This window comes from Ignavibacteriota bacterium (assembly GCA_016708125.1).
Taxonomy (GTDB): domain Bacteria; phylum Bacteroidota; class Ignavibacteria; order Ignavibacteriales; family Melioribacteraceae.
On record JADJGF010000001.1, the window covers coordinates 2,137,130 to 2,194,800 of the forward strand.

The 57,671-nt window shown below is 29.5% G+C and carries 49 protein-coding genes and 2 pseudogenes (2 of these 51 running past the window's edge); 30 read left to right on the top strand and 21 right to left on the bottom strand.

Annotated elements, in window-relative coordinates; genetic code table 11:
• The 8 genes from pbpC to IPH62_09460 form a co-directional block, all read left to right on the top strand.
• Positions 1-2,184 carry the 3' portion of a penicillin-binding protein 1C gene (pbpC, locus tag IPH62_09425; GenBank protein ID MBK7105492.1) on the top strand. It extends 120 nt beyond the left edge of the window, so only the last 2,184 of its 2,304 coding nucleotides appear in the window; its start codon lies beyond the left edge, outside the window; its stop codon occupies positions 2,182-2,184.
• 26 nt (positions 2,185-2,210) lie between these two features.
• Positions 2,211-2,918 (top strand): SDR family oxidoreductase, encoded by a 708-nt coding sequence (locus IPH62_09430; protein MBK7105493.1) that lies wholly within the window; start codon positions 2,211-2,213, stop codon positions 2,916-2,918.
• Between the two features lie 3 nt (positions 2,919-2,921).
• Positions 2,922-3,605, top strand: coding sequence for a ribose-5-phosphate isomerase RpiA (gene rpiA / locus IPH62_09435; protein ID MBK7105494.1), 684 nt, complete (start codon positions 2,922-2,924; stop codon positions 3,603-3,605).
• A 114-nt stretch (positions 3,606-3,719) separates the two neighbouring features.
• The gene (locus IPH62_09440) at positions 3,720-4,652 is read left to right on the top strand and encodes an ATP-binding cassette domain-containing protein (protein ID MBK7105495.1); all 933 of its coding nucleotides are present in this window, start codon (positions 3,720-3,722) and stop codon (positions 4,650-4,652) included.
• Positions 4,653-4,845: 193 nt separating this feature from the next.
• A complete protein-coding gene (locus IPH62_09445) occupies positions 4,846-5,571 on the top strand; it encodes an ABC transporter permease subunit (GenBank protein ID MBK7105496.1) in 726 nt (241 codons plus the stop codon).
• Positions 5,564-7,102, top strand: a complete 1,539-nt coding sequence (locus IPH62_09450) for a Gldg family protein (GenBank protein MBK7105497.1) — start codon at positions 5,564-5,566, stop codon at positions 7,100-7,102. The genes IPH62_09445 and IPH62_09450 overlap by 8 nt, the downstream gene beginning before the upstream one ends.
• Positions 7,095-7,679, top strand: a complete 585-nt coding sequence (locus IPH62_09455) for a DUF4340 domain-containing protein (GenBank protein ID MBK7105498.1) — start codon at positions 7,095-7,097, stop codon at positions 7,677-7,679. The genes IPH62_09450 and IPH62_09455 overlap by 8 nt, the downstream gene beginning before the upstream one ends.
• A 564-nt stretch (positions 7,680-8,243) precedes the next feature.
• On the top strand, positions 8,244-8,789 hold the full coding sequence (locus IPH62_09460) for an NAD(P)H-dependent oxidoreductase (GenBank protein ID MBK7105499.1): 546 nt from the start codon (positions 8,244-8,246) through the stop codon (positions 8,787-8,789).
• Positions 8,790-8,985: 196 nt separating this feature from the next.
• Here the strand turns inward: IPH62_09460 and IPH62_09465 are convergent, their stop codons facing one another.
• Together IPH62_09465 and IPH62_09470 are read right to left on the bottom strand one after the other, a co-directional pair.
• Positions 8,986-11,049, bottom strand: coding sequence for a thioredoxin domain-containing protein (locus tag IPH62_09465; protein ID MBK7105500.1), 2,064 nt, complete (start codon positions 11,047-11,049; stop codon positions 8,986-8,988).
• Positions 11,050-11,177: 128 nt separating this feature from the next.
• Complete coding sequence (locus IPH62_09470) at positions 11,178-11,369, bottom strand: hypothetical protein (GenBank protein ID MBK7105501.1); 192 nt, start codon at positions 11,367-11,369, stop codon at positions 11,178-11,180.
• Positions 11,370-11,487: 118 nt separating this feature from the next.
• Here IPH62_09470 and IPH62_09475 point away from each other — a divergent pair, with 118 nt between their 5' ends.
• Complete coding sequence (locus IPH62_09475; protein ID MBK7105502.1) at positions 11,488-13,950, top strand: PAS domain S-box protein; 2,463 nt, start codon at positions 11,488-11,490, stop codon at positions 13,948-13,950.
• Here the strand turns inward: IPH62_09475 and IPH62_09480 are convergent.
• The 7 genes from IPH62_09480 to IPH62_09510 all read right to left on the bottom strand — a co-directional run bounded on the left by IPH62_09480 (position 13,947) and on the right by IPH62_09510 (position 20,539).
• Positions 13,947-14,258, bottom strand: coding sequence for an isoamylase early set domain-containing protein (locus IPH62_09480; protein ID MBK7105503.1), 312 nt, complete (start codon positions 14,256-14,258; stop codon positions 13,947-13,949). The two genes, IPH62_09475 and IPH62_09480, sit on opposite strands and share 4 nt — an antisense overlap.
• 268 nt (positions 14,259-14,526) lie before the next feature.
• A complete protein-coding gene (locus tag IPH62_09485; protein ID MBK7105504.1) occupies positions 14,527-14,694 on the bottom strand; it encodes a hypothetical protein in 168 nt (55 codons plus the stop codon).
• Between the two features lie 15 nt (positions 14,695-14,709).
• Positions 14,710-16,032, bottom strand: coding sequence for a T9SS type A sorting domain-containing protein (locus IPH62_09490; GenBank protein ID MBK7105505.1), 1,323 nt, complete (start codon positions 16,030-16,032; stop codon positions 14,710-14,712).
• A gap of 401 nt (positions 16,033-16,433) precedes the next feature.
• The gene (locus IPH62_09495) at positions 16,434-17,507 is read right to left on the bottom strand and encodes a beta galactosidase jelly roll domain-containing protein (protein MBK7105506.1); all 1,074 of its coding nucleotides are present in this window, start codon (positions 17,505-17,507) and stop codon (positions 16,434-16,436) included.
• Between the two features lie 46 nt (positions 17,508-17,553).
• Positions 17,554-18,033, bottom strand: coding sequence for a hypothetical protein (locus IPH62_09500; protein ID MBK7105507.1), 480 nt, complete (start codon positions 18,031-18,033; stop codon positions 17,554-17,556).
• Positions 18,034-18,289: 256 nt separating this feature from the next.
• Positions 18,290-18,964 carry a response regulator transcription factor gene (locus tag IPH62_09505; protein ID MBK7105508.1) on the bottom strand — a complete coding sequence of 225 codons (675 nt, stop codon included), beginning with the start codon at positions 18,962-18,964 and terminating at the stop codon, positions 18,290-18,292.
• Positions 18,965-18,976: 12 nt separating this feature from the next.
• Positions 18,977-20,539, bottom strand: a complete 1,563-nt coding sequence (locus IPH62_09510; GenBank protein ID MBK7105509.1) for a HAMP domain-containing histidine kinase — start codon at positions 20,537-20,539, stop codon at positions 18,977-18,979.
• Positions 20,540-20,912: 373 nt separating this feature from the next.
• On the opposite strand from IPH62_09510, the gene IPH62_09515 reads away from it, so the two are divergent.
• From IPH62_09515 to IPH62_09565, 11 genes are all read left to right on the top strand, one after another.
• Complete coding sequence (locus IPH62_09515; GenBank protein ID MBK7105510.1) at positions 20,913-21,389, top strand: DUF417 family protein; 477 nt, start codon at positions 20,913-20,915, stop codon at positions 21,387-21,389.
• A gap of 197 nt (positions 21,390-21,586) precedes the next feature.
• Positions 21,587-21,802: a hypothetical protein gene (locus tag IPH62_09520; protein ID MBK7105511.1), complete on the top strand. Its 216-nt coding sequence runs from the start codon at positions 21,587-21,589 to the stop codon at positions 21,800-21,802.
• 388 nt (positions 21,803-22,190) lie between these two features.
• Entirely contained in the window at positions 22,191-22,361 is a 171-nt protein-coding gene (locus IPH62_09525) for a hypothetical protein (protein MBK7105512.1), read from the top strand.
• 50 nt (positions 22,362-22,411) lie between these two features.
• Positions 22,412-22,981 carry a GNAT family N-acetyltransferase gene (locus IPH62_09530; GenBank protein ID MBK7105513.1) on the top strand — a complete coding sequence of 190 codons (570 nt, stop codon included), beginning with the start codon at positions 22,412-22,414 and terminating at the stop codon, positions 22,979-22,981.
• 111 nt (positions 22,982-23,092) lie between these two features.
• Positions 23,093-23,533, top strand: coding sequence for a C_GCAxxG_C_C family protein (locus IPH62_09535; protein MBK7105514.1), 441 nt, complete (start codon positions 23,093-23,095; stop codon positions 23,531-23,533).
• Between the two features lie 541 nt (positions 23,534-24,074).
• Complete coding sequence (locus tag IPH62_09540; protein ID MBK7105515.1) at positions 24,075-24,455, top strand: SOS response-associated peptidase family protein; 381 nt, start codon at positions 24,075-24,077, stop codon at positions 24,453-24,455.
• 154 nt (positions 24,456-24,609) lie between these two features.
• Positions 24,610-26,211 carry an alpha/beta fold hydrolase gene (locus IPH62_09545; GenBank protein MBK7105516.1) on the top strand — a complete coding sequence of 534 codons (1,602 nt, stop codon included), beginning with the start codon at positions 24,610-24,612 and terminating at the stop codon, positions 26,209-26,211.
• Positions 26,212-26,516: 305 nt separating this feature from the next.
• The gene (locus IPH62_09550; protein ID MBK7105517.1) at positions 26,517-28,376 is read left to right on the top strand and encodes a hypothetical protein; all 1,860 of its coding nucleotides are present in this window, start codon (positions 26,517-26,519) and stop codon (positions 28,374-28,376) included.
• A gap of 459 nt (positions 28,377-28,835) precedes the next feature.
• On the top strand, positions 28,836-30,749 hold the full coding sequence (locus IPH62_09555) for a right-handed parallel beta-helix repeat-containing protein (protein ID MBK7105518.1): 1,914 nt from the start codon (positions 28,836-28,838) through the stop codon (positions 30,747-30,749).
• Between the two features lie 163 nt (positions 30,750-30,912).
• Positions 30,913-31,056, top strand: coding sequence for a hypothetical protein (locus tag IPH62_09560; GenBank protein MBK7105519.1), 144 nt, complete (start codon positions 30,913-30,915; stop codon positions 31,054-31,056).
• Positions 31,057-31,483: 427 nt separating this feature from the next.
• On the top strand, positions 31,484-32,518 hold the full coding sequence (locus IPH62_09565; GenBank protein ID MBK7105520.1) for a site-specific integrase: 1,035 nt from the start codon (positions 31,484-31,486) through the stop codon (positions 32,516-32,518).
• Here the strand turns inward: IPH62_09565 and IPH62_09570 are convergent, their stop codons facing one another.
• From IPH62_09570 to IPH62_09625, 12 genes and pseudogenes are all read right to left on the bottom strand, one after another.
• The gene (locus IPH62_09570; GenBank protein ID MBK7105521.1) at positions 32,519-33,418 is read right to left on the bottom strand and encodes a cation transporter; all 900 of its coding nucleotides are present in this window, start codon (positions 33,416-33,418) and stop codon (positions 32,519-32,521) included.
• An 8-nt stretch (positions 33,419-33,426) separates the two neighbouring features.
• Positions 33,427-34,220, bottom strand: a pseudogene (locus tag IPH62_09575) (cation transporter).
• The gene (locus IPH62_09580) at positions 34,220-34,561 is read right to left on the bottom strand and encodes a P-II family nitrogen regulator (protein MBK7105522.1); all 342 of its coding nucleotides are present in this window, start codon (positions 34,559-34,561) and stop codon (positions 34,220-34,222) included. Before IPH62_09580 ends, IPH62_09575 begins: the two are co-directional and overlap by 1 nt.
• 18 nt (positions 34,562-34,579) lie before the next feature.
• The gene (locus IPH62_09585) at positions 34,580-34,792 is read right to left on the bottom strand and encodes a hypothetical protein (protein MBK7105523.1); all 213 of its coding nucleotides are present in this window, start codon (positions 34,790-34,792) and stop codon (positions 34,580-34,582) included.
• A gap of 11 nt (positions 34,793-34,803) precedes the next feature.
• Positions 34,804-37,908 carry an efflux RND transporter permease subunit gene (locus IPH62_09590; protein MBK7105524.1) on the bottom strand — a complete coding sequence of 1,035 codons (3,105 nt, stop codon included), beginning with the start codon at positions 37,906-37,908 and terminating at the stop codon, positions 34,804-34,806.
• 14 nt (positions 37,909-37,922) lie between these two features.
• Positions 37,923-38,912 carry an efflux RND transporter periplasmic adaptor subunit gene (locus IPH62_09595; protein ID MBK7105525.1) on the bottom strand — a complete coding sequence of 330 codons (990 nt, stop codon included), beginning with the start codon at positions 38,910-38,912 and terminating at the stop codon, positions 37,923-37,925.
• On the bottom strand, positions 38,909-40,171 hold the full coding sequence (locus tag IPH62_09600; GenBank protein MBK7105526.1) for a TolC family protein: 1,263 nt from the start codon (positions 40,169-40,171) through the stop codon (positions 38,909-38,911). Before IPH62_09600 ends, IPH62_09595 begins: the two co-directional genes overlap by 4 nt.
• Positions 40,172-40,230: 59 nt before the next feature.
• Positions 40,231-40,692 carry a hypothetical protein gene (locus IPH62_09605; GenBank protein MBK7105527.1) on the bottom strand — a complete coding sequence of 154 codons (462 nt, stop codon included), beginning with the start codon at positions 40,690-40,692 and terminating at the stop codon, positions 40,231-40,233.
• A 57-nt stretch (positions 40,693-40,749) separates the two neighbouring features.
• Complete coding sequence (locus IPH62_09610) at positions 40,750-43,068, bottom strand: PriCT-2 domain-containing protein (GenBank protein ID MBK7105528.1); 2,319 nt, start codon at positions 43,066-43,068, stop codon at positions 40,750-40,752.
• 129 nt (positions 43,069-43,197) lie between these two features.
• Positions 43,198-44,205: a site-specific integrase gene (locus tag IPH62_09615; protein MBK7105529.1), complete on the bottom strand. Its 1,008-nt coding sequence runs from the start codon at positions 44,203-44,205 to the stop codon at positions 43,198-43,200.
• Between the two features lie 182 nt (positions 44,206-44,387).
• Complete coding sequence (locus IPH62_09620) at positions 44,388-44,720, bottom strand: helix-turn-helix domain-containing protein (GenBank protein ID MBK7105530.1); 333 nt, start codon at positions 44,718-44,720, stop codon at positions 44,388-44,390.
• 100 nt (positions 44,721-44,820) lie between these two features.
• The gene (locus tag IPH62_09625) at positions 44,821-45,336 is read right to left on the bottom strand and encodes a hypothetical protein (GenBank protein MBK7105531.1); all 516 of its coding nucleotides are present in this window, start codon (positions 45,334-45,336) and stop codon (positions 44,821-44,823) included.
• A 97-nt stretch (positions 45,337-45,433) separates the two neighbouring features.
• Here IPH62_09625 and IPH62_09630 point away from each other — a divergent pair, with 97 nt between their 5' ends.
• The 10 genes and pseudogenes from IPH62_09630 to IPH62_09675 form a co-directional block, all read left to right on the top strand.
• Positions 45,434-46,402: a hypothetical protein gene (locus IPH62_09630; protein MBK7105532.1), complete on the top strand. Its 969-nt coding sequence runs from the start codon at positions 45,434-45,436 to the stop codon at positions 46,400-46,402.
• Complete coding sequence (locus IPH62_09635; GenBank protein MBK7105533.1) at positions 46,399-46,623, top strand: hypothetical protein; 225 nt, start codon at positions 46,399-46,401, stop codon at positions 46,621-46,623. The genes IPH62_09630 and IPH62_09635 overlap by 4 nt, the downstream gene beginning before the upstream one ends.
• Positions 46,610-48,373, top strand: a complete 1,764-nt coding sequence (locus IPH62_09640) for a DUF2326 domain-containing protein (GenBank protein ID MBK7105534.1) — start codon at positions 46,610-46,612, stop codon at positions 48,371-48,373. The genes IPH62_09635 and IPH62_09640 overlap by 14 nt, the downstream gene beginning before the upstream one ends.
• Positions 48,374-48,433: 60 nt before the next feature.
• Positions 48,434-50,440, top strand: coding sequence for an SAM-dependent DNA methyltransferase (locus IPH62_09645; protein ID MBK7105535.1), 2,007 nt, complete (start codon positions 48,434-48,436; stop codon positions 50,438-50,440).
• The gene (locus IPH62_09650) at positions 50,440-52,077 is read left to right on the top strand and encodes a putative DNA binding domain-containing protein (GenBank protein ID MBK7105536.1); all 1,638 of its coding nucleotides are present in this window, start codon (positions 50,440-50,442) and stop codon (positions 52,075-52,077) included. Before IPH62_09645 ends, IPH62_09650 begins: the two co-directional genes overlap by 1 nt.
• Positions 52,074-52,598 (top strand): restriction endonuclease subunit S, encoded by a 525-nt coding sequence (locus IPH62_09655; protein ID MBK7105537.1) that lies wholly within the window; start codon positions 52,074-52,076, stop codon positions 52,596-52,598. The genes IPH62_09650 and IPH62_09655 overlap by 4 nt, the downstream gene beginning before the upstream one ends.
• A gap of 164 nt (positions 52,599-52,762) precedes the next feature.
• A complete protein-coding gene (locus IPH62_09660) occupies positions 52,763-53,368 on the top strand; it encodes a restriction endonuclease subunit S (GenBank protein ID MBK7105538.1) in 606 nt (201 codons plus the stop codon).
• 2 nt (positions 53,369-53,370) lie between these two features.
• Positions 53,371-54,408, top strand: a complete 1,038-nt coding sequence (locus IPH62_09665) for a hypothetical protein (protein MBK7105539.1) — start codon at positions 53,371-53,373, stop codon at positions 54,406-54,408.
• Between the two features lie 15 nt (positions 54,409-54,423).
• Positions 54,424-57,409: pseudogene (locus IPH62_09670) on the top strand (type I restriction endonuclease subunit R).
• A gap of 18 nt (positions 57,410-57,427) precedes the next feature.
• On the top strand, positions 57,428-57,671 hold the 5' end (the start) of the coding sequence (locus IPH62_09675; protein ID MBK7105540.1) for a hypothetical protein. 377 nt of this gene lie beyond the right edge of the window; 244 of the gene's 621 nt are visible here — the first part of the coding sequence; the start codon lies at positions 57,428-57,430; the stop codon falls past the right edge of the window.

A 57,671-nucleotide genomic window follows, 5' to 3' on the forward strand; every position in this document is an offset into this window, starting at 1 on the left:
GAAATTTTATCAAACAACAGAACTCTGTTAACATCATTTCTCTCCAATGATGATAAATGGAGAATGCAAACAACAATTGATAAAGTTTCGCCGGAATTAATAAAATCTTTAATTACAAAAGAAGATAAATATTTTTATTGGCATTTTGGGTTTAATCCAATTTCAATTCTAAAAGCATTTTATTCAAATTTAATAAAAGGAGAAATTGTTTCCGGAGCTTCAACAATTACAATGCAGCTTGCAAGAATTTGGAATCCGGCTAAAAGAACTTACCTCAATAAAATAATTGAAATTTTAAGAGCAATTCAGATTGAGATAATTTATTCCAAAACTGAAATTCTTGAAATGTATTTAAATTATCTTCCGTACGGAGGAAATATTGAAGGAGTAAAAGCTGCGTCATACATTTATTTTAATCATCCGCCGAGTAAACTTAGTCTTGCTCAGTCAATATTGTTAACGGTAATTCCAAACGATCCAAATAATTTCAGATTAGACAGAAATACTTTTAATACAAAAAAGAAAAGAGATATTTGGATAAATAAATTTATTAAAGAAGAAATTTTTGATAAAAATAATTTAACTGATGCACTTTTTGAACCGATTGAAAGTAACCGATTTGAAATCCCAAAACTTGCACCGCATTTTTGTAACCGACTTAATAAAACTAAAAATCAAACAATAATATCAAGCACTTTGGATTTGAATATCCAAAAAACATCTGAAAAACTTTTGTCAAATTATATTGAAAGAATGCGAAGTAAAGAAGTTTCGAACGGAGCAATTTTAGTAATTGATAACAAAAACAATAATATTCTTGCTTATTGCGGTTCGGCAAATTATAGTGATAATGAAAACTCCGGACAAGTTGATGGAATAATTTCAATTCGCTCTCCCGGCTCAACTCTAAAACCATTTTTATATGCACAAGCTTTTGATAAAGGAATTTTAACTCCCAAAATGAAATTGTATGATATTCCAATGGATTTTGGCGGATACGAACCCGAAAATTTTGATAATAAATTTTACGGAGATGTCACTGCTGAATTTGCTTTGATGAATTCACTAAATATTCCGGCAGTTCAACTTTTGCAAAAATTGAATATAAGTAATTTCATTCAAGTTTTACATCATGCCGGATTTGATAAAATTTATAATGATAAAAATAAACTTGGGCTTTCACTTATACTTGGCGGGTGCGGAACAACTTTGGAAGAACTTGTAACAGCTTATTCGGCTTTTGCAAATAAAGGGAAAGTGAGAAACTTAAATTTTGAAATCGAAAATAAAAATGTTAGAGATGTTCAAATATTTTCAGATGCATCTTCATATTTGATTACAAAAATATTATCAAATATTGAACGACCGGATTTCCCAAATTCAATTATTGGTGAAACAAATCTTCCAAAAATTGCTTGGAAAACCGGAACTTCTTACGGAAAAAGAGATGCTTGGGCAATAGGTATAAATCCTAATTATACAATTGGCGTTTGGCTCGGAAATTTTGATGGGAAAGGTTCGCCTTATTTATCGGGGGCAGAAATGGCCGTTCCTCTTTTATTTGATTTGTTTAATTCAATAGATTATAATTCTGATAAAAAATGGTTTGATATTCCATTTGAAATTTTAGAAAGAAAAGTTTGTGAAGAAACCGGACTTCTTCCTACCGAAAATTGTAATAATTTTACGTATGATTATTTTATTGAAAATGTTTCAACTCAAAAAAAATGTGATAGATACAAAACTTTTATGGTAAATGAAGATGAAACATTTTCATTTTGTAATGAATGTTTAGATAATAATAATTTTAAGAAAATTGCTTATCCGGAATTAGAACCCGAATTAAAATTATGGTATGAAAAAAATAATATAGAATTTAACAAACCACCCAAACACAATCCGGATTGCAGCAATCGTTTATCGGAAGATGGACCCAAAATTCTTTCACCGCTTCAGAATTACGATTACTACATTGATAGAAATTCGGATCAAAAAATTCTATTGCAAGCAATTTCATCTTCAAATGTTTTGTCACAATATTGGTATATTAACGATGAATTTTATAAAAAATGTACACCGGGAGAAAAAATATTTTTTATTCTCCAGAAAAATATTGTAAATATTATTTGTTCGGATGATAAAGGCGGAACAAGTAAAATTAAAATCAATGTGAAATTTTATTGAGAAACAAAAAAGAGAAAGGAAGTAAAATGAATATAGATAAAAAAATAATTTTAGTTACGGGAGGAAGTTCAGGCATCGGACTTTCAACCGCAATTAAGTTAAAGGAAAAAGGTGCTAAAGTAATAATTACCGGAAGAAATAAATCAAAATTAGAAAACACTGCAAATAAATTTGGGTTTACCGGATTTGTTTCTGATGTTTCAAAAGAGAATGAAGTTCTTGAACTTTTTCAAAATATAAAAAACAAATTCGGCACTTTGGATGTTTTAATTAACAATGCCGGCTTTGGTTATTTTGAAACTCTTGAAGATGTAAGTGTTAAAAAGTTTAATGAAGTTTTACAGACAAATGTAATTGGTGCCGCTTTAACCGCACGAGAAGCCTCCAAAATATTTAAAGAAAAAAATGGCGGTGATATTATTAATATTGCTTCCACCGCAGCAACAAAAGGTTTTGCCGGAGGAACTTCTTACGTTGCATCAAAATTTGCTTTACGCGGAATGACCGAATGCTGGCGTGCAGAATTGCGACCATTTAACATTCGAGTAATTTTAATAAATCCTTCCGAAGTTCAAACAGATTTTGTTGTAAATTCCAGAAGAGCCGAAAGAAATTTTAATCCAACAAAATTAATTGGCGAAGATATTGCTCACTCAATTATTTCTGCTTTGGAAATGAATGAAAGAGGATTTATAACCGAGTTAACAGTTTTTGCAACAAATCCAAAAGATTAAAAAATGATTGAACAATTTAAAAAACTTGCCGCTGAAAAAGCCGTTGAAGAAATTCAATCCGGAATGGTAATTGGCTTAGGTTCCGGAAGTACATTTTATTATGCAATCCAAAAAATTGGACAATTAATAAAAAACGGTGAATTGGAAAATATTGTAGGAATTTCAAGTTCGGATAAAACTTCAAAATTAGCAAATGAGTTTGGAATTCCGTTAACTACATTTCACGAAAAACAAGAAATTGATGTAACAATTGACGGTGCCGATGAAGTTGACAAATATTTAAATTTGATTAAAGGCGGCGGTGCGGCTCATTTAAGAGAAAAAGTAATTGCACAAGCAAGTAAAAAATTAATTATCGTTGTTGATGAAACAAAGCTCTCGGAAAAATTAGGAACTAATTGGGCTGTACCGATTGAGGTTTTACGGTTTGCCTATCCTTTGGAAATGAAATTTTTAGAATCAATAAACGGTAAATCAATTTTGCGAATTTATCAAAATGGTGAACCGGTAATTACCGATGAAGGAAATTTTATTTTAGATACAAATTTTGGAATTATTCAAAATCCTTTTGAACTTGCAGAAAAATTGGAAAATAGAGCCGGAATTATTGAGCATGGACTTTTTCTTAAACTTACATCAAAAGTTATTGTTGCCGGAAAAAATGGAATTAAAATTCTTGAAAAATAATTTGGAACTTTAAAAAAGTTATTTTTGTAAAAGAAAATTGATTCAACATAAAATCTTGATAATTTTAAATACACTTTTTATTTTTGACGCCGTTAAAATAAGGTTAAATGATTTATGAGCGTAACAGTAACAAATCTTACCAAAAAATATCAAACACAAAGAGCAATTGATAATATTTCCTTTGAAGTTAAAACTGGTGAAGTTCTTGGATTTCTTGGTCCAAATGGTGCTGGTAAAACTACAACAATGAAAATCATAACCGGATTTATGGCTCCATCCGATGGCGATGCAAAAATTAACGGAATTTCTGTTTTAGAAGAACCCGAAAAAGTTAAAAGAATGATCGGCTATTTACCGGAAAGCAATCCGCTTTATCACGATATGCCGGTTTTAGAATATTTAGAATTTATTGCTGAATTGCAGAATGTTCCCAAAAATAAAGTCAAAGATAGAATTGCTCAAATGGTTAAGGTTTGCGGATTAAATGTTGAGAAGCATAAAAAAATCGGCGAGCTTTCAAAAGGCTATAAACAAAGAGTGGGATTGGCTCAAGCGTTAATTCATGATCCGGAAATTTTAATTTTGGATGAACCAACAACTGGTTTGGATCCAAATCAAATTGTGGAAATAAGAAATTTAATTAGAGAAATTGGTAGGGAAAAAACAGTAATTCTAAGCACTCATATTTTGCCGGAAGTTGAAGCAACATGCGATAGAATTTTAATTATTAATGATGGAAAAATTGTTGCCGATGGAACTTCAGAAAGTTTGAGAAAACAAGCCCAAGGTCAAGAAGTTTTAAAAATTGGAATTTCCGAAGCTTCAGATAAAAATTTTGTAATTAAAACTTTGCAGAATTTAGAAACCGTTGCGATGGTTGATCCAATAAAAGAATTAGATTTTTCATTTTTTGTAAATAGTAAAAATGATATGAGTTCGAAAAAATCAATTTTTGAAATGTGCGTAAAAAATAATTGGGTTTTATCGGAACTAACTCCTATTGAAACAAAACTTGAAGATATTTTTAGAGATTTAACAACAAATTAATTTCAACAATTTACTATTTGTCGTTTTTTATAATTGTATTGGGATATATTATAAGTCATTTCGAAGGAGTTTACGACTGAGAAATCTGTAATAATTATCAGACTTCTCACTTCGTTCGAAGTGACAAAAATGGATAACTCATAATTATATAAAAAAGCTGACATTTAATTTTTTTTGAAATTTTAGGAATAATATGAAACCAATTTGGATAATTGCAAAAAAAGAATTTAGAACTTTTTTTGATTCGCTTGCCGCTTATATAATATTGATAGTGTTTTTAGGCTTAAGCGGATTTTTTACATGGCTATACGGCTCGGATATTTTCTTCATCGGTCAAGCAACATTAATGCCGTTTTTCTCTGTTGCATATTGGACTTTATTTTTCTTTATTCCCGCATTAACAATGAAAATGCTTGCCGAAGAAAGAAAAACCGGAACTTTAGAGTTGCTGCTCACCAAACCAATTACCGATTGGCAATTAATTGCCGGAAAATTTCTTTCGGTAATGATGTTGATTAGTGTTGCATTACTTTTAACAATTCCATATTACATAAGCATTTCTCTACTTGGACCAATAGATCACGGATCAGTTTGGAGCGGATATTTTGGAATGTTGTTAATGAGTGCCGCATTTACAAGTATTGGATTATTTGCGAGCAGTATTACAAATAATCAAATTGTTGCATTTTTAATTGCGTTATTTGTTGGGGTTTTCTTTCTAATAATTTTTGATGTTTTGTCATCAAGTTTTACCGGAACAACGGCATACTTTTTTAACTACTTAAGTTTGTCAACTCATTACGAATCAATATCAAGAGGCGTAATAGATTCCAAAGATTTAGTTTACTTTTTATCAATTACAGCGATTGGTTTATTATCCGCAGATTCAGTATTATCAAAAAGAAATATAGTTGAGTAAAATAAATATGTTAACAAAAAGAAAAATTCAGACCACATTATTTTTAGCAATTGCAATAATAATTTTGATAAATGTTCTTTCATCAAGATATTCTTTTAGGATTGATTTAACTGAAGATCAAAGATATTCTTTAAGTGATGCAACGAAAGATATCTTAAAGAATTTAGATGAACCGGTAACAGTTACATCATATTTTTCAGAAGATTTACCTCCGGATATTGAGAAAGTTAGACAAGATTTTAAAGATTTATTAATCGAATATTCCAATCGATCAAATGGAAATGTTGTTTACGAGTTTATAAATCCTAATGAAGATCAAGAAGTTGAAATGAAAGCTCAGCAAGCCGGTATTTCACCAATTATGATAAATGTTAGAGATAAAGATCAAGTTAAACAACAGAAAGCATATCTTGGTGCGCTCTTGCAGCTTGGTGAAAATAAAGAACCAATTCCGTTTATTCAGCCCGGCGCAGCAATGGAATATGCGCTTTCAACCGGAATAAAAAAATTATCAGCAAAAGAAAAACCGGTAATAGGATTTTTACAAGGTCACGGAGAACCGGATTTAAATCAACTAATGCAGTTAAGGCAGCAATTAAATGTAATGTACGAAGAAAGAACCGTTACGCTTACAGATTCTACCAATATTCCATTTGATATAAAAACATTAATTGTAATTGCTCCCACTGATTCAATTGTTGAAAGAGATTTTATTTTTTTTGATGAATTTTTATCTCGCGGTGGAAGATTACTTTTGGCAATAAATAATGTTAAAGGAAATTTTCAAAACGCAACGGGTGAATTGGTAAATACCGGATTTTCAAAATGGTTAAGCAAATATGGAATTACAATTGCGGATAATTTTTTAGTTGATGCAAAATGCAGCAGCGTTATGGTTCAACAAAATCAAGGAACGTTCAGAATGAATATTCCGATAAGTTTTCCTTACTTACCAATTATTTCCAAATTTAATGAACATCCAATTACAAAAGGCTTGGAAGCTGTTTTGTTTCCTTTTGCAAGTTCAATTACAGTTACGCAAAAAGATACAAGTATAAAATTTACAACTCTTGCATCTTCTTCGGATAAATCTTCTTTAGAAACTTTACCGTTATTTTTTGATATTCAAAAACAGTGGGGAAGTCAAGATTTTGGAATGTCTAACATTCCCGTTGCAGTTGCGGTTGAAGGAAAGATTGCAAAAAATTCCTATACAAAAATGGTTGTGTTTAGCGATGGAGATTTTGCGGTAAACGGTGAAGGTCAACAAGCTCAACAATTACAGCCGGATAATGTAAATTTAATGACGAACGCAATTGATTGGCTTTCCGATGATACCGGTTTGATTGAACTTAGAACAAAAGGTGTAACTGCGCGCCCGCTTGATGCTCAGTTAGAAGACAGCACAAAAACTTTAGTTAAATATGCTAACTTTTTAATTCCTATTGCTGCAATAATATTATTTGGTTTTGCAAGATTTCAGTATAAGAAAAAAATTAGAAACATTATAAAATCGACCGACTATGTTTAATAAAAATTCAAACAAATTTCTTTGGATATTTTTAGCAATTTTAATAATTGCCGTTGCCTTAATATTTACAAGTGAATCGACAAAAAAGGAAAGAACATTCCGAAAGGAATTAGTTTCAATTGATACATCAAAAGTTTCTCAAATTTCTATTTATCCAAAATCTCTAAAAGGTAAAGAAGTTAGAATTGTTAAAGTCGATAATTTTTGGAAGGTAAATTCGGATTTTGGAAAACAATTTACAGTTCCCAAAATAAAAGTTGAAAATTTGCTTAATCAATTATTATTGGTGAAACCGCAAAGAGTTGCTGCGCGAAGTAAAGATAAATGGAAAGAATATCAAATTGATTCTGCATCAACAAGAATTGAAATAAAAGAAGGAAGTGAAAAAGTACTGGATTTAATGATTGGTAAATTTGCATTTCAGCAGCCAAGATCAATGTCCACTTTTGTTAAACTTGCCGGCGATATTGATATTTATGAAGTTGAAGGATTTTTGGATATGATTTTCAACAAAACTTCAAATGATTTTAGAGACGAAACAATTATTAAATCCGATAGAAAAAATGGAATAAACTAAAATTTGAATCGGCAAATTCTGATAGTTCTTATGAACTTGTAAAAGTTAACAATTCTTGGTTTGTAAATGGAATTAAAACAGATTCCGCAAAAACTGAAAATACTCTAAATTCAATTGAGAGATTAACGAATTCAAATTATATAAATAACGAAAAAGCAACTTTTCCAAAGCAGACTTCCAAACTTACTATAGAAGTTGAAAATCAAAATCCTATAACAATTACTGCGTATAAAGATTCTATAAATTACATTATTGAATCTTCTATGAATATTGAAAATTATTTTGATGGAAAAACTTTTGGCAATAAAATTTTCTTCAAAAAGGAAACTTTATTTTAGTACCCTCCTATAAATTAAATCAAAAGTGCTTGTCATTCCCACGTAAGTGGGAATCCAGAATATGTTTAATAGATTCCGGTATTGCAAATAATGGAAACTTGCCTACCGGCAGGCTGGCCGGAATGACATTATTAATATTTTAGAAGATTCTTTTAATTACTAATTTCTATTTCAAATTTGTAATTTTGCAAAGTAAAACTCTTCTCAATTTTAGAAAGAAGTTAGAATGATTAATGTTGCAATTATTAATGGAAGCGCACAAAAAAGAAATTATGTTGGATTTTGTATAAACTGCATAAAAAAAGTTTTTGCGAAAAATGAAGATTTTATAATTACAGAAATTATTTTAAAAGATTTTAGTTTACCTTTTCCCGGCGAACAAATTGAAAATGATGACTCACCGAAATTGAGGAAACTTTTAAAATCTGCCGATGCTTACATAATTGGAACACCGGAATATAACGGATCATTTTCTGCAAAATTAAAATTGATGTTTGAAAACGCAAGTTATCCTTCCGAAATGAAAAATAAACCAATAAGCATTTTTGGAATTGCCAGCGGTTCAATTGGAGCAATAAAATCTTTGGAACATTTAAGAAGCGTTTGTGCACATATCGGCGGATTTGTTTTACCGCGCGCTGTTTCAGTTGCAAATGTTGAAGATAAATTTGATGAAAACGGAAATTGCAATGACGAAGAAATTACCAAAGAATTAAAAAGTCTCGCAAAAAATTTAATTCAATTTTGTGAAACAACAAATTCTAAATTGTGAAAATATATTTTATATCGATTGTCATTCCCACGAAAGTGGGAATCCAAAAAGAATAAATGACTTTCCTACCTTTAGCAAATGGATAAATTGACTGGCATTTGAATATTTCAGAATTCACAATCTAAAAATAGATGCCCGATTTAAACATTCGGGCATGACAATGAAATATGTAGATTTATAATTAATTAAAAACAAATCATTTCAATTTTAGCAATTCTTTAAATTTAACTAAATCATTCGTTGGTAAACTGCATTCATAATTCTGGCAAACATAAGCTGTAGTTTGGTCTTCCAGCATTTCATAATTATCTAAATAAGGAATTATTTTATTCTGCAATTTGAAATCGTGAGAATTTTTATCACACAAAATTACAATACTATTCGGCAAAAAATTTACACGAATAGTTTTTAGCATTTCCTTTGTTAAAGAATTTTCTTTCTCACCAACAATTATAATTTCTTGCGAAGAATTAATTTGAAAATTCAATCCAGATAAAAAATGTCCAAAACTTATCGGAACTTTCTCAACATTTTGTTTATAAGTTTTGTTTAAAAATTCAGAATAATTTTTAAACTTTTGATCATTTGTAATTTTGTAAAATTTTTGCAAATTATTAAACATTACGGAATTTCCGCTTGGAATTGCGCCATCATAAAATTCTTTTGTGCGTGAAATTAAATCGGAATTATTTTTATCGGTAAAAAAGAAACCGGAATTATTTTCTTCATCCCAAAAATTTGCAATTAATTTTTCTGTAAACTCAATTGATTTCTGAAGATAAAATATTTTAAAAGTTGATTGATACAATTCGATTAATGCCCAAACTAGAAAAGCATAATCATCGATGTTTGCTGAAATTGACGAATCGCCGTTTCTGTATCTGTGAAGCAAATTTCCGTTTTCAGAAATTAATTCCTCAAAAATAAATTGTATTGATTTTTCCGCAACATTTATAATTTCTTTATTCTCAAAAATTCTTCCGGAAATTGCCAAAGCCGCAATCATCAAGCCGTTCCAGTCCGTTAAAATTTTATCATCTTTAAATGGATGAATTCTTTTTTCGCGTTCCAAAAATAATTTTGTTCTGTGACTATTTATTTGTGAATCATCAAAATATTTTTTTTGATGAATAATATTTGTATTTGTTGGTTTTCCCGAAGCTTCTTCAAAATAATTTCCGTTTTCCGTAACATTAAATATTTCACAAAAATTATTTCCGTCTTCGGTTCCAAGAATTTTTAGAATTTCACTTTTATTCCAAACGTAAAATTTGCCTTCTTTACCTTCGCTGTCTGCATCTTCAGCAGAATAAAAACCAAAGTTAGAAGATTTCAAATCGCGCAAAACGTATGTAATAATTTCTTCGGCGGTATTTTTATATAGCGGATTTTTTGTGATTTGAAAAGTTTCAGAATAAGCAATTATCAACATCGCTTGATCGTACAACATTTTTTCAAAATGGGGAAGAAGCCAATTTCTATCGGTTGAATAACGATGAAAGCCAAATCCTATATGATCAAAAATTCCGCCATTTCTCATTTCGGTTAAAGTTTTTTCAACCATAAATAATGCGTCTGTATTTTTAGATTTTTCAAAATATCTTAAAAGAAAAAGTAAATTATGCGGCGATGGAAATTTTGGACGATCTCCAAATCCGCCAAATTCTTCATCTAATCTATTTCGAAATTCTTGAAAAGCTGTTTCAATTATTTCTTGATTTGTAAAATCTGAAATATTAAAATTCTTATAAGATTTTAAATGTTCGGTTATTTTTTCTGCAGATTCATAAATTTCATTTTGCTGATTTTTCCAAACTTCATTAATTCGGTTTGTTAAATCAATCATTCCAATTCTGTTTCCAAAAGAATTTTTAGGAAAATATGTTCCGGCAAAAAATGGTTTTTTATCCGGAGTCATAATTATTGTTAAAGGCCAGCCGCCGTGTCCGGTTAACATTTGGCAAACCGACATATACAAATTATCGATATCGGGTCTTTCTTCTCTATCAACTTTTATGGAAACAAAAACTTCGTTCATCAAATTTGCAGCTTCAACATCTTCAAAAGATTCTTTTTCCATAACGTGACACCAATGGCAAGTTGAATATCCAATCGATAGAAAAATTGGTTTATTTTCACTTTTTGCTTTTGCAAAAGCTTTTTCATTCCATGAAAACCAATTTACCGGATTGTGAGAATGCTTCAATAAATACGGACTTTTCTCATGAATCAATTCATTTTCAAATTTATTTTTATTCATAAAAAATATTGTGTCTTATTTTATAAAAAATGTTTTTGTAAGATAAATAATTTAGAAGAAAAATTATGAGATATAAAATCTTATTCTTTTGCGGAAAAGGTTAATTTTGAAAAAGTAATGAAATGAGTTTAAACAATTTTTAAAACTTTAAATGGAAATAAAATTATTGCTTTTAAAATATCTAAAACTAATCCAACCGTAAAACCAAGTAATTTAAATGGAAGTAATAGAAGCCAAATAAACGGATAAAGAATCAAAACCGCAATTGCAAGTGGAAATGAAATAATTGCTAAAATTATCCATAAAATAAAAGTCAGCATATCAAACTCCAAATAAACTTTATTAATTTCTAAATAATAGACGCACACATTTTAAATAAGTTATTAAAAACTAATTAATTGTTTCGATAGTAATTAAAATTAATCTTCATTTATGTAAATGAATACAGAAATAACATTTAAGCCGGTCATTTCTCTTGATCACAAAATAGTTTTGGATTCCTTACGTGATAGCGTTGTTTCGTTCAATAAGAATTTGGAGCTGCTATATTTTAACAATTCTTTCAAAGAGAGATTTGAAATTTTCATTGGCGAAAAACCGGATTATAAGAAAAATTTGGACTCGTACAAAGGTTTGGCAAGGTTTGCGGAATTTTTTGAACCATGGAATTATTGGATTGAAAGATGTTATTCAAAAGAAAAATTTATTGAAAATGTTGAATATAAATTAAGCGGGAAAGTACTTCATTTTCAATTGCAGTTTATTCCGGTTATAAAAGATGATGAAGTTGAATATATTCAGCTGATAATTATTGATGAAACAATTCGCCATCAGTATGAAGATTTGATAAAAAGAAATGTTAAAGATTGCGACGTTTGTACAACAGAAAAAATTGGTGAAAGTAAAAGTATCGAAGAAGAACGTGACGAAGCGGTAGAATTACTGATTGAAAATGTTGAAAGATTGCAAATAGTTTTTGAAGGTTCAAATGATGGTTTTTGGGATTGGAACATTGAAAAAGACGAAATTTTTTACAGCAAACATTATTATGAAATTTTAGGTTATAGAAATGGTGAATTAAAATCTGATTTATTTACTTGGCAAAGTAGAATTCACCCGGAAGATATTGATGATGTTATTGAATCTTTACATTCACACCTTGAAGGAAAATTAGAACAGTTCAATAAAGAATATAGAGTTCTGACAAAATCCGGCGATTGGAAATGGGTTTTGGATAAAGGAAAAGTTGCAATCCGCGATGAGCAAAATAATCCTTTAAGAGTTGCCGGAACTTTAAGTGATATTTCCGAAAGAAAAAAAGCCGAAGATATTCTAAAAGAAAGTGAGGCAAGATTTGTAAATATTGCCAACACAATGCCAATAATGCTTTGGATGACCGATAATAAAATTTCAGCAACTTATGTAAACCCAAAAACAAAAGAATTTATTGGTGAAGAAAATTTTGCAAAAAGTTTTAAGAATTTTATTCATCACGATGACATTTCAATTTTTACTGAAAAGTTTAGGAAATTATTAAAAGATAAAGAAAGATTTGAAGGTGAAATTAGAATCAAAAATCATGAAGATGAATATAGATGGATTTTGATGCAGGTTATTCCAAGAGTTTTAGAAACAGGCGAATTTGTTGGGTTATTAGGCGTTGGAATTGATATAACAAAACGTAAAGAAACGGAAACAAAACTTGTAGAAAGCGAAACTCAATTTAATGAAATTACTTCTGTTGTTGCCGAAGGAATATTTCTAATTGATTCAAATCGTAAATTAAAATTTGCTAATCCGGAATTTTATAAACTTCTTGGTTATAGTTTGGAAGAACTTTTTGATACAGAAGTATTTAAGAAAATTTACAATCACAGCAATAAAATTGAAATTGATTGTCCTATAAATAAAGTTTTTGAACGTGAAGAAACCGTTAGAATTGTATATGATAATTTTAAAACTTCAAATGATGAATACCTACCGGTTTCATTTGTGTCAACACCAATTAAAAGGAATGGGAAAATAATTGGCTGCGTTACTGCATTTCATGATATTACAAATCGAATTGTAGCAGAAGAAGAATTAAAAAGATATGTTGAAGAACTTCAATTTAACAAAGAATTAATGGAGGATAGTGTAAATGAATCAACAAGGTTGAATGAAATGCTTTGGGATTCGGAAACAAGACTTAAAGAACTAAATGCAAGTAAAGATAAATTTTTCTCAATTATTTCACATGACTTGCGAAGTCCGTTTACTTCAATAATTGGTTTTGCGGAAGTTATGGTTGAAGATTTCGAAAATCTTTCAAAAGATGAAATTAAAGAATTTACAAATAGTATTTATAAGTCATCAAAAAATGTTCAAAATCTTCTAGAAAATTTACTGCAATGGTCAAGAATTCAAACCGGAAGAATAGAATTTAATCCAATAAATTTTGAAGTAAATAATTTAATAAATGATGTAATTGCACTTTACCAAGTAAATGCCGCAAGAAAAAAAATCACTTTGGTAAACCTTATTGAAAAACAATTTAAAGTAAATGCCGATAAGTTTATGATTGATACAGTTCTGAGAAATTTAGTTTCCAATGCAATAAAATTTACACCTCAAGGCGGAACAATTAAAATAAATGTTGAAGATTTAGACGAAAACACTTTAACAATTTCTGTAATAGATAGCGGAGTTGGAATTAAAGAAGATATTATTGATAAGCTTTTCAAAATAGATAGTCATATTACGACCAAAGGTACTGATAAAGAAAAGGGAACCGGACTCGGTTTAATTTTATGCAAAGAGTTTATTGAAAAACACAGCGGAAAAATTTGGGTAGAAAGTAAAATTGAACAAGGAAGTGAATTTAAATTTACACTTCCGTTAAAAAGTGAATTACAAAATTAAATTTTTACTATCGAGTTTGAAGAATCACCAAATTGAGTCGTAATTTGGCTGTCAGCTTCCTTATCATTTAACCAAATCGAATTATCAAGGTAATATTTAAATTCATATTCTTTACCAACTTCAAGATCTATAACAATTGAAAAAGAACCGTCTTTAACTAATTTTTTCATTCTATGTGAATTATAATCCCAATTATTAAACGAACCAAGAATATTTGCTTTTTTATGATTTATTCCAACCTCGGCTGGAATTTTGAAAGTAACTTTACAAATTTTATTTGATTTGAGATATCTTTTTGAAATAGACATGGTTAAACCTTTTCTAAAAATTATTAACTTTTGCTAATTTTATTTGCAAAATTAAATAAATAGCAACTAATAATCTAACCAAAAAATGATACTAGTTCTTTTTTATAATTCAGATAAAGAGTCAGTTAATATTATATGTTTTCTAAAATTTATAAAGGATATTAAATCTTATGCAGAATTATTTTTTCAATTTTTGTTAGATTAAATAAATCTGATAAAAAAGCCCGCAATTTACGGGCTTTTATTTAACTGCAAATTAAATTTTAATTTATACTAAGAATAACGACATCAACAATAATGTAATATAAACTACACCTAAGCCAATTTTCAAATGAAAATCTTTCTTATTTTCAACATCTAATTCTGCTAACTGTAAATCCTTTTGGATAACGTAATCTTCATCAGATAAGTTTTCTATTATTGGTTCTGTATTCATTTACTAAATCCTTTCTTATTTCATCAACAACATTTTTTTAATGGAGATATAATTATTGGTTTTAATTTTGTAAAAATAAATTCCGCTAGTTAAGTTGCTTGCATCAAATGAAAATGTGTAAACTCCGGCTGGTTTAATTCCATTTTCAATAATTGCAACATCTCTGCCTAAAATATCATAAATTCCAAGTTCAACATGCCCATCTGTAGGAATTGAATATGTTATTGATGTAACTGGGTTAAAAGGATTTGGATAATTTTGTCTAAGTTCAAAATTTTGCGGAGCCCCAATATTGGTTTCTACTACATCTGAATATTCAAATGTTCCGTCAATATCGATTTGTTTTAATCTATAAGAATATTTACCAGATGTTTCGAGCAAATTATCTTTGAATGAATAGTATTTGGGAGAATTGCTATTTCCGTGACCTTCAACAAAACCAATTTTTTCCCATTCGGAATTTTTAATAATTAAATTTGTTTTCAATCTTTCTATTTCGAATCCATAATTATTTACTTCAGTTGCAGTTTCCCAGTTTAATTCAATTTTGTTTTCTGAAAGATTTAAAGTGAAAGAAGTTAACTCAACAGGTAAAGGCGACGAAGGACATGGATCGACAAAATTTAAAACTACTACCACACCAACATCCCACGGATTGCAAGGAGGATGTGGCGGATCGTTAGTGCAAAGTAATCCTTCTGCTGAATATGGTGGCCCAACAGCATCAATGCCTATTCCAATAAATCCTTCACTACCATTTGCAGAATGATTGTCATTAAACGTGGCAAAGCAAGTTTGTCGATGCCCCCATGAAGAGCCAGCATCATTATAAATCCAGTTGTAAACTGATCTTTCAACTGGGAGTGGAACTGTACCGTTTGATTGGACAAATGTTGAAAGATTTTCACCATAAGATGCTCCATCAGCACAGCTTACAGGAGATAATCGAGTCGTTGGAGTACTATTGTTTGCGTTGTGATTAAATAAATCATTGTCACGTAAAAATTCTGCATATGTTTGAGCGACGTTTACTACTGAGGAGTGAACTCCTTCAAAGGATGTAAGAAGTCCTCGTGCAGCACGTTCTGCATTTAATAAGAACAACGCTTTTTCGCTGGGTGATTTTGCATCCCAATCTACTTGAGATGGCATTATAAGATCTGTCGAAATATCAGGATTGAGTTGAACGTTTTCCTGAATTCGCCCATTCTCAAAGGCAGCTTCAATATCTGCAACTCCTCCAGTTCCTGCTGACCAAGGTATATTAAAATTAAGATCAACATATTGAGCAGAAATATTTATGGTGAAAAGAATTAAGAATGTATATATTTTTTTCATATTGTATCCCCTTTCAAAGAAATGATTTTTGAAAAAAAATCATGATAACATGGATTGAATTTTCAATATTTTTTTGTGGAGTTTTTCAATGACATGTACTTTAATAAGATTAAATATCCTATTTAAAAACCAAAATAGCAAGTAAAATGTATTTTATTTAGGTGTGGAATTGATTAAAAGAAACATCTGAAAAATTAAATCAATAGTGCTTGTCATTCCCACGAAAGTGGGAATCCAGCAAGAATTCAATAGATTCCCGTTTTCACGGGAATGACATTCTAAATATTTCAGAGGTTTCTAAAAAATATTTGAATGGTTTAAAAATGATTTTGGGAGTAATTTGAACTTCATTGTTGATTTGCGAAAATTTTAATCAAACTTAGTTTTATGTAATTTCTAAACTATTCATCAAACAGCATTTCAATAAAATTTTTTTTCTTGCTGTCTAAATTTCTGGTTATATATCTTAAATAATCTTTTAACGTTGTTATTCCAATTGGTCCTTCGTAAATTCCGCCGTACTGGAAACCATCATAAACTCTAATTGCAATTACGTTTCTGCCGTTTCTTAAGTCTTCTTTATTGATTTTGTAACCGCGTAATTGGCTGTATTCGGAATTAATTCCCTCAGAAAAATTTCTGGTTAACGGCATTGCTAACAAATCTCCGGTACTTCCTATCATTTTCTCATTTAAATATGTTTCGTCAATATCATCTATTTTCCCAATAATCAAAATCAGATCATTTTTATAAATTTCTTTTTCTAAGTTTACATCAAACGAAATTCTGTACCAAGCAAAACCATCGTAATTATTGTAACCTTGCCAATCCCAATTTGAAGGAACAATTAATTTTTTCCAACTTTTATCATCAAAATTATTTTTCATCCATTTTGAATTATCGCCAGTTTGAAATTTCCAAGTTCCTTCCAAATTTATAATAAAATTCAAAGGTGAATCTGAGGTGAAAATTCCGATATCACCGCTATAAATTCCGCCTTCAAGTCTATCGTCATAAACTCTAATTGCAATTGAGTTAATTCCTTTTTGGTTAAGAAAATTATTTTGCAGCGGAAGCCAAATTTTTGAATTATATGCCGTGTTGAAATTTGGAGGAAACGATCCGGAAGAAGCAATCAGTTTTCCATTAAGATAAACTTCTGCAGCGTCATCAATTGTGCCTAATGATAAGTATAACTTTTTCTTTAAATATTTTGAATCGATATTGAATTCTTTTCTATACCAAGCATAACCATCATATCCGTTGTATCCTTCATCTTCCCATGGAGAAGGTACTTTTATTGCATCCCAATCGGAATCATCATAATTTGGATTTGCCCACTTTTTATTATCGCCAAGATTAAATCTCCAAAGTCCTTTCAAATTTTCGATTTTTGTAAATTTTTGTTCGGCAAAAATATTATTTGCGATAAATATTAGTAATGCAAATCCAATTATTTTCAGTCTAACGTTCATAGCTTTTTAATCCAATAAAATGTAGAATTTTAATGTTTAGATAAAATTATTTAGTATCAAGAAGATTAACAACTAATGCTTCAAAATATTCTGATCTTAATTTATCATATTCATTAAAATTTTCTAACAATTCCGAAACAAATTTATTGTACTCAATATTAGTAATATTCTTTTGAGAATCTTTTATTGCTAAAATTGATTTTAAAGAACCTAATTGAGATAAACTTAAGGCAATAATTTGTTTGTCTTTTGTATCATTTACTTCACTTAACATTTCTATAAGATCATCTTCAAAGTTTGATAATTTGTATCTTCCTATATGTTCTACGGTACACATTTTTACTCCGTGATTTTCGGATTCCAAACATTTAGCAAAATTTTCCATAACTAAATCCATTGTTACATAATTTGATAAATTTTTAGATGTGATATAACTTTGAGCATTAATTTGTGTAAATGCTGCTGATATGAATACTATAACAAAAAAGTATGTTGAAATTCTTTTTGTTGTTTGTAGGTTTCTCATTTTAAAGCCCTCGTTTTGTTGTTGAAAAAATATTATTTGTTTTTGTTTCAGTTGTCACTTCTAAGTAAAATATTGTCACAAGTTGTCATCTAATTTATTTACTTGTGACTAACAAAATTTTTTGTTCACTTATTATGACGAACATTGAGAAAGGAGAGTTGTCAAATATTTGTTATAAGTTGTCACGAGTTGTCATTAATAGATTTAACAGAAGAATAATTTTGATACGATTTTTTTTAATGAAAATAATTATAAGTTAAGCCAATAATTTATAACCAATGCCATGAATTGTAATTATCTTTTTTGGTTCATTTGGATTTTCTTCAATTTTTTGTCGGAGTTTTAAAATAAAATTATCAATTGTTCTCGAAGTAGTGTAAACATCATTTCCCCAAACGTGCGTAAGCAGTTCATCTCTCGAAACAGTTTTATTTTTGTTATTCCATAAATAGTGAAGAACATCAAATTCTTTTGATGAAAGATTTAATGATATACCATTTTCCATTGCATTGTAGGAATTAAAATCTACCACAATTTTCCCAATTTGAATTTTTTCAGTAGAATCCGTATCACCCCTACGCAGTACTGCTTTCACGCGTGCTAAAAGTTCTCTTAAACTAAACGGTTTTGTAATATAATCATCTGCACCTATTTCAAGTCCGAGCACTTTATCAATTTCTTCGCTTTTTGCAGTAAGCATAATAATTGGAGTTTTAATTCCAAAACTTCTTGCAGATTTGCAAACATCAAATCCCGATAATTTTGGAAGCATGACATCCAATAAAATTAAATTGTAAAAATTTTCTTTTATTTTTTTTATTCCTTCTTCACCATCTGAAGCAAAATCAACTTCATAGCCGTCATATTTTAGATTATTACCAAGCCCAAGCTGCATAGCTTCTTCATCTTCAACAATTAATATTTTTTTCATTTTTCCAATCTTCTAATTTATTTTATTAAGCGGAAATTTTAATTGAAATTTACTTCCTTCACCTAATTTACTTTCAACAATTACATTTCCGTTATGTGCTTCCATTATATTTTTAACAAGTGATAAACCCAATCCGCTTCCTTTTGTATTGTGAACATTGCCGCTTGTAACTCTGTAGAATTTTTCAAAAATCTTTTTTTGATTTTCCTTCGAAATTCCAATTCCGTTATCGCACACTTCCAAATATGCAAAATTTTTATCTATACCGGTTGAAATTTCAAGTTTACATTTACTCTCACAATATTTTAAGGCATTATCAATTAGGTTAATTACAGCTTCCATAACGGCTTCTTTATCTAATTCCAAATCCGGCAAATGAATTGCTTTATTAATAATGCATTCATTTTTAGAATTATTTAATTCGTGCTGATAAGTTTTTAAAACTTCATCGAGAATTAAATTAAGATTTGTCTTTTCAAAATTATATTTTTTACTGCGAGAATCCATTTTAGAAAAATTTAAAATTGAATTTACAATTCTTGTCAATCGCTCTGTTTCTTTTCTTATAATTTTATAATATTCATCTTTCTGTTCTTCAGTTTCAACTCTGTGTAATTCTAAAGTTTCCGCAAACATCCCAATTAATGCAAGCGGAGTTCTAATTTCGTGTGAAACGTTTGATACAAAATCTGATTTTAATTGTGAGAGTTTAATTTCCTTTCTGATATTTATAAATAAGAAAATTATTCCAAGCAGAATTACAATATTTAACAATGCCAACATAATTAAATTAGTTGTTGATCTTTCACGGACAATATCTTTAATTGTTTTTCCCGGAGTACTAATTCCCAAAAAATAATTTGGGAAAGCCCACAGTTTTTTATATTCCAATAAATCACTAAAAGTAACTTCATTACCGCCGGTGTAACTTATTAAATTTTTATTATGAAAAATGGATACAATTAATTCATTGTTTGAGATTGAATTAATTCTTTTACTTAAAATATTTTTAATGAATTTATCCATGTTAATAACAAAAAGAACAATTCTAAGTTCTCTTTTTTCATCCCTAATTAAAAATGAAAGAAGAGGAGTTTCATCCAAATTATTTACAAGCGGCTGAATTTTATTATAACCCAAAATTTTATATTCAATAAGCGACTTAATAATTTCCGAATTACTTTTTAGAATTTTTTGAATTCGTAAAACTGCATTTTGCGCACTTGTATGTCCGCCTGAAGAATAAAATTTCATGTTATTTGAAATTAAAGAATCGGCAATAACAATAAGTGAAACAGAAGAATTTAACTTGATGAATTCAATCATTTCATTTTTTACAAACTCAGAATCTGGCGATTGGTTTATATCATTTATTTTACCAGACCAGCTTTGTAAAACATCATCAACATTTTGGTTAACGCTAAAAATGATTGTATTTAATTGTTCGGAATAAATATTTTCGAGAAATTTTTCATTTTCGGATAAGTTACTTAGTTCATAGAAAGTATAAATAACAAGTGGAAGCAATAAAATAACTGAAATTATAATGCTTATTTTTTTTGTCGTATTCAACATACATTTGAATTTTAAAAAAGGTATAGAAATATAAAATTTATCAGCAACATTTTAATTATTATTGACATATGAAATTGGTAAAGAAATTAATAAAAAATCTCTTGAAAAATTGTATGCAAACAATTTAAAAGATTGCAAAAAAAGAAATAAATAATTATCTAAAATATAGGTAGATGTAAATTAATATATTTTGAGGAAGTGATTATATTTATACAGAATGCTTAAAAAGGGAAACAAGGAAGTAAAAGTATAAAATCTTATTTACTGACAATTAGTGAAATGGTGTTCGTCATTCTTAAATTTTTAATTTTATATTAAAATCAATTCTCGTAAGTTGCAGTTAAAATCAAATACATTTAGAAAGAGAATTAAAATGGGAAATCTCATCGAGTGGTTAAGTAAAATAGATATTAAAATAATAAATTGGATGTCAAAGAATGGTGTTCTTTTTCTTAGAATAAGTGTTGGAATTATTTTCTTTTGGTTCGGAATTTTAAAATTTTTTCCCGGATTAAGTCCAGCTCAAGAACTTGCCATTAGAACCATAAGTATTATGACTTTTGGTTATTTATCACCGGTTATATCAATAAATTTACTTGCATTATGGGAAGTACTAATTGGGATTGGACTTTTAACCGGATTAACTATGAGATTTACATTACTTTTATTGTTTCTACAAATGATAGGAACATTAACGCCTATTTTCTTTTTCCCTAATGAAGTATTTACTATAATACCTTACTCTCCTTCTTTAGAAGGTCAATACATTATAAAAAACTTAGTTATAATAAGTGCTGGAATAGTATTGGGCTCAACTATACGTGGGAGAAAGTTGTTAACTCTAAAATGAAAAAACTAAAAATTATTTTTGCTCTTTAAAAAAACACAAATAGACATGTAAAAAACCTCAACACAGTAATTGAAAGGAATGTACTAACATTTCTTCACTCAATTCCAATATGTGAAACTACATTGCAAAAGTCCAAAAATCATTTTAAGACTTATTATATTTGCATAAGTTCGAAACTTATCAAGGGAAATTATAATATGTGCGGGAGATTTGAAAACAGAATTCGTGAAGATTGGATGATGCAGAAGTTTGCAGAATTTAATGTGAACGTATTTTTTAGAATAGTGGATAAGCTGCGTAAAAAGGAAAATATTGCTCCAACAAATTCTATACTTACATTAACTAAAGATGATTCTGATATACTTGCGGATACAAATAAATGGGGGATTAAGTTTTCTGAGGATTCGCCTTGATTATTTAATTCAAGAATTGAGACAATATCATTCATAAAATTTTAGAAAATAAATTTGATAAAAACATTTATTCTAACAAAATTTCTGTGTTTTGAAAAGTAGAAACCTTAGAATATTATTTTCCATAACCAGAAAATGTTTTTGTTTAGGTTTTTAACAATAATAAAGCAAGAATGATTTATATAATTATAACAATATTAAATATTCATTAATATTATTGTAGTTTCACAAAAAGGAGAAAATAATTGAATATAAACAACCAACCAACTCAAGACCTTAAATTAATTAGATATGGAATAATATTATTCCTACTTGGTTTGATTACTGGTTTTGCTGTACCAATAATGGAAAATACTAGGATGGGTTTATCAGTCATCTTGAAGGTGTAATGAATGGAATTTTATTAATAATTTTTGGATTAATTTGGCCAAAATTAAATTTATCGAATAAACAATTCCAATTGACTTTTATACTTTCCATATTTGGAACATATACAAATTGGGTTACAACTCTGCTGGCTGGATTCTGGGGAGCAGGTCACAATGTCTATTGGCATTGAGTTAGATGATGAGGATAATTTTAAATTAATAATTTAAAAAAAGGTTGATAATGAATTATAAAATAAATGATAATGTGTTTGAAAAATTCCCTAACGTAGAAACAAAAAACTTAATTTTGGAAAGTTTTACAATTCAAGATGCAAATGAAATATTTATTATTCGCTCAGATGATAGAGTAACAAAATATTTAGATAGAGACAATCATAAATCTATTGATGATACTAAGGAAATGATTCAAAGAATAATTAAGTCGTATGAAGACAAAACCGGAATTAATTGGATTATTCGTGAAAAGTTATCATCTGAAGTAGTTGGTTATATAGGTTATTGGACTCTTATAAGAGAAAGTGCTAGAGCAGAAATTGGTTATGCATTAAAACCAGAATATTGGGGAAAAGGTTATATGTCGGAAGTTTTTCAAAAAATAATTAAATTTGGATTTAATGAATTCGGGTTACATAGTATTATGGGTAATGTCAATCCTCTAAATATTAAATCAATAAAAGTTTTGGAAAAATTTGGATTCAAGAAAGAAGCTTATTTTAGAGAAGATTATCTTTACAATGGGAAGTATTTAGATAGTGCTATATATTGTCTAATAGAAACAGATTTGCTTTGAACTATCACATAACTAACAACTCAATACCAAAAGAAACGGAGTAAGCAATCCGACTACCAATTGAGCATTAAAAAAAATAGACCAAATATAGCATTACCATAAGGAAAAAATATGAAAAATCATCTTGAAAGTGCTATCACTCAATTTGATAATGGTTTTAATTGTGCCCAATCAGTTTTATTTTCTTTTTGTGAAGAATTGAATCTCGATAAAGATATTGCATTAAAAATGTCGTGCGGTTTTGGCGGTGGAATGGGAAGAAAGGAAGAAGTTTGTGGAACTTTAACCGGCGGTATAATGGTTATTGGTTTAAAATATGGTAAAGATTCAAATGGTGAAAATGAAAATACTGAAGTAACCTATATCAAAACAAGAGAATTGATGAATCGTTTTACTGAAAAACATGGTACTTATATTTGCAGAAAATTATTAAATGAATGTGATTTAACAAATGAAGCTGGGCAAAAGAATTTTACGGAATTAGATTTGAAAAACAGAGTATGTAAGAATTGTATGGCAACAGTTGTTAATTATCTCGAAGAAATAATTTAATTAGTTAAAGCGCACACTTAATTAAAGTTCAAACTGATAACGGAGCCAAGTCATTATATGGCAAAATAAAATTTAAATTTATGTCTAAAAGAATTATCATTTTCATCATATTATTTGCTATAGTTCATTTCATCTTTTCAATAATATCAGTATTAAATGGAATGACAATTTTTAGTGGGCCAAAAACAAATACTGAGATATTTTTGTCATACTTAATGAATATTTTGTTATTTCCATTAAATATTTTATTACGAAATGTAAGTTTTGTAAATCTATGGGCACAAACTATAATAATTTTCTTAAACAGTTTGATATCTGGAGGATTATTCTCAATTATATATTTTTTAATTATTAAAAGTAAATTAGCGAGAAATGTAGAAGGCAATTAATCATTCAAAAAAAAACATATAACGAACAAATTCCCGCACAATACAGAAATAAATTGGATATTAGGTAAGCTTAAATATTATTGGCGTACAAAGTTGAAAAGAGTTTGAATATGTTAATAGGTCGATAAAATAAATTTAATTTGGAATTGAAGGTGAATAATTTGATTATACCTTATGAAGTAATTAACTGGGAAGAAATATTAAAAAGTGAACATGCGGGAACTTCCGGGATTGCATTTTATGAGTGGAAGAAAGAAAATAAAAAGAAAGTACCTTATAGAATATTTTTGAAAAATGAGGAGATGTTTTTTGTTCCGGGACTTTACAATAAGGATAAGGAAGGGAATAAGTCGGTTTCTTTAATTACAACCGAACCGAATGAATTTATGAAAGAAATACACAATAGAATGCCGGTAATATTGAATTTGAAAGATGCCGTTGAATTTTTAAGCGGAGATGTAAACAGTAATTTTGAAAAATGTGTTCCATACAAAGATGAAAAAAATATGGAAATGGAAGCTGCGGAGATTTAGTAATACTTTAGTTATTTTGAATATATAAATTTACATCTCATTAATAAGATAAGTAACAAATAAATTTTAATAAGAATCGCTTATATAACAACTATTCTTTTCTTTGAAATTAAAGTAAGACTTGATTGTGTGATTTCTAATTAATAGAGACAATATGATGAAGCGATACAATAATAGCTTTTGCTATTGTTTTATAATAATATTTATTTCATTTAGTTGCAGTAATAATAAAACAGAATTTCCCACACCGAAAAAGAATGCAGTTAATGAAAGTTTTGTTTTCAATTCCGGTAAATTTCAATGTGGACAAAAAGAATATAAAGCAGACTATGGAACAATAACCGTCCCGGAAAATAGAAGTAACAACTTATCAAGAGTAATTCACCTTCCTGTAATTCGTATTCATGCTAAATCTGAGAATCTAAAAGAACCAATATTTGGATTGACTGGAGGACCCGGTCAAACCAATATGAATTGGTTGCCAATTGATTCGTTGTTATATGACCATGATTTTGTGATGGTTGGTTACAGAGGTGTGGATGGTTCTACAGTTCTTGATTGTCCAGAAGTAACAGAAGCAATGATAAATAGCGGTGATGATCTTCTAAGTGAAAGTTCTTTGAAAAATATTAGTAAAAGTTGGGTAGAAAGTTTTAATCGCTTTAAATCAGCGAGGATAGATATAGATGGATATACAATTCCGGAAACTATTGAAGATATGGAAGTCGTTAGAAAAATATTTAAGTACGAGCGAATAAATATTTTAAGTGAAAGTTACGGTACAAGAATAGCTTATATTTATGGATTAAAACACCCATCAAAGATTTTTCGTACTGCCATGATTGGAGTAAATACTCCAGGCAATTTTATTTGGGACCCGATCAAAACTGATGAGCTAATTAAATATTATTCCAATTTGTGGGCAAAGGATTCAGAGAAATTAAAATTAAGTAATGATCTTGCCGGTACTATGAAAAAGGTATTAAATAACATGCCAAAAAAATGGCTATTCTTTTCAATCAATCCGGGGAAAGTTAAAGCAGCAACATTTGGAATGCTGATGCATAGAAATACTTCTGCAATGGTTTTCGATGCATTTATTGCTGCTGAAAAAGGCGATTACAGCGGATTAGCTATTATGTCTCTTGCTTTTGATTATACATTCCCAAGAATGATGCTGTATGGAGATATTGTAACAAAAGCGGTAAGCGCAGATTTAGATTATGCTAAAAATATTCAATTTGGAAAAACTGAACAGAATAAAATATTAGGTGATCCACTCAATGAAATTATTTGGAAAACATTTTTTTTAAGTGGAATTAGTATAAAAATGATTCCCGAGGAATTACGGACACCAAAGGATACAAATGTCGAAACCTTAATGCTGAGCGGCAGTGTTGATTTTGCCAATCCACCAAAATTTGCAAATGAATTTCTAAAATACTTTAAGAATGGTAAGCAAATTATTCTTTCGGAATATGGTCATGTCGGCGATTTAAGATATTTGAATCAAACAATGAGTGATAAAATAATTATAAATTATTACAACAATGGTATAATTAAAACTGAATTAATAAAATATATTCCAATGGATTTTAATGTTAAATGGGGCTTTCCAATAATAGCAAAAATAGCTCTAATTTCAATTGCAATTTTAGTAATAGTTCTGCTTGCGATTTTATATTGGATATTCAGAAAAATACAACGTCATAGACATAAAACATCATTGATAAAAAATAATCTAATACATGAGTAAAAGACAAAGGATCTTTAAATATTAGTAAATCTATAAATCCATTAGTATTATAAACTTAGAATTTTATTATCGTCATTTACGATAAGCTACATTGTCAAGGCATCTTTAGGTAACTCGTAATTCATTATTTGGGACTCTTTCCTATTTTCAATACAAGCTCACCAGTCATTTCAATATATCAAAGTACAGTTAAATAAATAATATAAATAACTAACTGAAAATTTATTTTTGTTATTATAATAAAGTAATCATAGTTTTATAAAAATATTTTGATAATTAATATCAAAAAATATTTATTAATAATTATGAAAATTATTCTTATTCTATATTTTGTTTCTTTACTAATTGGATGCAATTTTCAGAATGAAAAATTTGAATCAGATATTAAATACGTACAAAAAAATCGTCGAATAATATCTGTAAAAAATAGAACATACTATATTGATCCCAATATTGGAAGTGATACAAATATAGGCATAGAAAAATCTATGCCTTGGAAATCATTCAAAAATATTAATAAATTAATTTTAACTGAAGGAAATCGTGTAGAAATATTATCAAGCGGAAAATTCTATGAATCATTATTTATTATTGGCAAAGGATCAGAGGAAAATCCAATAGAAATATTTTTTGCAGAAGGTAGGTATGATTTTTATCCAACAAATGCATTAAGAAAAAAGTTCCATATTTCAAATTCAAATGACTCTCCGGATTCGTTAAAATCAATTGCATTTTATTTTTTAGATTCAAAAAATATTAATATAAAAGCTAAAAATGCCGATGTTATTATGAGAGGTAAAGTTATTGAAGTTTGCATCAACAATTGTGAAAATGTTTATATTGAAGGATTTAGTTTCGACTACAGTAGACCAACAGTTTCTGAATTTATTGTAGAAAATATCTCTGATAAATTTGCCGATGTAAAAGTTCATAAGGATTCAGATTATTTAATTCAAAGTGGAAAATTAATCTGGATTGGTGAAGGATGGCAGCACGAAGCCAATTCGCTTTGGCAAATATTTAATCCTAAAAGTAAAGAAATTTATCGACATAGTATTCCTATTGAAGATCTTCATTTTGAGGAAAAAAGTAAAAATCAATTAAGGATTAATTTTGATAAAAATCCCGGATTCATTAAAAGAGTGATATATCAAAATCGTGATACTTTCCGTGATTATGCAGCAGTATTTATAAATGAAAGCAAAAATATTACATGGAAAAATATAAATGTTTACTTTATGCATGGTATGGGATTTGTAAATCAGTTTAGTGAAAACTTAATTTATGATTCCATAATTGTAGTTCCAAGAAAAGATTCTGAGAGAACTTCTGCTGCTTGGGCTGATATTCTTCATTTCTCAAGCTGTAGAGGTAATATTGAAATAAGCAATTCGTTTTTATCTGCAGCCAACGATGATGCAATAAATGTTCATGGAACACATTTGAAAGTAACAGAAATTTTATCTGATAAGAAAATTAGAGTAAGGTATATGCATCCACAAACTTATGGATTTAATGCTTTTAAATCTGACGATAGTATTGAATTTATTAATTCGATGAGTTTATTACCTAAAAGCAAAAATATTGTATTAAATTCGGTGATGTTAGATGAAAAAGAAATCGAAATTACATTTAAGGAAAAAATGTCAAAAAATATTCAAACAAATGATGTAATTGAAAATATTACTTGGTCTCCAAATTTTAAAATTACTAATACAAAAATAACTCAAATACCAACACGTGGAATTCTTGTAACAACAAGAGGTAAAATTATAATTGAATATAATGAATTTCTCAAAACTCATATGAGCGCAATTTTAATTGCCGATGATGCAAATAGTTGGTTTGAATCTGGTTATGTTAATGATGCGACAATTTTCAATAACAAGTTCATTGAATGTGGGGAACCTGTTGTAAATATTCACCCTGAAAATCTGAAAGTATTTGACAATAAATATATTCATAAAAATATAAATGTATTGAACAACTATTTTCAGCTAAATAATAATTTAGCATTTTCAGTTAAAAACAGTAGTAATATATTATTTGAGAATAACATTATAAACTCAACACAAATAAAAGAAAATCAAAACTATGTTAAAATAGAAAACTGCGCGAATGCCAAGATCGTTAGTAATTATATAAATAGCACAAAAATAAATTGAAACTAAATCAACTAAATTATTCTATTATAATCTCGTCAAGAAATAAAAAAGATATGCCTTACTTTTATTATAACCGATTTGTCCAACGCGTACAGTAAACGGTTCGGTAAAGATTCCATTTTTATGATCATCATTCTACTTCTAAATTTTATAATTATTTTAAAATTTAAATTGTCATTGGAAATAAAATATATAACTGATTTCAGCAGTAAAATCCATGATTTAATTTCATTTTGAAAATTGGCTTAATGAAGACATATCAGTTTTAGACCACGTCATATTTACAGATAATGGTTTTACATCATTTGTCGAACTGAGAATTATATAATCTTTTTAATTCGACCAATAAAATTGTTCAATGTCAGAATAATTTGTATATCCTAATTCATTCAATATTATCAACATAATTTAGTATTATACAACAAATGAAATTAGTCAATTAAATAAAATGAGATACACATGATAAAGCAAATATTTATTCTAATATTCAATTTATTGATTGTAATTCTATCGGCTCAAACTAATGAAATTCATGTTTCAATAAATGGAAGTGATCTAAATGAAGGAACAATTTCAAGCCCCTTTAAAACAATTAGTCGAGCAGCTCAAGAAGCAATGCCAGGTGACATAATTACCGTACATGAAGGTATTTATCGAGAACAAATTATACCACCAAGAGGTGGAAACTCAAACCAAGAAAGAATTATTTATGAAGCAGGAGAAGGAGAGAAAGTCGAAATAAGAGGCTCCGAAATAATCAAAGGATGGAAAAAGGTAAATAATAACATTTGGGAAGTAAAGATTCCAGTTACATTTTTTGGGAAATTTAATCCATATAAAGATATTATCCATGGTGATTGGTTTTTTCCCACACCAGAAGACCGCATTTACCATACCGGAGCTGTTTATTTAAATGGCAATTGGTTAATGGAAGCATATAAAAAAGAAGAAGTAATAGAAACAATAGACGAAAAAAATCTACTCTGGTATTCTGAAACAAATTCAGATACAACAACAATATGGGCACAATTCTATAATGCAAATCCAAATATTGAAACAGTAGAAATAAATGTTAGGCAAACAATTTTTTATCCGGATAAACCATTCATCAATTTCATTACAGTAAGTGGTTTTATAATGCAGCATGCCGCAACAAATTGGGCTCCGCCAACAGCAGAACAAATGGGACTAATTGGAACTCATTGGAGTAGAGGATGGGTTATTGAAAATAATATAATTAAATACTCTAAGTGTGTTGGTTTGTCGTTAGGCAAATATGGAGATCAGTTTGATAATAAAGATACAGAATCTGCAGAAGGTTATGTCGGTACAATAAATCGAGCTTTAGAATTTGGTTGGAACAAAGGAACAATAGGTGGTCATATAGTTAAAAACAATATAATTGCTTATTGTGAACAATCAGGAATAGTAGGAAGTATGGGTTGTGCATTTAGTACAATTACAGGCAATACCATTCATAATATTTATGAAAGGCGACTGTTTTCAGGTGCAGAAATGGCAGGCATAAAATTTCATGGTGCTGTAGATGTAATCATAGAAAATAACCATATCTATTCAGTTAATATTGGAATTTGGCTTGACTGGATGGCACAAGGTGCACAAATTAATAAAAATCTAATGCATAATAATCTGACTGATATTTTTCTTGAAGTTAATCATGGTCCAACTCTTGTAAGTAATAATATTATGCTTTCACCGCATAATCTTGTATTGAATTCAAGCGGAGTAGCTGTAGTTCATAATCTATTTAGTGGAAAAATTGATGCGTTGTATTACGATTCAAGATTGACTCCATATCTTAAACCTCATTCGACATATATAGAATCATTTTCGGAAAATCAAAGTGGAGATTTGCAGTTTTATAATAATCTTTTTGTAAGTGGAAGCGATGTAAGTCAATATAGTAAAGCCATATTACCAGTTATTTTTGATGGGAATGTATTTACAAAAGGAAGTAAAAGACCAAATGCTGATTCAATTGAAAAAAAATATGGTGAATTAAATGAGAATGGAAAAGAGAAATTAAAAACCATTGAATCTATCTCTGCGATTGAAAGAAACTCAATAAATGCAACAGACATCGACACAAATTTGAAATTCATTAAGGAAGGTGAAAATATATTTCTTGAAACTAATATGAATCAGAATTGGGTTACTGAACAAAAACGAACCATGGTAACAACAAATATATTAGATATAGCAATAGTTCCAAAACTTAGGTTTGATAATGCTGATGGTTCAATATTGAAAATTGATACTGATTATTTTGGCAAAGTACGCAATAAAATATTGCCTTCACCTGGTCCTTTTGAGGATATTCAAAATGGAAGAGTAAAAATCAAAGTATGGTAAATAAATTAAATAAAATTTCTTATTGTAAATAATATTAAAACATATTCTCTGCTATAGAATAATTAGATATTAATTAGCCCTTCCCACAAAGAAGTGCTTTTTCTTTTTAAACCACCACAAACCAACCAATTTAACAATAACAAAACAAGAAGGAGGCATCCGTATGTACACACCGGCCCTATCTGAGGAGCTAATCAGGAAACTTTATCAACTTAAGCAGGTTGAGAAAAAACCAATGACTGTTTTAATCAATGAAGTAGATGAGGAATGGTTAAATAACAAAAATAATATTCTAAGGGGTAAATAGTGGAAACAAAAATTAATTTTATATATGAGCTACAAGTAGAAGTAGAAATGATGTCGCAAAATTATTTTTTAAAATTCTCCAAAGACAAATGAATATTTTAGAGTATCAATTCATCCTGATTTGAAACCAATATTAAAAAGTTAATATTTGAAATTATTGTCGGAAAAATTCTAAATAACGAAATGGTTGATAATATTGGAAAGCATAATAATTGAATATAATTTCTGCAAATACAACAGCAATGCATACTTTAAAACAAAAAAGCCTCGTAAATTATTATATTACAAGGCTTTATAAGCGGGGCCGACGAGACTCGAACTCGCGACCTCCTGCGTGACAGACAGTCGCATTTCTTTTATTTTACTATAAAATCCGAACATTTATCGAGTCGGTACAATGTCGGTACATCCTTGAAGGAGAATTATTTATGTTTCTTTCAAAGGATACCAAATCACCATATTTCCAAGTTATCTATTTTGTTAATGGTAGAAGAACAAAAGTTTCTACAAAAACAACTATCAAAAGTGAAGCGGAAAAATTTCTAAAATCTTTTGTCCCGAAACAAAAAGAAAAAATTATAGAAATAGAGCAACTGAAAGAGAAAAAGGTTTCTGTAAAATTAAGCTCATTTATCGTAGAATATAAAACTTACATAAAGAATACTTATTCAGAAAAATATCTAAAAAAAGCCGTTCATCCTTCTTTCATAGCTTTACAAAAGCATATTTTTGATATGCCACTACAAATGATTTCAACAAGAATTATTGATCAGTTCATATCTTCAGTCTCAGCAAGTTCAAAACATTCAGCATCTCTTTATTATCGCACTTTAAAAGCAGCGTTTAACAAAGCTTTAGTCTGGAATTATATTGAAGTAAATCCATTTCAAAAAATTAAATCTCCTAAAGTTCCTAAATCTTTTCCGATTTTTATCTCGGAAAGTGAATTGATAGAAATTCTTAACAACACTGATATGCAACTTATGAAAGATATTTTCATAACTGCATTTTATACTGGTATGCGTCTTGGAGAGTTACTAAATATGAAATGGAACTGGATTGATTTCTCTCAGAATATTATCATTATCAAAAACTCAAATGAATTTAATTCCAAAAATAAATGCGAAAGAATTATTCCAATTCATCAAAAAGTTAAATCCATATTTCAAACTCTTTATCAACTTAGCAAAGATCAAAATAGTTTAGTTTTTTACCGTAAGAAAAATATTATTCTAAATGAAGATTTTGTAAGTAAACAATTTAAAAAATCAGTTAGGACAGCAAAGCTAAATGATAAAATTCACTTTCATTCGCTTCGGCATTCTTTCGCTTCGGCATTAGTTCAGCGTGGTATTTCTCTGTATGCGGTTAAAGAACTTTTAGGGCACGGAAATATTAAAACAACTCAAATTTATGCTCATTTGCAGAAAGATAACTTAAAAGAAGCAGTAAATTTGTTATAATTAAACATTTTTGCTTTCACAATTAGTGCTTTGCGCATTCTTTTCAACTTGAATTGTTGAATGCACTATTCCAAATTTATTATGAAGTTGCTCACAAACTTTACTTAAAAATTTATCATCTTTCTGTTCATCCGGAATAACAAGATGAACAGTTAAAGCTGTTTCAGTTGTGCTCATCGCCCAGATATGTAAGTCGTGAATTTCTTTTACTCCATCTATCGAGTACAAGTAATCTTGAACTTTTTCAAAATCTATATCTCTCGGTACAGCATCCATCGATAGGTGAAAAGAATCCTTGAGTAATCCCCACGTTCCTATAGTAATTACAACTACTATTATAAGACTTATTATTGGATCAATTAAATAAAAACCTGTAAGATTTATAAGAAGTCCTGCTGCAACAACCCCAAGTGAAACACCAGCATCTGTAGCCATATGAAGAAAAGCACCTTTAATGTTTAAATCCTTTTCTCTTCCTTTCAAAAATAGCAATGCAGTTAATGTATTTATTATTACTCCCACACCAGCAACAATAATCATTGTTGTTCCGCCAATTGGTTCCGGTTCAGCAATTTTTCTGATTGCTTCAATCATTATAGCTCCAATCGCTATTAATAGAATTATTGCATTAAACAACGCGGCAAGAATTGTTGATTTTCTTAATCCATAAGTTCTGCTTTTCGTTGTTGCAGTTTTAGCAAGATAAGCTCCACCCCAAGCTAGTATTAATCCTAATACATCACTGAAATTATGCCCCGCATCCGCCAGCAAAGCCATAGAATTTATTAATAATCCATATATTATTTCAACAACTATATATATAATATTTAATGCTATTCCAAAGCCGAAAGTTTTGTTATAATTTTTTATTTTGTTTGTATGATGGTGAACTTTTTCCATATGTACCTCTATTTTGCCAATTTAAAAATTCTAAACGCTCCTCTAATAACAATTACAAAAACAATACTTCCTATTATTAAATCTGGTTTGTTTGATGAAAGAAGATTTACTAGAAAACCTGCAGCAATTACACCAAGATTAACTATAATATCATTTGATGTAAATATCATACTTGCTTTCATATGTGCATCTTCACTTTTTTGTTTTTGTAAAAGATAAAGACAAATCATATTAGCAAAAAGGCAAATGTTGCAACGATCATCATTGTTTTATAATCGGGCAGTTCTTCAATACCTAAAAAACGTCTTAAGACTTCTATAAATCCCAAAACAGCCAATCCTAATTGAATATAACCGCTCAGCCTTGCTATATTCCTTTTTTTTGCGACCGCTTTACCAATAGCATATAAACTTAATCCGTAAACAGAAGCATCGGCAAACATATCGAGGGAATCGGCAACTAATCCCATTGATTTTGAAATCCAGCCAAATAAAAATTCAATTAAAAAGAAAGCTGCATTTATTACTAGAACAACTATCAGTACATTTTTTTCATTTCTATTAACTTCAACTATAGGCAGTTCCTCAACTTCCTGAAATGATACAATTGAAGAATCATATTTTAATTCATCTATCAATGAAGTAATTAACTCAGTGTCTCCTTTGTGCAAGATTGTAAGCTTTCTGTTTACAAGATCAAACTCAAGTTTTTTAATAGAGTCTAACCCATCAAGTTTCATCCTAATCATTCTTTCTTCCGACGGACAATCCATTTTTGAAATTTTATAGACAGATTTTTCCATCATATCGCTTCCTCACCTCTTTCATTTGTTCTTATTTTCACAACGTCATTTACTTCTGTGATAAAAATTTTCCCATCGCCCGGATTGCCGGTGTGAGCCGTTCTTTGAATTATATCTACTACTTCATCAACAATTTTATGATGAACAACCAATTCGATTTTAATCCTTTTTACAAACTCATATAATCCCTCGCTGATATTATCTTTTTCATCTTTGGCTTTTGTTTTCCCAAATCCTTTTATTTCCGAAATCGTAATACCGGGCAGCCCTTCTATTTTATTCAGTTCGGTTATTATTGCATCCAGTTTGAAATCTCTTATAATTGCTTTTATTTCTTTCATAAATTTTTCCTTTAAGATTCATTCAAAATTGTTTTCTTCTATTTGTTTCTGTGGACACTTAATACTTCCATAAGAACAGAAAATACAGCATTCACTTTTTTTTGGTTTTAACATTTTTCCACATTGTGTGCATTCGTAAAAATGCACACAAACATTTAACGGCATATCTTCTTCTTTTGCGAATCCACAAAAAGAACATTTTACTTTTGATTTTGTTATTACATTTTTCATCTTTATGGCTTTTACATTTCTCCATTTTCATATTTTATTGAAAACCACTTGTATAACGCCGGTAGAACCAATAGAGTTAGAATAGTTGAAGTGAATAACCCGCCAATTACAACAGTTGCAAGAGGTCTTTGAACTTCGCTGCCTGTTCCTGCTGCAAACAATAATGGAATTAAACCAAGGGCTGTTGTCAGAGCAGTCATTAAAACCGGTCTAACTCTTAACAAAGCTCCCTTTACTGATGCCTCATCAATTTTTAAACCCTCTCTCATTAACTGATTAAAATAAGTCACAATTATCATTCCATTTTCAAGAGCAATTCCGAAAAGTGCTATGAAACCTATTGATGAAGGAACTGAAAGATTTTGTCCTGTTATCCATAGGGCAGCAACACCGCCAACAAGTGCAAGAGGAATATTTAAAAGAATAAGCAGTGAATTTTTAACAGATCCAAAATTGAAAAAGAGTAATAGAAATATTAGAATTAAAGTTATCGGAATAACCACTGCAAATCTTTTATTTGCTTCCTGCTGAAGTTTGAACTGCCCGCCCCATGTTACAAGGTAGCCTGGTGGAAGTTTTACGCTTGATTCAATTAATTGCTGCCCCTCTTCTACAAATGTGCCTATATCTCTGCCAACAACATTAGCCTGAATAGAAATAAACCTTTGGTTTTTTTCCCGGGTTATCTGTCTTGGTCCTATTACCTCTTCTATTTCAGCAAGCTGGCTTAACGGAACATTAGTTCCATCCGGTGCTTTAATTAGTATTTTCCCAATAGCGTTTTCTGTTAATCTTGCTTCCGGCTTGAATCGGACAAGTATATCAAATCTCTTTATTTCTTCAAATATTTGTCCTGCGGTTTCACCGCCAACTGCTGCTCTTATTACCTGCTGAACATCTTCAACATTTATTCCGTAACGGGCAATGTTATGCCTATTTATTACAATTTTTAACTGTGGAGCACCCGTTACTTGGTCAACCTGAACATCTTCTGCTCCTTTTACAGTTCTGATAACTGAAGCAATTTTTTCAGCTTCATTCTTTAATACTTCCAGATCACCACCAAATAATTTGATAGCTAATTCTGCTCTTACACCCTCAAGAAGTTCATCAACGGTCATCTGAATTGGTTGCGTGAAATTAACAAGTGCACCCGGTATTTCTCCAAATTCCTCACGGATAATTTCCTCTAATTCAGTCTGACTCATATCTCCCCGCCATTGATCTTTTGGTTTAAGTAGAATATACATTTCTGCACTATTTATTGGATCTGTATGTGCACCTACCTCACCTCTTCCTATCCTTGTAACAGCTCCGGCAACTTCCTGAATTTTCATTAATCTTCTTTCGGCAATCAATGTTAATCTTGTACTTTCAGTTAATGATATTGAAGGAGCCATAGATATTCTCATTACTATTGTTCCTTCTTGCAAGGTTGGTGTAAATTCGGAGCCAAGCTGCGGGAAAATTATTATTCCGAATAATAATATAACAGAAGCTAATACTATTGCTGTTATTCTTCTTCTTACAAAAAATCTTACAGCCGGTTCATAAATCTTTTGCAGTTGAACTACAATCCATAATTCTTTTTGCTCTTTACTCTTTTTTAATTCTCTCTTAGTTCTTTTCATTAAATAAGTTGAAAGAACCGGGGCAATAAGTATAGCAAATATTAATGAACCCAGCATTGCAAGTGCAATTGTATATGCAAGAGGGCTAAATGTTTTACCCTCAACTCCCTGTAATGTAAATAACGGAATAAAGACAACAATGATAATTATTATTGCAAATGTTATCGGCTGGATTACTTCTTTGCTTGCAATAGAAATTATATGAACGAAGTTTTCTTCTTTTGATGATTCTCTTTTTAATCTGTCAACATTCTCAACTAAAACTATTGTTGCGTCAACCATCATTCCAATTGCAATTGCCAAACCACCGAAAGACATTAAATTAATAGAAATATTAAAGTAACTCATCCCAATAAATGCAAAGAGAATTGCGAAGGGTATTGATAATGCAACAACAATACTTGGTCTGAGTGAGCCCATAAAAACCACCAGAATAATTACTACTAAGATTATTCCCTGCCATAATGCATCTGTTACTGTTGTAACCGCTGATTCTACAAGAGATTTTTGTTCATAGTAAGGGACTATTTTTATTCCTTCCGGCAGTATTTTATTTATTTCGGCAAGCTTTTGTTCAACGGCGCCGATCACAGTAGAAGAGTTTGTTCCGTATAATTTTACTACCATTCCGGAAATTACTTCACCTATACCGTTTCTTGTTTGAACACCCCGCCTGATTGCGCCGCCTATTTCAACATCCGCCAATTCAGAAAGATAAATGGGTATTCCATCCTCAGCTTTAATTATAATATTGTTTATGTCTTCTATTTTTTGTGTTAAACCTACAGACCGGACTACAAACTCCTCCGCATCCTTTTCAATAAACTGTGCTCCAACATTTAAATTATTTGCTTTTATCTTATCAACAATTTCATTGATTGTAACATCATAACGCAACAGTGCATTCGGATCTACAGCAACCTGAAACTGTTTTTCATATCCACCAATACCAAGCACTTCTGTAACTCCGGGAACTGTTTGAAGCTGAAATTTTATTAGCCAGTCTTGAATAGTTCTTAATTCTTCTAGTGAATATTTGCCTGTTGTATCATCGAGATAATAAAACAAAACTAAGCCCATTCCGGTTGAAATTGGTCCCATTTGTGGATCGCCAAAGCCTGCCGGTATTTGTTCTCTTGCTTCTGTAAGTCTCTCATTTACTAATTGTCTTGCAAAATAAATATCGGTTCCATCCTCGAAATAAATATTCACAACCGATAAGCCGAAATTTGAAACTGACCGTATTGCTTCAAGATTCGGTAGTCCGTTCATTGTTACTTCAATAGGGTAAGTAACATATTTTTCAACCTCTTCCGGCGCCAACCCCTCTGTAATGGTAAACACCTGGACGAGTGAGGGCGAAACATCCGGGAATGCATCTATTGGAAGCTGCTTATAACTTAAATAACCCGCAGCCATTATTATTATTCCTAAAACAAGAATCAGTAGTCTGTTCTTTAATGCAAAATCTATTATTTTATTCATTGCTCATCCCTTGATTAATGTTCATCGCCGCCGAAAGATTCTTTCAAAATTTCGGCTTTGAGTAAGAATGAATTTTTAGATACATATTTATCCCCGGTTTTTAATCCAGATACTATCTCAATATTGTCATCATTTTCATTACCGGTTTTTACAACATGTGGTTTGAATCCGTCATCTTCATCTTTTACAAAAACCACCAACTGCTCTTCTAAAGTTTGCAATGCTGTTTTCTCAACAACAACCGAATACTTTTTTTCGCTTATATAAACTTTGGATGTTATAAACATTCCCGGAAGCCATTTCCCAGATTGATTATTCAATATTACCCTTGCAGTTGCTGTTCTGGTTTTTTCATCTACAATGGGACTAACATAGGAAACGGTTCCAATCTCTTCAATTTCTGTTGTACCAGCCGAAACAAGAGTCTTTTGACCAACTTTAATTTTACCAAGGTCTTTTTGGTAAATATTAAAGTTAGCCCAAACTTTATTGAGGTCTGCAATTGTAAAAGCGTGTGCTTCATTTCCAATCAATTCACCCTGTGTCATATGCATTTCAATTATAGTTCCATCAATCAAAGACTGAACTTCGTAGGGTGCTAAACTTTCATTGCTTTCTATTATTGCGAGAATTTCACCCTTTTTTACTTTATCGCCTACAGTCTTATATACCTCTTTAACTATGCCGTTAAATCTTGGAATTATATGCGAAATCCTTGAAGGTTCGGCGATGATTTCACCAGTTAAATCAATATGTGCCTTAATTACCCCGGATGCTGCTTCTTTAACTTCAATTCCGAATTCTTTTAATGTTTCTGCCGTCAAAACAATTTCTTCTGAATGCTCTGCATTTTCGTTGTTTCCCTCAGTTTCATTATGCTCTCTAGTCTCAGCAGCTTCATTTCCTGCTTTTTCATCAGAGCAACCAACTGCAAGAACCATTAAGAATGATATGAGTAATATTCCAATTAGTTTCATCTGTTTTTCTCCAAAATACTTTTTCATTGTATTAGATTTTTCCCTGTTATTTTTTCAATTTCTATTAGTGAGTTGTAGTAATCTGCCAACTCAAGCAAGAACTGTGTTTGCGTTTCAAATAAGGTTCGCTGTGCATCTAATAAATCAATAAAGGCAAAACGTCCTTGAATATACCCATGTCTTGTTATTTCGTAAGCATTCTCAGCTTCTGGGATGATACTATTTTTTAACTGCTGTGCATTATTGTATGAACTCAAAAGATTATTATAAGCTGTGTTTAGTTGTGCAATTACATTTAGCCTACGAGTATTCTTAATTGCATCAATTTGCTCTAATCTAACTTCTGCTGCTTCGATGTTTCCCTGGTTTCTGTTAAAAAATGGAAGGGGGATAGACAGTCTGGCAACAAATGAGTTAGTTTTTAATTCATTTAAATACCTCAAACCGCCACTTATTGTTAAATCCGGCACTGCCAACGACCTTTCAAGTTCAAGCGCAGCTTCTCTTAAATTTATGTCATTTTGTAATAATTTAAGTGTCGGAATTTCTTCAATATTTCCTATTATCTCTTCTCTTGTGCGCGGTACTGAAATACTATCAAATAAAATTGTAACTGGAATTAAATTCCTTCCCGTTGTTCCCAAAAGTGAATTAAGTTGCGCCTGTATGGAAGAGAAATTTCTTTGAAATCTGTCTAATTCAATCATGCTTTTTGTAAGAGTTACTTTTACTTTTGATTCTTCAGCCGCTGATGTTCTTCCTGCTTTAACACGTTCTGAAATAGTTTTAAGAATTTCTTCATTGAGCTCAACAAATTTTCTTTGCTGCTCAATTTGCTTTTGAACTTGATATAACGAAAAAAAAGTTGATTTAACATTTGCAATAACATCAAGTTTTAATAATTCGTATTCTCCTATAGAAGATACAATTTCGGTTTCAGCTAGATTTACTCTGCTGCCTTTTTTGCCACCAAGTTCTAAAAGTTGACTTCCTAAAATGGTGTATTCACTCCCTTTAAATCCGCTCAATTCCTTTCCGCCAAGAAAATTCTCTGCTTCAAACTCTGCTTCGGGATTAGGAATTAATTCTGCTTGTATTTTTTGTTTCTCTAAGATTGTTATCTCATATTTAACTGCCTTAAGATTAGGATTATTTTTTAAGGCGGTTTCTACAGCTACTGATATTGTTATCTCTTCTGATTGATTAATTAAATCATTCTCTTGTTGTGCCGCTATTGAAATAAGTTGGCATATGAACAAGAGAAATAATACACTTTTAAAGCGCATACATTCTCCAAATAGTCTTAAAATTTTTTGTTGGATTTTTTGAGAGTTAAAAAAAAGCTTTAAATCAGAAGAAGGACAGTTTTATATGAGTCAAGTTGAGTTGATTTATAATTTATTCGTTGGGTAATTAAAGTAGATTTTTTTTCTTTGCTGCTAATAATTTGGTTTTTAAAATCAATTATTATTGCAGTATTTAATGGTTGGTATTTCTTAACAGCAAATGAATATTCATTATCGCAAATCTCTGAAACAGCAATATCCTCACAAAGATTACATTCTTCATTTATGTTTGTTTCTAAATATTCAATATCACCTAATAATGATGAAGTATTACCACAGCAGTATTGTTTATCAATTACACTTTCCAGAAAAACACTTCCATCACTTTCCAAACAAATTATATAACTTTGTAAAATAGGGTGTGCAAGAACAATATAGAGAGCAAATAGAACTAGAAATACTTTGCGGACTACAATTCGTTCAGAGCAATATTTGATAATATTTTGTTTCGTGTAATTCATTAGCTTAAAGATACAAAAATTTTTAGTAATATTCTATTTTGGCATTTCTATTTGGGTTTAATTTATTTTAATCTTAAAGTTTATTGTTCTCTTACTCCCACTCTTTCCCTCAACAACCTCATAATTCTTAACCTTTCCCCAAACTTTCAACCACCTAGTAAACTTACTTTGAGTTAACTTTTCAAAATCTTCATACTCTTTTTTGAAATTTTCCCAAAGTTCTTTTTTCTCATATTCTTTCCCAATTTCTATTCCATCATTTGCAAATTCAACAAACTCTTGAGAAGTTTCATCGATCATTTTTTTCTTTTCAATGTTTACAAACTCATAACTAATTAAACCATTTCTTAGATATAATTGCAGACAACTAATCATTAAATTATCAAAATCTCTCCATTCACTTTCATTCCAAACATCAAAGAACGATTTTCCAAAATCATCGACTGGTCTATGCTGCATATTATAATAATCTGAAAATTCAACGATAAACTGTCTGTCAAGAGTGCTGTCATCAACTCCAACAATAGAGAAGTTTGTCGAAATCACAACCTTTGGCGATTCATTATAACCTAAGTGGATTTCATCTTTATTTTTTCTCTCAATAGTTATACCGTCAGTAATTATTGAAAACAATCTTTCAAAAGGAAATTTTTCCCGTATATCTTCAAATCCAATTACATTTGTATCAGCTTTAACTCTTTGAAAAGCAAAATTTTTAGATGGATTAAAATTTCTTCCATCTTCAGCAACAACATTTCTAATATGTCCGACAGCTTTAATAACAACTCCTTTACCGCTTCTGCCGGAAGCTCCATCACTTAATTTTTCGTCAATAAATACAACAGCTTTGGTAATAGATGGATTTTTGTAAGTATGTAATAAATAACCAATTCCACTTTTTAACGCATTAAATCTTTTTACATCACTTCTGCAAATGTTAAAAAGAAAATCTTCAAATACGCTCCGGTTACAAGCATCACTAAAATTCCTATTGATAATTTGTTTTTTCCAAATGTGTTTATCTAATTTAGTATAATCATAAATTTTGTAAGTTTTGCTACTTACCTCAACAAAACCATTTTTAAAATATAAGTAGCCTTTATCAATTGTATCTTTATTAAACTCGATTTTTTTTGTATCTAAAAATTCAAGGAATTGTTGTGTAAAAAGCTGGTTTGCAGATTTAATTAAAGTATCTATGATTTCATTTCTATTTGTTCCTTCAAGTTCCTCAATTGCTACTTGATTTAAAAAAGTCATAACAAATTCTTTTACATCAATTCCATCAATTTCTTCAACAATATTATTTTCAATTCTTACGAACAAATGATTTGATTCTAACTTATATTTACAAAAACCCTCACTTTCCAAAAATCTCTTAAAACGAATTCTAGAAATTTTTAATCTTCCTGCCACGCCATTGCGGTGGTCATTTTCTTTGTACCAAAATTTTATTAGTGGTTTTTTCCACCCATACAATTCAGCTAAATGATAAATAGTTCCGATAGTAACTCTGCCATCATAATCCTTTACTAGTGTTTCAAATTTTTTCACTAACTCATTTTCGCTGTCTTTATAGTTTGGATTTTTCAGACTCATATCAACAAAATATTTTTCTCCGTCTTTACCGAGTGGAACCAATCCAAAACCAATTTTATACCAATCTTCATAACTACTATCCGGTAAATGTTTGGAAAGAAAATCTAAAGCACTTTCCAATCTTGCTTTATCATAATAAATCTTTTCAGTCTTTTCTTTTTTTTCTTCTTTTTTATTTTGACTTTTTACTTTTGTCTTTTCACTTTCAATTACACAATACTTTTCCAAACACTCAATTACTTTTTCTAATTCAACATATTCTGGTAAGTCTTTTGGGTCGTCAAAATAAAATTTGTAAATACCACCGCTTTCATGCATGGAAGGAGGCAAAGCAGTTTGGCAATTCTTCCACCTTAATTCTAAATGATGACAATATCCATCTTTCTTCATATTAAATTTGTAAACAGCCTTTATTCCACCCAACTTATTTAATAATTCTGGATTTTCTTTTGCTCTGAAATAAATATGAAATCCCACTTCACTACCACTTTTAACAACCCAACAATATTTTTGGGTAAGACCTAAAGCATCAAGTATTAATTCAACAATTTCAAAATCATCTGTCCCATCAATATCAAAATTTCTAATATCAACCCAACCTTGTATTCCTCCAATACCAGTTGAATTATCCCAATACATATTTTCTAAATCATTTTCAGATTGTAATTCAACTTGCCACTTTTCCCAATCAATCATTGGCTTTTTACCTTTTAGAGGTAACAAATTCATTTTCATATTTAGGCGATATAACTTTGCAATTTCTTTATAACTACTCATTTTATTCAACTCCATAATTCTTTATAATCTTTTATTTGTTTCTACGTTTTCACGTTTCTTCGTTTTTACTTTTATTCTTTGCTTTTTAATTCTGCATTCTTAATTCTGCATTCTAAACTCTATTTTTTTTTAGAATCTATTCACCGCATCCCTTAATTCATCTAAATCAATTCCGGCATAATATCTTGTTGTTACATTAACATTTGAATGCCCCAACAATTTTGAAACTGTAAATATTGGGACCTTGTTGCTTGCCCATCTTGTAGCAGCAGTTGCTCTCAAACAATGCCAATGTAATTCATCCGGCAACCCAAGTTCTTTAATAACTTTTTTCAGCGTTTTAGAAATTGTATCTTTTTTAAATTGCTTGCCATTTTCTTGAACAAAAACAAATTCACGCAATATCTTACCCCTTTCAAGTTGTCTTTTAGAATTTCTATGCAGTATTCTTTCCATTCTTTCATTTAACGGTATTCTTCTAATTTTCTTTGATTTAGTTTTAAATAACCTATTCCCAATTGTTATTACCTTATTTCGTATCTCAATATCGCTCCATCTTAAATTATTTTCTTCATCTAAGCGTAGTCCCGTTTCCACTGCAAAAAGTACCATATCTGAAATAACTTCTTTACCTTTTGATGTAAGTAATTCGCATATTTTATTTATCTGTTCATCAGTAAAAACTATAGGTTCATCTTTTTGGCGTTTGGGAAGTTTGACTTTTAGAAATGGATTTGAAGAAATATAATTCCAGTCAATAAATACATTAAACATTGTTCGGTAAACTTTTAAATAATTATAACAGCCTAAAGGTGCGGTTTTAGAAATTTTCATCATTAAATTTTCAGCTTCTTTTCTTTCTATTGTATTTAATGATCTATTGCCGGGAATGAATTCCAAAAATCTTCTTTCAGCGGTTTTCGCAGATTCTACAGATTTTTTAGTGAGATTAAATTCAATAAGTTTATTATACTCACTGAAACCTTGATCAACAGCTACAATTTCTTTTAAAGTGTTTTGTTGATTTCCAATTCCCAGCAATCCGACAAGCAATTTCACTTTTTCCAATTCCTCAGTAGAAAAGTTTTTAAAAACTTCTAAAGGATCTGTTTTTATTATGTTATTTAATTCTTCCATTTTCTTTTTCAACCGAATGACTATGAATAACTTTTTATTTTTCTATTTGTCCTTTCCTTTCATTCCAAATTCTGATTTCTGTATTCTTTTTTCTTTCAATCTTGTAATCTTTAAATTTTGCAATCTTTCAATATTGATATTTTCACGTCTTTACTTTTCCACATTTATACGTCTATCCGTATTTACGGCGGATATTCTTCTTGATCACTGAGCGCTGTCGAAGTGTCATCCTCATGTTCTTCTTCACTTTTCTTATTTAACTTTTCACCTTTGACTTTTGACTTTGAAAATATCCACTCATCCAATTCATCTTTTGAAAAGAACAAAACTTTCCCAGTTGGTCTATGACACGGAATTATTTTTCGTGATGTTAATTTGTAAAGGTAGCTGTAGCTAAATCCTAAGTACTCAGCAGCTTGATTGAAGTTTAAAGGTTTGTCGTTTCTTTTTTTAAGAAGTGCTTCAATTGAAGTTAATTTTTCCAGCAGTTCATTTTGTTTTTTCTCTTGTTTCATTTTTACACCTAACATTTTTGTTTTTGTTAGGTGTAATTATATACTTCAAAAAAAATATAAAATATTGGTAGTCCTTGATACCAAGGAATTTATAATAACTTTAATTCGAATTAAATGTTTTATTAACCATATCATTAATTTCATCAGCGTCTTTTGGCTTTCTGTTTTTATTAAAAACTAAATTTTGTGCTGCTTGTCCCATTTGTTTGTTATTAAATCTTTCACCCTTTTTATTTTTAAAATGATTTGAAAGTAGTACATATTTTTTTTCATCTTGTGAAGAATCAATAAAATTATTTCTTACAAGTAGCTCATACAAATATATTAATTGACCTTCAGTGCCTTTCCACCAAATTAAATCATCAATATTTACGGTAACTAAAGTTTCTATAGCCTCTATTTGTTTTTCCTCTCTCCAATTAATCTCATTATCTAATCGTTCATCTAGAGGTAAACCAACTGGTCCGTTAGGATCAAGTAAAGGAGGATCATTCAACCATTCTTTTTTAACATATTTTAGATAATCAATTTGTTTTGCAAAGTTGTCATATTTTTTACACTCTTCCATAATATCAACAAACTTAAATCCTCTACAATTATATTCATTATCTTTCATTTATTTAACCTTTTTATTACATTGATTTCTGCAAATTTAAAATATGAAGAAAATTATTATTATATAAATATATTTTGAGTTTTAATCCTTTTAATGAATGAGTAAACCGCAGTTACAGAAAAAGCTTAAAGCGAAAAGAATTGACGATAAATCGTTCTTAAATATTTGTAGAAGTTATATTAAATCAAAATATTCTTTTTACACCATTTCTGATTCAACGGCTTCAGAATTACCAATAAACGCTTTTTCCTATAACCAGAATAAACTTTTCAAGATTCTAAAATCAGCTTCAAATGCTAAAATATTAGAAGAAATTACAAATGATCTAAATAATGTGTCTTCTTCAAAATTAGAAATTGAAAAAGTTGTTTATTTTGCACAAAATAATATTTACTCCGATCCCAAAACTTTAGAGCAAATAAGAAACAAAGTATACAGCAAATTACCTTTTGAAATAATTTCATTACATCAAATTCTGCTTTCATTAAATAAATCAAGTTCCCTAAATTCTCTTACCTTAGTTCCAAGAAATAGTTTACATGATCTTTACAGCTCTGAATATAGCTATGTAGAAGACGAACAATCTGTAATATCAGATATTTTCAACTATATATTTAATAGTACTGAAAAAATTGTATTTGAAAGACCCACAGAAATCCGTCTTCAAAAACTAATGCGAAAAATAAATAAGAATTTCGTTGATAATTTTGCAATTACTGTAAAAAATATGTTTAACGTTAATTGGCGTTATATTCTATCTGTAGAAGCTTATATAACCGATCAGATAGTCATTGATGACCGCCACATTTTAGCCACGTATAATAAAATCAGAAATGAATATATTATGCTTGCTAAAATTCCGGATTACGAATGTCCAGTAAATGATCCGAGACATATTATCACAATAGCAAAATCCATTATTCCTCAAGATAAATCACACTCTGAAACATACTTTTCAAGTGCAAATGCTATTGTTCTATATTTTTTTGAAATGTGTGATTTTGGCAATAAATATGAAGGGGAACAGCTCTCATTTATTCAACAATTCAATGATAGAAATAAATGATTATATCCAAGTATGAAAATATTTCTAATTCTCTTCCCAAAATTGGTTATGATATTATCCTAAAACTTCAAGATCGTCCTTTTGAGCCTTTTGAACTCTACTCAACTTTAGAAAGAAGAGTTGGTATTAATAAATTTTTTGACATTCTCACATTCTTATATATGACAGAAATAATTTATTATGATTCATATCAATTAAGGCTCGTTCATGAAATTAATTAAACTCTACACCGCTCCAAACAATCTTTTTGAACCAGTAATTTTTCATCCTGGAATAAATATTATCTATGGCATTAAATCATCAGATGATAGCTCATTACATGGCATTGGTAAATCGTTAGTTCTTGATTTATTAGATTATGCTTTATTGTCATATTTCAATCCTCAAGGAACTACTCGTTTAAATCGTGCAGTAAATAAAAGTAAGTTAGGCAAACATATAATAATTCTTGAATTTTCAATAAATAAAGATATTTATAAAATTTCACGTTCATTTACAAAACCTAATGAAGCAAATTTATTTATAAATAATAAGTTGATACACACTAAATCTGTAGTAAAACTCAGAGATAAATTTGCCGATATAATTTTTTATCGCAATAATTACTCCGGTAAATTTGATACTAACTGGTATTATAAACTAATAAGCTTTTATCTTAAAATTCAGCAGATTACCGATGAAAGATTTACTAATCCAATTAAATTCACTAATCGTCCTTATGATGAAATCTTAGTCTACTTATTCTATTTATTAAATCTAAACAATTCTGTTTTAGCAAAAAGTCTTGAAATTCAAACTAATAAATCAAATCTTGAAAAATCTCTTAATATCACTAAAGATTTTGTAACATCAACTTTTGAATTTCCAAATCTTGCATCAGCAAAAACAAAAGTATCAACACTGAATAAGAAAATTAGTCAATTAAGTTCTGCAATTAAGAAGTTAGAAATTGATGAAGAGTATAGCTCTACGCAAAAAGAATTAGATGAAATAACTTCAGAAATTAAACGTTCTCTATTCCTCAATCATTCAGCGGAAAGAAGATTATTGGAATTTGAAGACCTCTCTAATAATAGTGATAGATTAAATACGGAACACGTTGAAGATATTTATTCTCAATATTCTTCAGATCCCAAACTTGCAACTTTCATCAAAAAATCTCTCGATGATGCTAAAGAATTCCGTAGCAGTTTATTTTCATCTCGTAAAAATTTTGTCATGATAGAAAGAGATAGATTAAAACGTCAGATTGAAAAAAGAGAAAGAGATATTAATTCTCTAAAAACCAAACAAAGAAGGTTATTAAAACTCCTCGATTCAGAAAAAGCATTAGACGATATTAGTGCAGCATATGATAAATTATCAAATCTTGAAAGCGAAAGAAACCAAATCCGATCAAAGCTTGACTTGTTTGATCAATTAGAAGAAAGTATTAGTAAATTAAGTGATCAAGATTCACTTCTAAAAATTGAATTTGATGAGTATATCTCAAAAATTGAAAAAGAACTTAACAATTTACGCAGCTTAATAAATGAAATTTATTCAGCAATTTTCGGTACAATTGATTATGAATCTCTATTCTTTTTTACTCGTAACGAAAAGGAACATCGGCTAAAAATAAATGTTATTCCGGATGACAAATATTCTCACGGTAAAAATCAAGGTCGTACCTTAGTTTTTGATCTTGCAGTTTTGTTTAACTCAATTGAAAATAAAGTAAATTCTCCCAAATTTCTTATACACGATGGCATTTTTGATTCTCTCGATAACTCTCACTTTGTTGCTTTATATGAATATTGCGATAAAAAACTCAAAGAAAAAGTAGATTTCCAATACATAGTAACTCTAAATCAAAAATGGCAATCAGAAGACTTATTTAGCAGTTCTAAAACTGTTAATTTAGAACGTATTGAAAAAGATGCTGTAATTAATATTGAATCAGACAAAAGATTGTTAGGTGAGAAATTTTAATTTTAAGTAACTTTAAATAATTAACAGTTACATTTAGATTAACTAATTATAATTTTTATTATGACCACCAAAAGCCTATTTACACTAATTTGGGATATTGCAAATTATCTTAGACATGATTATAAACAAGCTGATTATGGCAAAGTAATTTTACCCATGACAGTTTTGCGACGGTTGGATTGTGTACTAGAACCGACTAAGGCTCAAATACTTGAATTATCCAAAGCGAATAAAGGAAAAAATGATTCAGTCCTTGATTTAATTATTACTAATAAAATTAAAATAAAATTTTTCAACAAAAGTAAATATGATTTTCAAAAATTATTAAAAGACCCAGATCATATTGCGGCAAATCTAAATAATTTCATTAATGGTTTTTCTTCAAATGCTCGTGAAATTTTAGAATATTTCAGTTTTCAAGAACATATTGCTCGATTAGATGAAGCAAATTTACTTTTCTTAATTGTTAAAGAATTTGCAAAAGTTGATCTTAATCCCGAACAAGTTTCAAGTATTCAAATGGGCTATATTTTTGAAGATTTAATTAGAAGATTTTCAGAACTCTCTAACGAAACCGCCGGAGAACATTTTACTCCTCGTGAAGTTATTCGTTTAATGGTTAATATTCTTTTTAATTATGATGATGAAGCTTTAACAAAAGCTGGTATTGTTAGAACTTTGTATGATCCCGCATGTGGAACCGGGGGAATGTTATCTATTGCTGAAGATCATTTAAGGGATATGAATGAAGAAGCTCGTCTTGAAGTTTTTGGTCAAGAAATCAATCCTGAATCTTATGCTATTTGTAAATCTGATATGCTTATAAAAGGTCAAAATGTTACCAATATAAAATTTGGTAATTCCTTTACAGTAGATGGTTTACCTGATGCAAAATTCGATTACTTACTTTCAAATCCACCTTTTGGGGTTGAATGGAAAAAGGTTGAAAAGCAAATTAGAGACGAGCATGAAAAACGCGGATATTCTGGTAGATTTGGTGCCGGACTTCCAAGAATTAGCGATGGTTCATTCCTCTTTCTTCAACACATGATTTCTAAAATGAAAGAAGAAAATGGTGGTTCTCGTATTGCAATAGTTTTTAATGGGTCACCTTTATTTGCCGGTGGAGCCGGAAGTGGTGAAAGTGAAATTCGTAAATGGATTATTGAACATGATTGGCTTGAAGCTATTATTGCATTACCAAATGATATGTTCTATAATACCGGTATTGCAACTTATATTTGGGTTGTAACTAATAGAAAACGTAAAGAACGCAAAGGCAAAATTCAACTTATCAATTCTAACGGTGAAAAATTTTATTGCAAAATGACACCAAGTTTAGGCAATAAAAGAAACTATATTGATGATAACCAAATAGATCAAATATCTAAATTGTATGGTGAATTTACTGAAAATGAATTCTGCAAAATTTATGATAATAATGAATTTGGTTTTTGGCGTATTACAGTCGAAAGACCATTAAGACTTAATTTCCAAATTTCTGAAGAAAGAATAAATAATTTAAAAGAAGAATTAGGATTTATTAATCTTGCAAAATCAAAAAAGAAAGGTGAAGCTGGTTTAAAGGAAATTGAAGAAGGCGAATTATTACAAAATTCAATTTTAGAATTGTTAAATAAAAATGTTTCTGAAAATTTATGTAAAAATAGAGATGAGTTTACTTCCTTCATCACAAACTTATTTGAAAAAGCAGAACTGAAATTAAACTCAACAATTCAAAAATTATTATTAAGTGCTTTATCAGAAAAAGATGAAACAGCAGAAATTTGCAAAGATAAAAATGGTAATTCTGAACCTGATACAGATTTAAGAGATTTTGAAAATGTACCCTTAAAAGATAATATTGAAGAATATTTTAAAAGAGAAGTTTTACCGCATGTACCGGATGCTTGGATTGATGAAACAAAAACCAAAATTGGTTACGAAATCAATTTTACAAAATATTTTTATGTTTATAAACCTTTGAGAAATCTTGAAGATATTAAGCAAGATTTACTAAAACTTGAAACTGAATCTGAAAATCTATTAAAAGACATTTTAAACTAATGCCGTTACCTATTAACATAAATGAACTTATTAATGGTAAATCTGTTGAGTGGGAACGCATAGAATTTAAAAAAGGTTGGAATCCCCAAAGAACTCTGCATTCTATTTGTGCTTTTGCAAACGATTTTAATAATTGGGGCGGCGGTTATATAATTGTTGGTATTGAAGCAAACAACGGTCAGCCAATTTTACCTCCGCAAGGTTTAGAAATTTCACAAATTGATTCCATTCAAAAAGAATTAAATAATATTTGCAGAAGAATTATTCCAAATTACTTTCCGGTGGTAGAACCCGTAGATTTTCAAGGTAAGAAAATTTTAATTCTCTGGTGTCCCGGTGGTAGTAATCGTCCCTACAAAGCACCGGAAATTCTTAATGAAAATTCTCAATATCATTACTTTATCCGTAGATTTTCCTCAACTGTGCGCCCAACTATTGATGAAGAACGTGAACTTATTGGAATGTCTAATCAAATTCCTTTTGATGACCAAGTTAATAATTTTGCCAAAGTTACTCATTTTGATTTAACTCAAATTAAACTATTTCTTAATGAAGTTAAAAGCGATCTTGAATTCGAAATTCCAAATCTTACCATTCAAGAAATTGCAAGAAAAATGAATATTGCCGAAGGTGCCGAAGAACATCTTTTACCTAAAAATGTAGGCATTTTATTTTTTGCTAAAAATCCTCAGCAATTTTTTCCTCAAGCAAAAATTGAAATTGTAACTTTTGTTGATGATGTTGGTGATAACTATTCAGAAAAAATATTTTCCGGTAGTTTACACAATCAGCTTAGAAACGCACTCAATTATATAAAAGTTAATATTATTGAAGAAAAAGTTGAGAAAGTTAAAGGTATAGCCGAATCCAATAGATTTTTTAACTACCCATTTGAAGCAGTGGAAGAATCTCTTGCAAATGCTGTTTTTCATCGCGGATATAATGAAAATTCACCGATTGAAGTTAGAATTTACCCGGCAAAAATACATATTATTAGTTTTCCCGGTCCATTACCTCCGCTAAATAGAGAAAAACTTAGTTCCGGAGTTTTCGATATTCGTAAATACAGAAATAGAAGAATTGGCGAATTTCTTAAAGATCTTCACCTTACCGAAGGCAGAGCAACCGGAATTCCTAAAATTAAAAAATCTCTTGAAAAAAATGGTTCTCCGGTACCAATTTTTGAAACTGATGATAACAGAACTTACTTTAAAACTACTCTTAAAATTCATCCTAAATTTGAATATAAAGACTTAAAGAGTGTACAAGTCAGTGTACAAGTTAGTGAGCAAGCTAATTTGTTGTTAATAAATAACTTAGATGAGATTTTAAACAACTTAGACACTTTTGGTGAGCAAGTCAGTGAGCAAGTTAGGGCACAAGTTAGTATAAAAACTAAACCTAATAAAAAAGAGAATTTAATAAAAATTTTAAAGTATACTCTTTTAGAAAAAAGCAGATCAGATATATTAAAGGAATTAAGCTTAAGTGATAATTATCGTAATTATCATAATTATATATTCCCATTACTAGAAATTAACGTGATTGCTCAAACAATGCCGCAAAAGCCACAAAGTCCAAAACAAAAGTATATTGTAACTGATAAAGGTAAAAGATTGTTAGAGATTCTTGAATGAAAAAATACCCAAAATACAAACCAACAAATATTGAATGGATTGGTGAAATTCCAAAAGATTGGTTGTTAATTAGATTCAGATTTTTAATCAATTATCAAAAAGGGAAAAATCCAAAAGAATTGTTTTTGATTAATAATGGTAATAATCAAATCTATTTAACTATGGATTTTTTAAGGAACAGAGAAAATAGAACATATTATGCTGAAAGTAAGAACGATCTGATAATTGTAAATGATGATGAATACTTACTTTTGTGGGATGGAGCAAATGCTGGTGAATTTATTAAAGCTAAAAATGGCATTCTTTCATCTACAATGGCTGTTTTAAAATCAAAAAAAATAAAATCACACTTTAATTGGTACTTATATAAAACATATGAAATAATATTAAAGGACTTCACAATTGGTATGGGCATACCCCATGTCAATTCTGAATTTTTAAAAAATTTGTTATTTCCCATTCCTTCAGAAAACGAACAAATCCAAATAGCAAAATATTTAGACAAAAAACAACACAAATAGATAACCTAATTTCTATTAAGCAAAAACAAATAGAACTTTTAAAAGATGAACGCCAAGCAATAATAAACCAAGCTGTTACAAAAGGCTTAGATCCCAAAGTAAAATTAAAAGATACCGGAATTAAGTGGTTAGGTAAAATCCCACAACATTGGGAAGTAAAGAAATTGAAATACTTAGTTGTGAAAGTTAATAGCGGTGTAACTCCAAGAGGTGGTTCTTCAGTTTACCAAAATACTGGTATCCCATTTTTACGTAGTCAAAATATTCACTTTGATGGTTTAAAATTAGAAGACTTAGTTTACATTTCAGAAGAAATAGATTCAACAATGTCAAATAGTAGAACTAAATTTGATGATATATTACTTAATATAACTGGTGCTTCAATAGGTCGCTGTTATTTTATTCCAAAATTTCTTTTACGTGTAAATGTGAATCAGCATGTTTGCTTAATCAGACCAAAACAATTTCAAATAAAAACAAAGTTTCTATACTATCTTCTTAGATCAAACATAGGTCAAACTCAAATAGACTTAAACCAAAATGGAGCAAATAGAGAGGGACTGAATTATGAGCAAATTAAAAATTTTACAATTCCTTTTCCATTAATTGGTGAACAACAAAAAATAATTAATTTTTTAGATGAAAAGACAAATTCAATACTTGATTCTGAAAAATTACAAGAAAAACAAATTTATCTTCTTCAAGAATATCGTACAGCTTTAATTTCAAATGTTGTAACCGGTAAATTAGATGTGAGGGAGCAAAATTAACTATGACGCTATGCGTTGCTTGGTTAAGAAAAACAAATGATAAAAGTGAGGAAGAATTAGTTCTTGCAACTGATAGTTGCCTTTCTGGTGGTGAACGTTGGAATACCGGTATTAAACTATTTGATTTTCAAAGAAAAGATTGTCTAATAGCATTTGCTGGCGAAACTTATAGAGCTTATCCTTTAATAATGAATGCAATTCATTTAATAAAAACAAATCCTAATTTAGCTAATCCATATACATCATTAGAAACTATTAAAGATGAATTATGTAATTTATTTACAGAATTAACCAATGGCATTTACAATCATGGTACACAGCAAATTGAGTCTCTCAAATCTGAAGCAAAATTTATTTTCGGTGGTTGGGATTACTTAACTCAATCATTTCTTTTATGGAATATATATTATGTTCATAAAGTTCAAAAATTCTTTAACGAACCAGTATACTTTGATGATGCCAATCCCGCATTTTTTATGGGTGATTCAGAAGAAGAAGCGTTATCATTACTTCATAAAAAATTAGAAGCATTTCAAAAAACTGAAAATATAAATCTCGATATGGAACCTTTTCAAACTTTAAGGGACATTATTATTAATGAAATAAATGATTCTGTTGCTGGTTCCATCCAACTAGCAAAAGTATACCGTTCTGGCACTAATGAATTTTTCGGTGTTTATTGGCCTTCAAGTGAAGGGAGACCTAATTTACATGGTCAAGACTATGAGCATCATTCAAGACCAAATGTAAGATATATTGATCCCGATACAGCTTCAATTATTCTTGAAGATCTTCCTTCAAATTTTGAATATTTTGAAAATGATGAAAAGATAAAATCATATTCGGAAAAATATAAACCGTTTATTGAAAAATGTTATCCGGCAAATAAACTCAGTGATGAGCTTAATTCGATTGAAAGAGAAAAATTAACTTATTTACTTAAAAACATTACATATAAAAAATTCTTACATGATATAAAATTATCTGAAAAAGATTCAAATGATGAAGATGATTTTCCATCAGATTCAAATCCAACATAGTATTGGAGATATTAAATGAGTACTTATGTTACAAAAGAAATTGCTTTAGAAGATGCAATTGAAAATTATTTAATTACCAATGGTGGTTATTCAAAAGGCAGCAATGAAGATTTTGACAAAGAAATTTGTATAGATACTAAAACTTTATTCTCTTTTATAAAAGAAACGCAACCACAAGAATGGGAAAAATCTAATACAATTCACGGCAAAGAAATTGAGCCAAAATTACTTTCCCGGTTAAGTAAAGAAATTGAAATAAGAGGCATGCTTGATGTTTTGCGTAATGGTATTACTGATTTAGGAGTTCGTTATAAACTTGTTTACTTTAAACCTTCCAGCAAACTCAATGCAGAAAGTATTCGCTTATATAATTCAAATAAATTAACGATTACAAGACAATTTAAATACAGTTTATCAAATAATAATAGTATTGATTTATTGCTTTGTGTTAACGGCTTACCGGTTGCAACGGCCGAATTAAAAAATCAATATACTCATCAAACAGTTAATGAAGCTAAAGTACAATACATAACTTCAAGAGATAATAGAGAACTACTTTTTCAGTTTAATAAAAGAGCATTAGTTCATTTTGCTGTAGATACTGATGAAGTTTACATGACAACCAAAATTGATGGAGATAACACAAGGTATTTACCATTTAATAAAGGTGCTAATAATGGGGCTGGCAATCCGCCAAATCCCAATGGTTATAAATCATCATATTTATGGGAATATGTTTGGACAAAAGATAGCTGGTTAGATATTATTAAACGTTTTTTAAATCTGCAGAAAGAAGAAGTTACGATAGATGAAAAGAAGTTTTAAAAAAGAAAAACTAATTTTCCCTCGTTTTCATCAGTTAGATTGTGTTCGTACATTAACAGACGATGCATTAAAAAATGGTTGTGGCAAAAACTATTTAATTCAACATTCTGCTGGTAGCGGTAAAAGTAATTCTATTGCATGGTTATCTTACCATCTTTCAAATTTACATGATGCAAATAATGAAAGAGTTTTTAATTCTGTTATAGTAGTAACAGATAGAAAAGTTCTTGATCAACAGCTTCAAGATACAATTTACCAATACGAACATGTTGCGGGTGTTGTTCAAAGAATTGATAAAGATTCATCTCAGCTTGCAAGTGCTTTAGAAAGTGGTTCTAATATTATTATTACAACAATTCAGAAGTTTCCATTTGTACTAGATAAAATTAATGTTTTACCAAGCAGAAAATATGCTCTTATAGTTGATGAAGCACATAGTTCACAAAGCGGTGAAGCATCTAAAAAAATGAAAGAAGTTTTATCAGCGCCATCTTTAGAAAGTGCGGTTAAAGAAGATTCATTAATTTATGGTGACGATTTGACTTCTGAAGATGAAATTCGTAACTCTATGTTGACTCGTGGACCTCAAAATAACTTGAGTTTTTTTGCGTTTACTGCAACACCAAAAGCAAAAACATTAGAAGTATTTGGCCAAAAAGATCCTGTCACTGGCAAACCATTTCCTTTTCACCTTTATTCTATGCGTCAAGCAATTGAAGAAGGTTTTATATTAGATGTACTTAAAAATTATACTACATACAAAACTTTTTATCGTTTATCAAAAGAAATTGAAGCCGATCCAGTAATTAACAAGAAAAAGGCAAAAAGAGCTATTGCTCGTTTTCTATCTTTGCATCCACATAATTTAGCCCAAAAAGCTGAAGTAATAATTGAACATTTCCGCCAAAGAACAATTTGGAAAATTGGCGGGCAAGCAAAAGCAATGGTTGTTACTCCATCCCGTTTACATGTTGTTAAATATAAACAAGAATTTGATAAGTATATAAAACTAAAAAAATATGATGATGTAAAAGCAATAGTTGCATTCTCCGGCACAGTGAAAGATGAATATGACATTTTATACACAGAAGCCGATATGAATAATTTTGGTGAAAAAGAATTACCTGAAAAATTCAATACAACAGATTACAACATTCTGCTTGTCGCAGATAAGTATCAAACTGGTTTCGACCAACCGTTATTGCATACAATGTATATTGATAAAAAACTTCATGGAGTAAAAGCAGTTCAAACATTATCGAGATTGAATCGTACATATCCTGGAAAGGATGATACTTTTATACTAGACTTTGCAAATTCAACAGAAGAAATTTTGGAATCATTTCAACCTTTTTATGAAACTACAACAGTTACTGAAATTTCTGATCCAAATCAATTATATGATATGAAACATAAAATTGATGAATACCAAATCATTCTTAATTCTGAAGTAAATGCTTTTAGTGAAATATTTTTTAAGAATAAAACAAAACATAATGTTCATGATCAATCAAGGTTAAATTCTTTTATTGATCCGGCTATTGATAGATTTAAGAACCTTAAAGACGATGAACAAAGGGAAGAATGCAAACATCTTTTAATGTCTTTTATACGACTCTATTCTTTTTTAGCTCAAATAATGCCATTCTCTGATATTGATTTAGAAAAATTCTACGCTTATGTTAGACTTCTAATTACTAAACTTCCTCAAAGGGACTTATCTGGTAGATTTAAATTACATGATGAGGTCGCTTTAGATTATTATCGTCTTCAAAAAATATCTGAAGGTAATATCATTCTTGAAAAAGATAAAATAGGTGAAGTTAAAGGTCCCGTTGATGTTGGAACTAAAGATACTAAAGAAGAATTAGCCCCCCTTTCTGAGATTATTCAAATTCTGAACGACAGATTTGGCACAGACTTTAAGCAAGCGGATAAATTATTTTTTGATTCAATAGAAGAAGAATTAGTCACTATTGATTTACTAAAATTACAAGCTCAAAACAATAGTATTGATAATTTTAAGTTTGGGTTCAATGATCAATTTGATCAAAAACTTATTGATAGAATGGATCAAAACCAAGATATATTTAATAGGATTGTTGACGACAAAAGATTCGCAGAAGTTGTAAAAAAATATATGTTAGAAAAAGTTTATAAAAGATTAACATCTTAAATTATTTTAGGAGCAAAAATGCCAAGTGAATTAAAAAATGATATTTTGAATTCCTTCCATTCTCAATTTGCTCAAAATCAAAATCATCATCAAGATTTATTTATAAAATTTGTATCAGCTGTATTAATTGTAACCGCTGGTTATATTATTGTATTTGCGAATACTTCAAGTTATGCCGAATTTGACGAAGTTTTATATTTTAAAGATAGCCATATAATAAAAAGTTATTCACTGTTACATCTTGGTGGTGCATATTATTTAG

What these genes read in the sequence shown, in the direction of transcription:
- IPH62_09430 (MBK7105493.1), top strand. Translation starts at nt 2,211, where the DNA reads ATGAATATAGATAAAAAAATAATTTTAGTTACGGGAGGAAGTTCAGGC.
- rpiA (MBK7105494.1), top strand. Translation starts at nt 2,922, where the DNA reads ATGATTGAACAATTTAAAAAACTTGCCGCTGAAAAAGCCGTTGAAGAA.
- IPH62_09440 (MBK7105495.1), top strand. Translation starts at nt 3,720, where the DNA reads ATGAGCGTAACAGTAACAAATCTTACCAAAAAATATCAAACACAAAGA.
- IPH62_09445 (MBK7105496.1), top strand. Translation starts at nt 4,846, where the DNA reads ATGAAACCAATTTGGATAATTGCAAAAAAAGAATTTAGAACTTTTTTT.
- IPH62_09455 (MBK7105498.1), top strand. Translation starts at nt 7,095, where the DNA reads ATGTTTAATAAAAATTCAAACAAATTTCTTTGGATATTTTTAGCAATT.
- IPH62_09460 (MBK7105499.1), top strand. Translation starts at nt 8,244, where the DNA reads ATGATTAATGTTGCAATTATTAATGGAAGCGCACAAAAAAGAAATTAT.
- IPH62_09465 (MBK7105500.1), bottom strand. Translation starts at nt 11,049, where the DNA reads ATGAATAAAAATAAATTTGAAAATGAATTGATTCATGAGAAAAGTCCG.
- IPH62_09470 (MBK7105501.1), bottom strand. Translation starts at nt 11,369, where the DNA reads ATGCTGACTTTTATTTTATGGATAATTTTAGCAATTATTTCATTTCCA.
- IPH62_09475 (MBK7105502.1), top strand. Translation starts at nt 11,488, where the DNA reads ATGAATACAGAAATAACATTTAAGCCGGTCATTTCTCTTGATCACAAA.
- IPH62_09480 (MBK7105503.1), bottom strand. Translation starts at nt 14,258, where the DNA reads ATGTCTATTTCAAAAAGATATCTCAAATCAAATAAAATTTGTAAAGTT.
- IPH62_09485 (MBK7105504.1), bottom strand. Translation starts at nt 14,694, where the DNA reads ATGAATACAGAACCAATAATAGAAAACTTATCTGATGAAGATTACGTT.
- IPH62_09490 (MBK7105505.1), bottom strand. Translation starts at nt 16,032, where the DNA reads ATGAAAAAAATATATACATTCTTAATTCTTTTCACCATAAATATTTCT.
- IPH62_09495 (MBK7105506.1), bottom strand. Translation starts at nt 17,507, where the DNA reads ATGAACGTTAGACTGAAAATAATTGGATTTGCATTACTAATATTTATC.
- IPH62_09500 (MBK7105507.1), bottom strand. Translation starts at nt 18,033, where the DNA reads ATGAGAAACCTACAAACAACAAAAAGAATTTCAACATACTTTTTTGTT.
- IPH62_09505 (MBK7105508.1), bottom strand. Translation starts at nt 18,964, where the DNA reads ATGAAAAAAATATTAATTGTTGAAGATGAAGAAGCTATGCAGCTTGGG.
- IPH62_09510 (MBK7105509.1), bottom strand. Translation starts at nt 20,539, where the DNA reads ATGTTGAATACGACAAAAAAAATAAGCATTATAATTTCAGTTATTTTA.
- IPH62_09515 (MBK7105510.1), top strand. Translation starts at nt 20,913, where the DNA reads ATGGGAAATCTCATCGAGTGGTTAAGTAAAATAGATATTAAAATAATA.
- IPH62_09520 (MBK7105511.1), top strand. Translation starts at nt 21,587, where the DNA reads ATGTGCGGGAGATTTGAAAACAGAATTCGTGAAGATTGGATGATGCAG.
- IPH62_09525 (MBK7105512.1), top strand. Translation starts at nt 22,191, where the DNA reads ATGAATGGAATTTTATTAATAATTTTTGGATTAATTTGGCCAAAATTA.
- IPH62_09530 (MBK7105513.1), top strand. Translation starts at nt 22,412, where the DNA reads ATGAATTATAAAATAAATGATAATGTGTTTGAAAAATTCCCTAACGTA.
- IPH62_09535 (MBK7105514.1), top strand. Translation starts at nt 23,093, where the DNA reads ATGAAAAATCATCTTGAAAGTGCTATCACTCAATTTGATAATGGTTTT.
- IPH62_09545 (MBK7105516.1), top strand. Translation starts at nt 24,610, where the DNA reads ATGATGAAGCGATACAATAATAGCTTTTGCTATTGTTTTATAATAATA.
- IPH62_09550 (MBK7105517.1), top strand. Translation starts at nt 26,517, where the DNA reads ATGAAAATTATTCTTATTCTATATTTTGTTTCTTTACTAATTGGATGC.
- IPH62_09555 (MBK7105518.1), top strand. Translation starts at nt 28,836, where the DNA reads ATGATAAAGCAAATATTTATTCTAATATTCAATTTATTGATTGTAATT.
- IPH62_09560 (MBK7105519.1), top strand. Translation starts at nt 30,913, where the DNA reads ATGTACACACCGGCCCTATCTGAGGAGCTAATCAGGAAACTTTATCAA.
- IPH62_09565 (MBK7105520.1), top strand. Translation starts at nt 31,484, where the DNA reads ATGTTTCTTTCAAAGGATACCAAATCACCATATTTCCAAGTTATCTAT.
- IPH62_09570 (MBK7105521.1), bottom strand. Translation starts at nt 33,418, where the DNA reads ATGGAAAAAGTTCACCATCATACAAACAAAATAAAAAATTATAACAAA.
- IPH62_09580 (MBK7105522.1), bottom strand. Translation starts at nt 34,561, where the DNA reads ATGAAAGAAATAAAAGCAATTATAAGAGATTTCAAACTGGATGCAATA.
- IPH62_09585 (MBK7105523.1), bottom strand. Translation starts at nt 34,792, where the DNA reads ATGAAAAATGTAATAACAAAATCAAAAGTAAAATGTTCTTTTTGTGGA.
- IPH62_09590 (MBK7105524.1), bottom strand. Translation starts at nt 37,908, where the DNA reads ATGAATAAAATAATAGATTTTGCATTAAAGAACAGACTACTGATTCTT.
- IPH62_09595 (MBK7105525.1), bottom strand. Translation starts at nt 38,912, where the DNA reads ATGAAAAAGTATTTTGGAGAAAAACAGATGAAACTAATTGGAATATTA.
- IPH62_09600 (MBK7105526.1), bottom strand. Translation starts at nt 40,171, where the DNA reads ATGCGCTTTAAAAGTGTATTATTTCTCTTGTTCATATGCCAACTTATT.
- IPH62_09605 (MBK7105527.1), bottom strand. Translation starts at nt 40,692, where the DNA reads ATGAATTACACGAAACAAAATATTATCAAATATTGCTCTGAACGAATT.
- IPH62_09610 (MBK7105528.1), bottom strand. Translation starts at nt 43,068, where the DNA reads ATGAGTAGTTATAAAGAAATTGCAAAGTTATATCGCCTAAATATGAAA.
- IPH62_09615 (MBK7105529.1), bottom strand. Translation starts at nt 44,205, where the DNA reads ATGGAAGAATTAAATAACATAATAAAAACAGATCCTTTAGAAGTTTTT.
- IPH62_09620 (MBK7105530.1), bottom strand. Translation starts at nt 44,720, where the DNA reads ATGAAACAAGAGAAAAAACAAAATGAACTGCTGGAAAAATTAACTTCA.
- IPH62_09625 (MBK7105531.1), bottom strand. Translation starts at nt 45,336, where the DNA reads ATGAAAGATAATGAATATAATTGTAGAGGATTTAAGTTTGTTGATATT.
- IPH62_09630 (MBK7105532.1), top strand. Translation starts at nt 45,434, where the DNA reads ATGAGTAAACCGCAGTTACAGAAAAAGCTTAAAGCGAAAAGAATTGAC.
- IPH62_09635 (MBK7105533.1), top strand. Translation starts at nt 46,399, where the DNA reads ATGATTATATCCAAGTATGAAAATATTTCTAATTCTCTTCCCAAAATT.
- IPH62_09640 (MBK7105534.1), top strand. Translation starts at nt 46,610, where the DNA reads ATGAAATTAATTAAACTCTACACCGCTCCAAACAATCTTTTTGAACCA.
- IPH62_09645 (MBK7105535.1), top strand. Translation starts at nt 48,434, where the DNA reads ATGACCACCAAAAGCCTATTTACACTAATTTGGGATATTGCAAATTAT.
- IPH62_09650 (MBK7105536.1), top strand. Translation starts at nt 50,440, where the DNA reads ATGCCGTTACCTATTAACATAAATGAACTTATTAATGGTAAATCTGTT.
- IPH62_09655 (MBK7105537.1), top strand. Translation starts at nt 52,074, where the DNA reads ATGAAAAAATACCCAAAATACAAACCAACAAATATTGAATGGATTGGT.
- IPH62_09665 (MBK7105539.1), top strand. Translation starts at nt 53,371, where the DNA reads ATGACGCTATGCGTTGCTTGGTTAAGAAAAACAAATGATAAAAGTGAG.